The organism is Streptomyces sp. NPDC058051, assembly GCF_042885475.1.
GTDB lineage: Bacteria > Actinomycetota > Actinomycetes > Streptomycetales > Streptomycetaceae > Streptomyces.
Genome location: NZ_JBHVRW010000007.1, coordinates 57,470 through 112,976, shown reverse-complemented (window position 1 = coordinate 112,976; position 55,507 = coordinate 57,470). Strand labels below are relative to the sequence as shown.

The window sequence follows — 55,507 nt, the reverse complement described above, 5'->3', positions numbered from 1 at the left end:
ACAACGCTTTCCAAGCCTTGGACGCGGTCTATGACGCTCCCGAGCAGGAGGAGTTGCTCAATTCGACCGTCCCGGTGCGGGACAAGGCGGATGAGTTCGCGAAAAAGCTGGAGTCCGTCAGCGGTGCGTTGACCGAGTTCGCGTCGACCGCCCGTCCGCTGGTGAACAAGATGAAGCATCTCCGCGAGGATGCGGAGAGATTCGTCGCGGAGAACAAGGAAGACGACGACTGGCAGAAGGACCAGGACAAGATCGACGAGAACGCGCGTCTTGTCCGTGAGGTCGGCACGACATGGGTGGCGTTCCAGGGCGTCGAGCGTGATGCGGCCAACAAGATCACTTCATTGGTGGGCGGTACGCGCTTCGTTGTTGATGACGGGTCACACAAGGCCGGCATGTACGGCTTCAAGGAAAGCGACGTCAAGGACGCCAAGGAAACACCCTGGGGGACGGCCGACGAGCGTGAGTACACGGGCCTACGGGCTGCGTGGGAGTGGACGAAGGACCACGTCGGCGGTGGGCTGAAGGGGTTCTTCGTCGACGGCGTCTGGGGCACGATCAAGGGCCTGGGCAGCATGGTCAACGTGTTCGACTGGGACAATTTCAAGAAGACCTGGTCGGGCATCGGTAGTGTCTTCGGCGGTATCAGCGCCTACATCATCACGCCGTATGACTGGGCGATGGACAAGATGTTCGGCCCGGTCGACCACAGTGACCGTGAAAAGCAGAAGGCGGCTCTGCGCAACTTCGGCAAGTCGCTGGTCGCGTGGGACGAGTGGGACAAGGATCCCTCGCGGGCGTTCGGGGCCGTGCTTTTCAACGGTGCGACGCTCGGTTCGGGCTCATTGCTCAAGCTCGGCAAGGCCGGAAAGCTGGGTGTGGGCGCGGAGGCCGCGACCGTGCTGGGCAAGGCGGGCGCACTCGTCGATCCGATGAGTTACCTCGGCAAGGCGGCGGGTGTCACCAAGCTGAAGGTCGGCGACTTCATGGAGGGCCTGAAGGCCAGCCAGGCCGGTATCGACGACATGGCCCGCAACGCGCCCACCGGGGCTCCGCCTCACCCAGGTGGGGTGGACGCACCCCCCGGCCATGAATACGTCGACCACGCGGGCAACAAGCGCATCATCGGCGATGATGCGCACATCAGGGACGAACACGGCAACGTCGTTCCCGATACCCAACCCGTCCGGGAGCCGCACAAGGACGACCTGCCCAACACGCACGAGACCACCCCCGGCGAGGAGAGGGTGCTCGAGGGCGCGGGCGGACCCAGCCGCGCGGAGAACACGGCGGGCCACCCGACCGGCTCGGCGCACCCGGGCGGTGGTTCCCACCTGACGGATGGCGGTGGCACACACCACACGCCGTCCACGGGCGGCCACGCCGCGGACCACCCGACGACCGGTCGAGGCTCGGGCAGCGCCGCGGGTTCGTACACGCCTTCCCGCGGCGGTGGTCATGGCGAAACCCCGAGTACAGGCGCGAGCGGCCACTCGGAGCACACCCATGGCGGCGACGGAGCCCACAGCAGCGACGCGGGCGGCGACAACCCTGCGTCCGGTTCCGCCGATCACGGATCCGGTGACGGTGCCGATGGCCAGGTGGAGAAGCACACGCCCGGCGGGGAGACGCAGGAGCACGAGGGAACAGGAACATCGGACACTTCGGGTGAGACGGACACGACGCCCGGCGATCGTGTGAACGAGCCGATTCCGGAGTTGACGGCGGAGGAAAAGGCAGCGCACTGGGGCCATCTGGAAGACGTGGAGAAACGGGCTCCAGAGGAATTCGATCACCTGAAGCACGACCCGGATCACAAGAATCAGATCGATGACAAATCGATGGACGAGGCCCGGGTCGGTCTCGACCTCCGGGAGAGCGGACGTCTCCCAGAGGACATCCGCCGTCCGGAGCTAGCCGATAGGGGAGAGTTCTACTCCGAAACCACGGGTGAGTACTATGACATCAAGGGCGTCCACTCCGACTACCCTCCATTCAATAATGTGCGCGATAAGTCCCAGCCGTTCAAGGGTGCGTTCGACCCGGCCAATAATGAGGCATGGGTCAACAAACAGCTGACGAAGCAGATCGAAAAGCGTGGACGTATAGTAATTATTGACATCCGGAATGCAAATCAAGCAGCAATCGACAGCGTCAAGGCAGCTGTTGAAAGCCACGGTTGGGGAGATCGTGTCATCTGGTACCCGTAAGAACTGGAAGCCGATCGGGCTCCCCGCTGATCCGGAAGCCACGCGGCAACTGCAGGAATGGCTTGCCTCGGAGGAGTACAACCTCAACGGCATGGAGCGTGACTTCCGGGGCGCCGACCTCTCGGGCGGGGACTTCTCGAATGCATGGTTCACCGACGCAATCCTGGTGGGCGTACGGCTTGTCGGCACGTCCTTCTACCGGGCCGACCTTCAGTCGGCCGATCTGACCGGAGCGGATCTGACCGGAGCGGATCTCGTCAGGGCGAACCTGGACGAGGCCGTGCTCCGATCGGCGCGGCTCGACGGGACGGACATGGTCCGGGCTTCGCTGTGCGATGTCGACGCATCGGGAGCGAGTTTCCGCAAAACACGGTTTTTCGGTGCTTCGCTGATCGACACCGATATGAGGGGAGCGGACCTGACTGATGCTGTCCTTGACGAGAACTTCTTCGAGATCAAAGTCGACGACGCTACAGTGGTGCGCGGCCTGACCGGCACCGTTTTCGGGCCGATCACCGTCTTCAGCGGCGAATCGTCCCGAGAGCTGGCCGGCGCAGAACTCGAGGCGTGGATCGGTGCGCGAGGCGGACAGGTGCGAGTGATTCCTCCGCGCCGCCCATCACAATAGGGCCTGGCACGGCCCACTAAGGGCTGTCCCGTAAATGATCTCCGAGTCACCTCGTGCATGGCGGGCTGCTGTGCGGCCCGCTGCCCTATCCGGCGAGGGCGAGGTTGTGCATCCGGGCGATGCCGAGCATGGCGTGATGGACGCCCTCGCCTCTGAGGCGGCAGTCGCGGAGGATCTTCCAGGTCTTCATGCGGGCGAAGACATGCTCGACGCGGGCTCGGACCTGCTTGTGGGACTTGTTGTGTTCCTTTTTCCAGTCCGGGAGTTCGGTCTGGCCGCGCTCGCGGCGGTGAGGGATGACGAGTCCGGTGCCCGGGTAGCCGCCGTCGGCGATCGTGAGTGTCTTGCCGACGGCGGCCTTGGCGCCGGACTCCTCCCACGCCTTGCAGTCGTTGCGGTTCCCCGCAAGAGGCCGGCCGACCACGACGACCAGGCGGGTGTCGGCGTCGATGACGACCTGGTGGTTGGTGGAGTACCGGTAGTTCTTCGACCGCTCAGCGATGGTGTGGTCGCGGGTGGGCACCAGGGTGCCGTCCACGATCAGCACGGTGTCCTTGGCGAACCGCTTGCGGGGCTGGAGCGCGAGCATGGGCCCCAGATGGTCGATGATCCGGTCCGCTGCCGATTTCGAGACCCCGAACAGCGGAGCGAGCTGCCGCATCGTCAAGTTCGTGCGCCAGTACGTCGCGACCAGCAGTGCCCGGTCCTCCAGCAGAAGGCTCCACGGCCGTCCCTTGCGAACGGCATCTGCACCCTCGCGCCGCAGAACCGTCACCAGCTTCCCGAACTGCCGCGGGCTCAGCCCGGAGAACGGGGCTATCCAGGACGGCTCCGACGCCGTGATCACACCAGCCACACCAAGATCATCCCAGTTGCCGACGCTGCCCCATGTCCTCGATCCTGTGTGCTCAGCAAGCAGGGAGGGCGCATGGGGCTGGTTCTTTTCCCGGGCGACGGAGACAACAGCAGTCCGGATGTCTCCTGGCCCTACAGCGGCTTTGCCGCGTTCCGGCGGCGTCTGGCCGAGGCCGAGGGGTTCGTCCTCGCCGAGATGTGGGGCTTCGGAGGGGAGCGTCCCTGGAGCGAGGTGTCCACGGCCTTGGAGCCACTCCTCGACCATCCGGATGACGGCGGTGACGACCTCTCGCCGGCCGAGTGCGCGTCGATTCTGGTCCGGCTGGAGGCGATCACCGACCGATGGGCGCGGGAAGGTGGCGACCAGCTCCTCCAGCAGCACATCGAGGATGCCCGCCAGCTGGCGGGCATCCTGCGGCTCTGCGTCGAGAAGGACGTCCCGCTGGCCTTCCTCTGAAGCCCACCGATCGCGGAACCACTTACGGGACAGCTCTTAGGAATGCCCAGACCTGGGTGAATACGTTCACAGAGCAGATTGTCGAAAAGCATCGCGTAGTCATTGTCGACGTTCGGAACGCGGATCAAGCGGCGATCAACAGCATCAAGGGCATTATTGAAAGCCATGGTTGGGGAGATCATGTCATCTGGTACCCATAAGAACTGGGAGCCGAAGATGCTCCCAGCCGATCCTGAGGCGACGCGCCAGTTGCAGGAATGGCTTACGGAGGAGGGCTACAGTCTTTTCGGCGTCGGGCACGACTTCCGAGGTGCGGACCTGTCGGGCGGAGACTTCTCGAACTCGTGGTTCACCCAGGCGGTCCTGGCGGGTGTGCGGCTCGCGGGAGCGATTTTCTACCGCGCCGACCTTCAGTCAGCGGACCTCACCGGTGCGGATCTGACTGGCGCCGACCTCGTCAGGGCGAATCTTGACGGGGCCGTGCTCCGTTCGGCACGGCTCGACGGTGCCGACATGATCAAAGCTTCGCTGCAAGGGGTCGACGCGTCGGGAGCGAGCTTCAGAGGAACGCAGATCATGGGGGCCTCGCTCTTCGGCGTCGATATGAGGGGAGCGGACCTGACCAACGCGGTCTTGTTCCAGAACACCTTCAAGGTCACAGTCGATGACGCTACGGTGGTGCGTGGCCTGACGGGTACCGTTTTCGGGCCGATCACGGTCTTCAGTGGCGAATCCTCCCGGGAGCTGGCCGGTGCGGAGCTCGAGGCGTGGATCGGCGAGCGGGGTGGGCAGGTCGAGGTGACCGCTCCGGGTAGCCCCCAGCAGTAGAGCGGGCGCCCTTCTGGAATCCACGGCTTTCACGGTGTGTGACCGGTTTCGCTGAGCCGCTCGTTCTCGCTTCGAGGACGAGCGGCTCAGCGGGCAACCAACTCCGGGAGGTCAGAGGAGTCGGCCCGTGCACAGCTATCGTGAATTGCTCGGCACAAATTTCGACGGCCGGCCGACGGACGACACCGACGACGTGATCCACCACGCGTTCGTACTGTTCCCCGGCGTGTACCCGGGCACACCGCCGCCCGGGCACGGCACGCTCGTGGCGCCGGGGCAAGGCGACCCGGCTGATCCAGACGGCGCTCGACACTGCGGACGGCGGCCGACCACACATGACCTGGGGGACATCGCATGACCAAGGACGTGATCGCGCTCACCGAGCGTGTGCCGGACGCGCTGAGCGTTCTGGCGGGCCTGCTCGCGGGCGGCCCAGACCTGCTGGTCGAGACCGCCGGCGAGGGTGCCGTGGTCCAGCTGTGTGACGCCGAGGGGCGGCCGCTCGTCTCGATCGAGGTGCCGCTGCTGCTCCAGGTGCAGGGTGAGGCGGCCCGGTTGCTGGGGCCCGACGTCGAGCCGCCGGGCGACGGTCCGGCGTGGTGGGTCGAGGCCCGCGCCGCCGCGGGCGTCCCCCAGGCCGAACAGCTCGCAGGTGCCTTCGCAGCCCGGCTGACCATGCTCCTGGGCGGCAGGGTCTGGCCGCCGGATGCCCCCGGCACCGTCGGTGCGGCCCGCCCGGTCGATGTTTCGGGCGTCACTGCCGTACCAGCCCCTGCTGCTGCCCAGCCAGCCGTCGACATGCTTACCGACAAGGCTGCCGTTGTTCTCCAGGACCGACCGGTCGTCCCCATGACGAGCTGGCTTTCCGAGGCGCTGCGGGCCACCGTGGACAGCGACCGATGCCTGCAGATCGTCACCCCACCGCACTGCCGTCTCTCCCTGCCCACCCGCATGCTGCTGCAGTCCGCGCCCTCGCGCTGGGTGGTGCAGGACGAGCGGTGCGGCTATTACGACGGGCTGACCGGCGCGGTACTGCGCTGGCAGGACGACGCCTTCTCCCCGGTTCGGGACGAAAGCGGTGAGACTCCGGTGGCAGAGGCCTTCGCAGAGGTTCGGCCCAGCGGCGAGCGTCAGCTCGTCGTTTCCTTCCGGACCCTGCACCCTCCCAGGGCGGACCTCGTTCTCGGCGGCGCGCTGGAAGCCGCCTGGCAGGCGCTGACCGGTGGCCCGCCAGCCAGCTGGGGGACATCGGAGCCGGCCGGTCTGGCCTGGTCGAGGCGGCAGCTGACCGAGCTGGCGTACGAACGTGCCCCACGGCCCACCTGGACGGTGGTCGTCGGCGCCCCAAACCAGCCCGCCGTCGCCACCCTGCGCGTGATCCGCACCCCGGAGGGCGTAGAGGAGGACATCACCCTCACCATCGGCTACGGCCCCGGCGAGAAGCCGACCCTGGAGGCACTGCCGGAGCTGGCCGACGAACTCGTGACCCGGCACGGGCTCAAGACCATGCTGTGCCAACTGCGCGCGGCACGCCGGGACCTGAGCGCCCCGCCCCACTTCGAGCACCCGCCGCTGCCCTACGCCTTCGTGCTGGGCCCCGCGGAGGTCCGGGAAGCAGGACGCGACACCGCGAGCAGGACACCGCTCAAGGAACGCCCGGTGCGACTGGGCCCGAACGCCCGGCCCGGCTTCTACTACCCGCTCGGCGACGGAGAGACCGCCGAGAGCTGGCACGCACTCGAGCAGCTCATGCGCCATCTGCGAGGGGCACCGCCCACCTGAACGATCACGCATGGTGCGCTCGGTCGCGCGCTGCGTCCGACCGAAAGACGGACATGCTGGTGCCGACATGCCCCGCACAGGAGCGACACCCCGCTTCCCGGCTCTGCCGCCCACCAGCCCGGCGAGGCCCTCGGAACGGATACGTGGACGGCGGCACGCCAAGCTGACGCCCATACAACTGGGTCCAAGAACGCGGACGCCGCGTGAGCGAGCGCATCGAGACCGGTCGCCCTGCTGACATCCGACAGCGACGACATGACCGAGCTCTGCGGTAGCCAGGTCCGCATCGTCCCTCTCTGACCCACCAACCCACCCGGAGCACGCAACTTGGCAGGCTCCGCTGCAATGGCACCACCCGTACCCCATCCGTGCCCAGCAGAGCGGACAACAGCGGTCATGTACGGCTCCCAGGGACCATAGCCAACCATCCCGCCCAGGGGAAAAGCGCAGGTCCAAGCGACTTGGGCCTGCCAAGCACCGCTGATTCCCAAGCTCAGAGCGCGAGTTCGATGCTCGTCACCCGCTCCATCATGAAGGCCCCAGGCCAACGGCCGGGGGCTTCTTTGTTGTCTGGCACCGTTCAGGGGGCCCGCACCAGATCCGCACCAGAAGGCTTCTTCCGGCTCGCTACTGCAGTCACTGTCCGGACGCTAACGAAGAGTGGATTCAAGCAGCAGGTCGCTCAGGTCCGACGGCATGGTGATCATGCAGTCGTGTCCGGTCGGCAGTTCCCGTATCCGTGCCGGGGAGCCGTTGGGCTGTGTCGCGGGGACAGGCCGCCGCACGATGCCTTCCGGCTCTGCGCCGACACAGTGGATGTGCGTACGCGGAACCGAGTCCAAGGCGGGGTTGTCCAGCCGGACCGGTTGCCGCAGGCAGCGCACTGGCTGGTCGGAGAGCGTCGCACGCAGCCATGCGATGTCCGCCGGGTCGGTGACCCCGAACAGCCCGAGGGGCGGAGGCATCTCGGGCAGCGGCGGGATGCGCCAGCCGTTGTCGGACCTGGCAGCCAGGTCGATCAGGTTCTGGGTCATGGGCTGCACGTCGACGGCGGTCTCGCCGTGCTCCGGGACCATCGCGTCCAGGTACACCAGGTGCGCGATCCGTTCCGGCACCTCGTTGGCCACGGACGAGACGACCAGCCCCGCGTAGCTGTGCCCCACGAGCACCACCTCGCTCAGGTCCTCCTCGTGGATCAGCTTTACGACGTCCTCGACGTGCGTGTCGAGCCCCACCTCGGGGCCGAGCAGGTGCGCCTTGTCGCCGTATCCGGTCAGCGAGGGCGCGAACACGCGGTGTCCGGCCGACTCCAGCAGTGGGACCACCCGCTCCCAGCACCGGCCGCTGTGCCAGGCACCGTGGACCAACAGAAAAGTTGCCATGAGGGGATTTCTCTTCCTCTTCGGGGCGTGACGGCACGGGAACATCACGGTTCCTGTTTGTGCCTCGGTACTCTTTGGGAACCGTAATCATCGTGCTGCACCTGCCGCACCCCGATCAATAAGGCACATTTACGTGCCCTGGTTCTCTGGAGGTAACCATGAACGGCACAGCGGGCGGCGAGTCGCGGGCGGCACGAACGGAGGACCCGTGCCAGGCCCGTGAAGTGCTCGGCATCGTCGGCGACAAGTGGTCGCTGCTGATCGTGCGCAACCTCAGCCAGGGGCCACGCCGCTTCACCGAACTCAAGCGGGCCGTCGACGGGATCAGCCAGCGCATGCTCACCGTCACCCTGCGCGGCCTGGAACGCGATGGGATCCTCACACGGACCGTCCGCAATGTCATGCCACCGCACGTCAGTTACGAACTCACTCCGATGGGCAGGACCCTCCGCGAAGCCACCGCGCCCCTGTTGGAGTGGAGCATCACCCACCTGACGCACATCGACGCCGCCCGCGCCGCGTACGACGCCCGCCCCGACACCTCGCCCGCCTGACCCCGGCCCCGGCCCCGCCCCGGCCCCGGCTGCACACCACCCGGCGATCACCATCGGCCACGCAGCCCGGACCAGGCAGCCCCGTCCGAGCGGTTGCCCGCACGTGAGCCCCGCGCCATAACGTCCCATAACGCGCCAGTAGCGGCGGTAAACAGCGGTCAACGAGGTGCCAGAAGAGACCGACAGAACGGGATCACCAGAGACTGTTCCCGCAGATCAGCGGCTACATCTAGGCCCAGGCGCCGGGTGATTCCCAAGCTCAGAGCGCGCGTTCGATGCTCGTCATCCGCTCCACAGCTCGAAACTCCCCCAAGCCCAGCGGTCGGGGGCTTTTTTTGTTGCCCGGACCTCATGGGGTCCGGGCAACAATCACGTGCCATAGAAATGCACGACACGCCAGATCGCTTCTCCTGCGCCGGCGGTCAGGGGAGCCCGGCGGCCTCCAGGTCGCCGAAGAGTGCGTCGGGGGAGACAAGGAGCACGGTGCGGAGCGGTGCCTCCATCAGAGCTGGATCGACCGGTACGCCCATCACGTGCTCCATCAGAGCTGGATCGACCGGTACGCCCATCACGTGCTCCATCAGCGCCAAGGACTCGGCGCCCAAGGTATCCAGGTGAAAGGCGACGCCGGTCGCCCACGAGGGAATCTCGGGCACGGGGTCCATCCAAGCCGCGTCTTCCAGGTCGGCGGGATCGAACACGCCATCCACTCGTCCATCGAGCGCGTGGATGACCTGGGAGTGACCGTTGACCGCCTGCTGAACGCGGAAGAACTCACCCCCGTTCACCGAGGCGCGCCTGGCGATCTCCGGGATGCTTCCGCGGAAGCCCCACTCCTGCCCCGGGCGCGCGGCGACCACCGGCATGTCAGGTACTGATGGATGCCGAGATTCCCGGAAGGAAACGGCTGACCCCGGGCGCTCACCGATGGCCCAGCCGACGCCGGGGCAGCGAGAGGCTTGGCGTGCGGGGCCGACGGAACCGGGTACCGTCTTCGTCATGTTCTTCCAGACGCCGATTTACGAGTGAGGGCGTGATGGGCCCCTGCCGACGTCCCTCGACGTCGCCGCGCCCGTCCCCCACCGATGAATCCCTAGATCACTTCACATCATTCCGGGAGAACCCATGACCGTGAGCAAGAACATCAACAACCCCGTGGGCATGGGCGGCGGCCAGCGCAAGAGGCTGTCCCGCGCCGAACGGCAGAACAACGGTCCGCACCGCAACCTCGACCGCCAGGGTGCCGCCGATCTGAAGGCGGAGCTGGTGCGCAAGATGCGCGAGAAGGCAGGCGCAGCCGAGGGCGCCGGGCAGACGGGCGACGACACCGCCCAGAGCTGACGCACCGCCGCCGCAGGGCGGCACCGCACGGGGCAGGGGCCCGGACCGCGACGCTTGGGTTCTGGGGGTCCTCGCAACACCGCCTGGTTTTAGGTGGTGAGCAGATCACGCAGACGCTCGGCTGGGGTATCCCAGTCGAGCGTCTTTCGTGGGCGGCCGTTGAGTTCCTGGGCGACGTGTTCGGGGTCTGCGCACGTTCCCAGAGCGCCTGCTCTACTCCGACGAGCGCTGGGCCTTCGTCGTTTACAGGCCCGAACTCCTCGTCCTTGACGTGGGTGTGCTCGCTTCCGACGCTGAAAAGCGTGCGGCGCTCGACTACATCATGAACGCGCTCAGCAAGGGCCCGCACGGGCAGTTTCAGACCAATGGGAATCTGTTCCAGAACATGCTCCGCAGGCTCGCGCCGGCCCGCCCCGAGATCCACTGGGAGTTCAAGCGACCGACCACAGCCGCATAGGACTCAGGTACTCAGGCGTGGCGGCATCTGCGGCTCACACCTCTTCTCGCCCTCGGCCAACACCGACCGCCCCAGAAGCTTGCGGACCGGGTACGCCCAGCTCATCCGCCAGGCCGCCTCCACGCACGCCGACCAGATCCTCGCCGACCCCGCCGCCAATGCACTCACCCCGCGATGCCGACGCGGAGACCGCAGGCCACGATCCCGGACGCCTGTTGCAGCAGGCAGCAGACGAACGCGCCCTCGACGACGCCCGCTCCCCGGCACGCACACTGGCCTGGCGCGTACAACGGCTCTCACAAAGGCCCGCTCCAAGCCGACGAGCTCTCGTGGCAGGGGCACGCAGCACCGTTCCACGCCCTGTGGCTTCCCCGCAGCCTGCGGCATCGGCCACGCCCACCCCTACGTCTCGGCCTCGGCGCAGGTGATCACGGCTGGGCGGCCACCCTGGGCGTGAACAGGTCGAGCGCTTCCTCCCAGTGGAAGCGGTCCGCGCCACCGCCGGCCTTGGGGGGATGGGGTTCGTAAGAACCGATCAGGATGCCCATCGCGCGCAGCTTCCGCAGGCTCTCGGCGTACGCGGGGTGAGCGGCCTGGGCAGAGTTCACGTACGGCAGGGCGGCGGTGGGGGTACCAAGGCCGTACGACTCGCACAGGATGCCCAGGGCCAGGGTGTCCGAGATACCGGCCGCCCACTTATTGATCGTGTTGAACGTGGCCGGGACAACGGCGATCGCATCCGGAGCCGGAAGCGGACGAGGGTCGTCAGGAGAACGCCATGCCGAACGGATCGGGTACCCGGTCTGGGCTACGACGGCCTCCGCGTCGATGAAGCCCAGACCCTGCGGCGTGGCGACGACGGTCGCGGGCAGCCATGTCCGCGACCAGCTCCCGGATGGCCGGGCGCCGGATGTCCTGCGCCGCACAGCTCTCCGCGATACGGAGCGCCTGGTATCCGTCGGCGAGCCGGCCCTGCCGGCTGTAGGCGCGGGCCGTTTCGGCCCAGAGGGCCGCGCGCCGCTCGGGGCGGGAATGTGTCGTCGCATGAGGGATCGCGGTGCCTCCAGAGCAAGCCCGGCGTCGCCGAAGGCCACTGCCGCACTGCCCCCGTGCAGGGCGATACCCCACAAGATATTCGAGATATTCGAGCACCTGGTCGATATGCCGGCGGCAGCGAAGTGGGCGCCATTTCGACGCATACTCCAGTATGCTTTCCGTATGTCCTCGACGACTCGTATCACCGTCACGCTGCCGAGCGACCAGGTGGCAGAGCTCCGCAAGCTCACGGACAACGTCTCCGGTTACGTGGCGGAAGCAGTCGCCCGCCAGATCCGGCACCAGCTGCTGGGCGACGACCTGCGACGCCATGAAGATGAGCACGGGAAGTTCAGCGACGAGGAGCTCGCCGAGGCCCGCTCGAAGATCCTTGGCGCCGCCGGCTCCTCCAAGGACGCGGACGCCGCATGAGCGAGCGCATCGAGACCGTTGTCCTGGACTCGGAGGGGCTTTCGGCCTGGATCGCGCAGGACCGCAAGTTCCTCGCGCTGCTCCAGGTGTTCCACGAGATGGGTGCCGACCTCGTCATCGCCGCGAACACCATCGTCGAGGTCAGCCATTCGCGTATCAACCTTCCGCGTCTCAACTGGGCGCTGTCGCGGATCAAGGTGGAGCCAGTCACGGAACAGGCGGCAAAGGCAGCGGCAGAACTCCTCAAGGGAGCCGGACTGCATGGCCACAAGTACGCCATCGACGCGACGGTGGCTGAAGTGGCACTGCGCCAGCCACGGCCGGTCGCGCTGCTGACGTCCGACAGGGACGACATGACAAAGCTCTGTGGGAATCAGGTCCGCATCATCTCCCCCTGAACTGCCCGAGCCTCTGCGGACCCCCGTCGCCTCGTCGACGTGGTCATCGGCACGCGGCCGCAGTGACCGTTCACGACGCTCCCGATGCCGTGCCCCGCCGAGCGGTCAACAGCGGTAACCAGGGGCGTCGAGCCCTCTCACAGGCGGCGCGAACCATCGTGATGTTGAGGGTGGCCCCGGACCGGCCGGCCAGGGTGTGCCCGGTGTGACGAAGGTCGTAGAAGCGAAAGCCGTCCGGCAACGTGCCAGTAGGGGCGGTAAACAGCGATGCCGACGCCCTCACCGGCCAGGGCGAGGCGCTGCGCGTGGGACTGGCTCAGTCCCGGGGCGCTGCGCGGGGGGACTGGCTCAGTACCGAGGCGCTGCGCGGGGGGACTGGGTCAGTACCGAGGCGCTGCGCGGGGGACTGGCTCAGTCGCACGACTGAGCGCGGGTCTCGCGCAGGCCCGCGATCATGACGTCCATCAACAGCTCATAGCTGTCACCGAGGTTCTCCGGGAGGCCGAAGCCGCCCTGGGCCTCCAGGACCGCGAACCCGTGGACGGCCGCGCGCAGGCATCGGGCCGCGTGGATCGCGGCGGATTCTCGCATGCCGTAGGCGCGCAGAGTGGCGGTGATGACGGTGACCAACCGTTGGCCGGCGTCGGCGGATCGGGGGTCGGGGCTCTGGATCAGGGCGGCGTACCGGTGTGGATGTTGCTGTACGAATCGGCGCCACGTTCCCATGAACGCGCGGATCGCGTCGTCGGCGGAGCGGCCGAGGACAGCTTCCCCGGTCCGGTCCGCGAGCTCGCCCATGATCCGGGCCGAGACCAGTGCGCGCAGCTCGGCGAGATTGCTCACGTGCTTGTAGAGCGACGGCGTGGTGACGCCGGCCCGCGCCGACACCGCCGACAGCGTCAGGGCGTCGGCCCCGTCCTCGTCCACCACTCGCATGGCGATGTCGACCACCGCGTTTGTGGACAGGGCCGTCTTAGGCACGGGTCTCACTCCTGACGAAGTCCATGATGGCCGCGGCGACTTCGGCCGGGTACTGGACGTGTGCGTAGTGTCCCGCACCTTCGATCATCGACAGATGACCGACTCCCGCGGGCATGGCCGCGACGATACCTTCCCCTTCCTTGCGGGGGTCGGGCCAGTCGGGGTCCAGCGTGCCCATGAGGACGAGCGCCGGACGCCGTACGTCGCCGAGGGCGGCGCCGGCGTCTTTGGGGGCGGCCATGCCGAACTTGCTGAGGACGGCCATCCGGCCCGGGCGGCTCAGGTCTGCCTCGATACCGGCCGTGTAGGCGTCGAATCCTTCGGGACGCTGTCCGGGAAAGGCGTGGTCGATGTAGCGCTTCCACCGGGGGAGGCTGCGCAGCACGGTGGCGCCCATCAGGAGCATGGCGCCCTTGCGGTAGCGGGGCTGCCTGAACAGTGCGCCCGCGCTGATCTTCTGGGCGCGGGTGAACGGGCCGATCTCCACAATCGCCGAGACCAGGTCCGGCTCCTGCACCGCGGCGATGGTGGCGGCACCGCCACTGAAGGAGTGGCCCACGATCACGGCGGGGCCGCCCAGGTGGCGGATCAGCGCGAGGATGTCTCCGGCCACCTCGGTACGGGTGTAGGACGCCCAGTCCGCGCTGGACTCCCCGTGTCCGCGCAGATCCAGCCGCGCCACCCGGTACCCGCCGGCCGCCAGCCGCTCGGCCACTTCGCCGTATCCCGCCCGGTTCTCACCCATGCCGTGGGCGAGTACGACAAGCGGGCCTTCACCCCGGACGTCGTAGCTCAGGAACCCCCCGTTGGCATCGAGCTTCTCGCTGACCTGATCCCTCTCGTTAATCCTCATAGCCGTAAGGTTAAAGGCATTAACCATGGATCGCAAGGGGTGGTGACGACACCACCCGCAAGCTGCCCCGTGAGCCTCGGGCCGCCGCCCGCCGCCTCACCATCCGTGATGTATGTGATGTATGTGAAGTCTGGGAACGCTCCTTCGATGAACTTGCCCACAGCGCCCAGCGCCCAGGCCGCTGCGTGAACCTCACAGACCTGCACCGTCGCGCCGGTGATTCCCGAGCTCAGAGCCCGAGTTCGATGCTCGTCACCCGCTCCATGAAAGAAGCCCCGGCCGGCGGCCGGGGCTTCTTTGTCAACATGATCTCCCGTGTGCCCGCCCAGGACTTGGGGTCGCCGATCACCCGGCGGTCCGTCCCGCGGAAGAAGCAGGGCTTGAACGGGGCGGAATTCCGCAACGGGCCCGACACCGCTCGGTGTCGGGCCCGTTGGGCGGTCAGCGCGTGGGCCGGGGGCCTGGTCGGCGCCCCGCCTCATGCGTCAGGCCTGGGAGCCGGCCTTGCGACGGCGTACGGCGAACACCGCGCCCGCGCCGATCGCCAGGGCCGCGCCGCTCGCGAGGGCGAGCTGCGACGTCGCGGAGGACGAGCCCGTGGCGGCGAGGCTGCCGCTCACGGGGTCGGCCGACGCGCCGCTCTGCGGCTTGAGGTCCGAGGTGTTCGGCTTGGTCGTGCTGGGTTTGGCGTCGTCGACCTTGCCGGGCTTGCTGCCCGCGGCGGCGATCAGGAACTCGTAGCCCTCAAGGTCCGGGTTCCCGCCGCAGGTGCCGTTGTCGTTGAAGTAGTCACCGGCGACGAAGGTGATGCCGTTGCCCGCGGGGGCCGAGGCGTCGATCGTGAGGCGCATCTTGACATCGGCGTGGGCGCCGGCTTTCAGCGGGCTGATGGCGTCCATGTAGTGCTCGTTGTCGACGGTCTTCCACGTCGAGGACGCGGCGGACGACCACTGCAGGTGCACCAGGTCGTCGATGTCGTTGAGCCCGCTCCGGTCGGTGGCGTGGACGTAGGCGAACGGAAGCACCTCGTCCATCGTCTTCTTGGTGCCGTTGGTCACCCGGAGGTTGAAGGTGACCTTCGTGCCGGCGACGACTGTGGACGGCAGACCCGTGACGACCGTGGTGAGCTTGGCCTCGGGGACGCAGTCCTCGCCGTCCTCGCCCTCTTCCTTCGCCTTGGCCAGTGCCTCGTCGGCGGCGGTCTTGTCAGCGAGCGCCGCCTTGGTGGCCTGCTGCGCCTGGCCCAGCGTCCGGACTGCGGCGACCCGCTCGTCGTCACGCGCGTCCACGGCTTCCACGGCCTTGGCATCGGCAACGGCCTTGGCCTCAGCGGCGGTTGCCGCGTCGGCTTCCGCCTTGGTGAGAGCCGTCGCCGCCGCGGCCTTCTCGTCCTCGGTAGCCGTCTCCGGGAGGGCGTCGACCGCTGCCTTGGCGTCGACGACCGCCTGGTCGGCGTCGGTCTTCGCGGTGGCGGCGTCGGCCGCCGCTGCCGCGGCGGCCTTGGCTGCCACGGCCAGGGGACTGGTGTCGGACAGGAGCGCTTCCAGAGCCGTTTGGGCGGCGCTCTCGGCCGCCACGGCGTCGTCGTATGCCGCCTTCGCTGCGGCGGCGGCCTTTTCCAGCTCCGCGATGGACGGCTTCTTCTGCGTCTGCGCTGCCGGCTTGGCGTCGGCGAACGCGGGGGTGACCGACAGCAGGAGGGCAGGCGTGGTCACTGCGGCTGCAACAGCTGTGGCAAGAATCCGGCGAATCTTCACAAGAGCCCTTCGGAGTCCGAAAAGAAGAAGAAGGGGTCGCAGCGGAATGGAACACGCAGATGCGACTTGAGGTGATCGTATGTCCGGGGCAACGGTCGACCGTCACGACTTTTTCACCTGTTCCGACCCACACCACAACACCGGGACAGACAGAAAAGACGAAAGGGTGCAGTTGCTTTCACTGCCTGTGCTTTCGCTGTGAGGAATGCCACATGCCCCCGGACGCGTCGTTCTGCGTCGTTCCGGCGCCGCCCCACCCGGCGAGCCCGATTCCGATTCTCGTCACCCGCTCCGCAAGGAAGCCCCGGGCCAGTGGCCCGGGGCTTCCTTGCTGCCTTGTCGCTTCTCCGTCCGGGCGGCTTTCGTCAGTGGTCAGGCTCTGCTGTTCATGCCTGTCCGTCCGCTGGTGCTGCGGGGCCGGTGCCGGGGTCGGGGTCGGGGTCGGGGTGCGGGTCGGATCCGAGTCCAGGTGCCGGTGCCGAGTCAGGGTGCCGGTGCCGGTGCCGGTGCCGGTGCCGGTGCCGGTGCCGGGTGTCGGTGCGGGCGAGCCTCGTTCACCGTACGGGGAAGCCGAAGGAGTACCCCTGCTGCTTCAGCCAGGGCAGGATCTCGCGCAGAGCGGCCAAGGTCTGGGAGCGATCCCCTCCCGCGTCGTGGAAGAGAACGGTCGGCCCGTTGGCGATCTCGCTCTTGACGGTGGCGACCATGGTGTCCACGCCGGGACGCTCGAAGTCCTTGGTGTCGACGTTCCAGCCCAGCGGCCGCATTCCCCGGGACGCGGCGAGTTGTCGGCTGTACGGGGTGAAAGCACCGCCCGGGGCACGGTAGTACTGCGACCGGACGCCTCCGGACGCCTTGATGATCATGCGTTCGGCATCCAGGATCTGCTGGGACTGGTATGCCTCGGACTTGGTGTCCATGGCGGTGTCGTGCGAGACCGTGTGGTTGCACAGCCGGTGCCCGGCCGCCACGACCGCCTTGACCAGGTCCGGGTACATCTGGGCCTGCGTGCCCACCATGCAGAACGTGGCCTTCACGCCGTTGTCCTTCAGCAGTTGCAGCACCTGCGGCGTCCAGACCGGGTCCGGTCCGTCGTCGATGGTGATGTTGACACCCCGGGCGCCGCGGTCCGAGGCGTGCGCGATGTCCGCCGCCACCTTGTCCACGGTCCCGTCCTGCGGCCGGGCGGCCGGCGTCGAGACACTCGCCTGCGGCTGCCGCCCTCCGGCGGAGTCGGCCTGCGCGGTCCACACGGAGGTGGCAGCGGCCATCGCTGTCACCCCGAGCGCCGCCGCCAGGAGCCGGCCGTACGATCCCCTTCCCTTGTGCCTTGCCATGTCCGCCCGCCCCTTTGCCGTCTCCGCCGATGCCGTGCACCTATGAAGACACACGAACGCCCGTACAAGGTCCCCTGTTACCGATCACGGACGAACCCGCAGGGGGCCGGCGACAAACACAGGGATTCCGCGACAGACGACAGGGACGCGACGGCCCGGTCCACTGGTCGCAGGGGTCTCGCAGTGCAGTCCGTGCAGTCCGTGCAGTCCGTGCAGTCCGTGCAGTCCGTGCAGTCCGTGCAGTCCGTGCAGTCCGTGCAGTCCGACCAGTGTGTCCGCGCTCGATGGAGGGCGGAGGTGCCCATCGCCGACGACGCCGCGGGCCGAGCCCCAGGCTCAGTCAGTCGGTCCCTTGGCCCGCCAGTGTGTGCCGCTGGATCAGCCGTGAGATGTCCTTCGCGGTGACGATCCCCACCAGATGGTGCCCGTCCACGACGAGAATGCGTAGGCCAGTACCCGGGCGGAGCTTGTCGAGAGCCTCAGTCAGAAGATCGCTCGGGGCGGCAACCACGCACTGCGACAGCGGGATCGCCACCTCGCGCACACGCAGCTCCTCCCGGCGCACTCCCGGTACCCGGGCGAGCTTGCTCATCTGAACGATCCCGCTGGGACGGCCTTCGAAATCGAGCAGCGGCACGGCGGAATGGTGGGAATTCGCTGCCACCTCGTCGATGAAACGCCGGATGGTCAGCCAGTCGGCGCCGGTGGTCACCGGGCTGGACATGGCATCGGCGACCTTGACGCCCCGCAGTGATGTGTGGATCACCGCGCGCTGCCGTTCGGTGCCGGCGACGACCATGATGAAGAGACCGACGAGGACGAGCCACAGCCCGCCCGAAGCCCCGCGCAGGAAGGAGATCCAGCCGAAGGCCATCAGAAGCCCGCCCACGACCTGACCGCTTCGGGAGGCGGCCCGATCCGCACGTTCCCGGTCTCCGGTACGCCACCACAACAGCGCCTGCACCACCCTTCCGCCGTCGAGCGGCGCAGCGGGGAGAAGGTTGAACGCGCCCAGGAACAGGTTCGCCCAGCCGAGCCACAGGAGAACGGCGGCGGGCACCGCCCAGCCGGACATCGCGTAGAGCGCGACTCCCGCTCCGAGCGCGGCGCCGCCGATGACCAGGCTGGTGAGCGGCCCGCTGATCGCCACGGCGAAAGCCACCGCGGCTGTCGGCGGTCGCCCCATCCGGGTCATCCCGCCCAGCGCCCACAGCGTCACATCCTGTACCGCGATCTTCTTCCTGCGGGCCGTCGCGGCGTGTGCCGTCTCGTGGAGCAGAAGGCTGCCCATGAGCAGCAGGGCCCCCACGGCGCTGGCGAAGGTGTACACCGCGTTCGAGCGCCCGGGAGTCCACACGGGGAGGGTCTGGCGGCCGAGGCCGTACGCGAACAGGACCACCAGCAGCGGCACGCTCCAGTGCATCCGCAGTGGCACCCCGACAACGTGTCCGATACGAACCGAGCCGTTCATCGTCGTCTCCTGCCGGCTCGACACCCGGTCCACCAGACAGGACCTGGCGACCTGACTGCATGAACCGACCAGCACAGCACCCACCCACCATTGTCGCTCTCGGAATCTCCCGCGGTAGGCCAGGGCCCAGGACGCGTTCCCTCCTCGGGCGGCTGCCCGACCGGCCGCCGGTGATCCGCCGACGGCCGGTCGGGATTCTGCTGTCCGAGGCGGAGCCGGCAGGCGCCGCGGTGAAGCCGATGAGGGCTGCGGCTGAGCCGGCAGGCGCCGCGGCGGATCAGTCGCGCCCGAAGATCCGCTTGCTGGAGCCGAGGCGCAGGAAGACCGTCTCGCCGGTGGCGTCGGCCAGGCCGTCGTTGTCCGTCACGGCGTACACCTGGCCGTCGCCGCCCACGGCCAGCCCTTCGAGCTTCTCCTGGGTCCAGCCGTTCGTCGCCCGCAGGTCCGGCAGCACGTCGTGGGCGAGCTTCTTGGGCAGGACCTGCAGCGGGCCCGAGAGGGCGGCGGACTTCGGCAGGTCGACCGTGTACACCCGCTTGACCGCGGCGGACGGGCCGTTGAGCTTGTCCCGTTCGATCAGGGCGAGTTTGTCACCGACCACGGTGATCTCGGAGAGGCCGATCCAGTCGCCCGGGGTGTCGGTGGTGCCGATCCGGTAGCCGTACCAACTCCAGGTTCCCGCTCGGACGTCGTACCGGCCGAGCCGGACGACGCCGGCCGGGTCGCCCTTGACCTCACGTTGCAGCGTGGCCCAGACCACCTCGCGGCCGTTGCGGTCGGTGGTGGCGGTGACCCCTTCGAAGCCCTGCTTCGCCAGACCCGCGGCGACGTCCGCAGGGAGCGTGACGACCTGCCGGGTCACTCCGTCGCGGTCCAGCCTGACCAGCTTGTTGCCGTCGCCCGTCGCACCCTCCACGGCGAGCCAGAACCCGCCCTGGGGACGGGCGACGATGCCCTCGGCGTCGTAGCCGACCGGCCGGCCCTCGGCGTCCTTGACGGTGAGCGCCCGGGTGATGACCGCCGGCTGGTGCGAGGTGTCGACGGTCATGATTCTGGTGACGGAGTACGCCGCGTCGGTGACGGTGTACAGCTCGTGCGGCCTGCCGGGTACGGCGGACAGCGCGCCGAGCGCGCCCCAGCCGATCGGCGCGCCGGCGGAGTCCGGGGCCGACACGATGCTCGGGAACGCGGGGGTGTCCTCGCCCAGTTGGAACAGGCTCACCGAGGATCGCACGTTCACCGAGGCGTCGTCCTCCTCGCTGGAGACCACGAGGAGGTCGCGCGACGGGATCGGCAGCAGCCCCTCGGGGCCGTTGGTGGTGGGCAGCACCTGGCGGAAGACGGGGGTGGTGGGCCGGCTCAGGTCGTAGACGGCGACGAAGTTGCTGCGCTCCGAGCCGACGAAGGCGTAGCGCACACCGTGGAAGGTGGCGACCACCACGCCCTCCGGCTCGGTGCCCTTCTTGCCCGCGCGGTCCTCGTTGTGGAGGCCGTGACGGACGGCGAGCCGTTCGAAGCTGTTGCCCGCGTCCCAGGCGACCGTGCCGGTCCGGCTGTCGAAGACGGACCAGCCGCGCGTGCCGCCCTTCCAGTCGCCCTCGTTGGCCGTCGCCAGGTATCGGTCGTCGATCCAGCTGAGGGCGTCGGGCTCGCGCCGCACGTCGGTGATCGAGCCGGTCTGGTCGATCACACCGTCCTTGACTGTGTCGATGCCGTGCACCGTGTCCGTACCGGCACTGAAAGCCTTGGTGATCCTGCCCGTCGGCAGGTCCACCAGGACAATGCCGTTGTTCTCCTGCAGGGTCACGGCGAGTTGGTTGCGGCTGTTGACGGAGACGTACTCCGGCTCCGGGTCGGTGGGTTCGACGATCCCTGCGTCGGCCAGTACGGGGAGCGCCGTGCCGTCGGGCCGGGTCAGCGGTACGGCCCGGGTGCGCCAGTGCTGGGGCGAGTCGCCCTTGAGGTCGACGATCTGCACGAAGCCGGCCGGAGCCTGGGGGAGGTCGCCCTTCTCGCCTCCGGGCGGGGTGGCCTCCTCGTCGCGCTCGTTCTCGATCGCGACGGCGGCGTACCGCTTGTCCTTGGTGAGGGCGATGGAGTCCGGCTGGCCGCCCAGGTCGAAGCTGGTGACCCGCTTGCGGTCGCGCAGCGATATGACGTCGAGGCGTCCGGACGGGTCGGAGTGGTCGGCGCTGGTGTTCACCACGACCAGGACGTACTGGCCGACCACGGAGACGGAGGTCGGCTCGTCCTCGGCGTCTCCGAGTTCGGCCAGCGACAGAGTGCCGAGCCCGCGCGGCTTGCTCGGCTCACTGATGTCGAGGAAGCCGATCCGACGTGCCGGCGCGTCGGTGTAGACCAGGGTCCGGCCGTCCTCACTGGCCGCCGAGATCTCGGCGACGGTCGGGGACGCCGGGTCCTCACCGGCCGGCCGGTTCTGGAAGACCGGGTAGGTGGCGGTGCGGTCGAAGGCGAGCGGCCGCCGCGGCTCCTGGTGTGCGCTCGCCACGCCGGGGTCAGCCAGCATGCCGACGGCGACCGCTACGGCTCCGAGCGCGGCGTAGGTTCTCTTCGGGGGCATCGTTTCTCCGTTGCACGACAGTGACGGAGCGAGATCGTCCCTCCTGCGGGCGAGCGTGAAGCAGCGTCCGGATGAACAGCCGACAAAGCTCGACGACGAGCGCCGGGGGGCCGTCGGCCTTCCGGCCGCGGTGGGTTCCCGGGCCCAGGCGGCAGTGTCGGAAGTCGTCGCCGCCTCTTGCCCCGATTCGCCTGCTCAGAACGCGAGTTCGGTCCTGCCCCGGGCGGCCGCGAGGGCCCCTGCGGAAAGTTGCCTCGTGCCGGTCAGGGGCGTGATACGAAGAACGGCATGCCAGACATCACACCACCTGTCACGAACAAAGGGTCGGCCTGGGCGACGCAGGAGCCTCTGGACCTGGACGACGAGGGTGAACGCCACGCGTCGAACGAGGAGTTGGCGCGCGAGGTCGCTGCGATACTTCGCATCGACCGGGAGCGGGCAACGTTCATAGTGGCCGAGTCCGAGCGCCTCTACGTGAACCGGATGCGCGAGAGGTTCTCGAAGCTGAAGGTTTCCGAGCGGCTCAAGCGCACCAATCCGTTCCTGCTGCGGATCCGTGGTGCGGAAACCGTTCGCGACTGGGCGAAACTTCAGGTGGAGAGCGCCTTGTATGCCTCGGAGGAGGAGGCCGTCGGTCATCTCCTTGAGGCCATCATCAAGGTCTGCTTCCCAGGGGCGTCAGAGCCGGCGCTCCCGGATGATTTCGACTTCGAAAAAATAGAATCAGGCGAGCTGATTCATGGATACCAGGTCAAAATGAGCTGGGACTGCATGCCCATGAGCTCGCGGAAGAACCTTTCCCACACCATCGTCAAGGTGAGAGAGCAGTACGAGGCGCAAGGAAAGTCCTTCGTCGGCTACTTCGCTCCGTGCTACGGGCGAGCCACGACAACCAAGCCGCCCGGGCAGGAGTACATCACGCTGGCCAGTAAGGAGTTCTGGGAGCGTGTGGGGAACGGCGAGACCGACTATGACGTACGGGTCGGTGAAGTCTGCGCCCTGCTGTGTTCAGAGTTCAGAGCCGAAGTCATCGACACTCTGGTCCCGGACCTTTTGCGGCGGCTTACACATGCGGCGCAGCCCGAGATCGGGGATCGCGACGGGCGGATCGACTACGCAAAGCTGTTCCGCAGGGTGAACAGGTAGACCGGAGCCGCTGACGGTATCGCCTCCCGTCCCCACCGGAGAGGCGCTACCGCCCTTCGACTACCGCCCTTCGACTACGCGGCGGGCACGGGAGCGGTCGCGTCCAGGGTCGCTCTCACGTGCGCGCCGATGGCTTCGGCCAACAGAACAGGAACGGCGTTTCCCACCAGCTTGTACTGCTCCCGTCCCGGACCGTGAAACGTCCACTCGTCGGGAAACGTCTGGATTCTGGCGCACTCCCGCACGGTGAGCGGCCTGTCCTCCACCGGATGGCAAAGAGAAGTACTTGCGTTGTGCGGCTCGGTGAGAATGGTGGGGGACGGGGATTTGAACGACAGCCGGCGCCAGTATCCGGATCGGCCGCCCTTGGCATAGAAGGCGCGCCCCATGGATTCCTTCTGAATTTCCTCCGGCAGGCTCCTCCAGTTGCCCCCCTCTGGAATCATGCGCAGATACTTCAGCTTGCGTTCGCTGAACTTGGCGCAGTACGAATCGTCATCGACCAAGCCGTCGAGCGCTTCACCGATGGTGCGCCAGGGGTTCAGGAACAGGCTGGAATCCTTTGCGTGAGTGGGCTCAGGGAAGGACACCGGTGTGCCGTCCCGGTATCCGAGCAAGAAAACACGCTGCCGGGCCTGAGGCACGCCGTAGTCGGCCGAGTTGAACTCGCGATACTTGAGACTGTACCCAAGCTTTTCCAACTGGGCGCAGAGTTCACGGAGGAGCGATCCATGCAGATCGTCGATGATCTTTCCGTTGTTGTTGTACGGAAGCTGCCGCCACTTGATGGAGGCGGAGAGCAGACCCTTGACGTTTTCCATGAGGAACGCCTTGGGTTGCAACTCTTCGACCAGACGCACGAACTCGAAGACGAGCGGCCCTTTTTCGTGGTCGTCCAACCCGAGACGCTTACCGGCCGTGCTGAAGCTCTGGCAGGGCGGGCCACCGGCGAGCAGATCCACTTGCCCTGCGGACAAACCGCTTGATTTCCAGATCTGTTCTGCGGAGAGATTCCTGATATCCCCGTCATAATAGGGAAGTTCAGGGCGATTGGCGCGAACCGTGGTAACGGCGGCGGGCATGCTGTCCGCCGCGAATCGGATAGCGAATCCGGCCTGCTCCAGGCCGAGATCCAGGCCCATCCCGCCCGAGAAGACCGATACGCAATTCGGTGCACCCATTGCTTGAAAGCCACTCCTGACGTTTCTTCATTCTGCGCTTGTCGCGGCAACCCCGGACTTTCACCGATGCACCGGGCTGCATTCTACACCCCTTCGACCTGGTCACAGATATCGGTTTCGGCATAATCTCTGCCTGGACGGTCGAGTTATGCACAGGACAGGCAGTTCTTCATTCGAAGCCACTGCGGCGACGCACAGTCCTTACGTTTCCCCACCGGAACTGACGGGGCCGGATCACGCGGCCGGATCACGCGCCCCGGCGGCCACGTGCGCGCACGCTCGCCTCGCGGTCGGGGCGTTCACGGCAAAGGTGGTTCGGCGACCGGCCGTTGGTCCGCTCCCGGGGCGCAGTCGGCGCAGGGGCGATCACCGGGGCGGGCCGGGAGAAGTGCGCGCGCCTGAAGCGCCCTGCGCGACTGCCGCCGCAAAAGCGACGGCGTCCGCCACTCCATGAGGGGCACCGTCAGCCCCGCCCGGCCTCACCTTCGCAGGCCGAACAGGCACAACAGGCACAACGGATGAGAGGGGCCGAAATCCGTTCGGCCGTGCCCGCCTCGACCGGAGATCCGTTGCCCGACGTCTCTCGGACGAAGGGGCTACCGTGTGCCGCCGCGCGTTCCTATCCTGTTTTTTCGAGTGCGTGCGTCACACCATGCGTCAGGTGAAGATGGCGTGCGCAGAGGGGGAGAGTTGGCGAACAATCCGCATGCAGGCGATGTGGTCGGCGACCGCTATCGATTGACTCGGCAGTTGGGGGCAGGTGGATTCGGCCAGGTCTGGGCGGCACATGATCCTGTTCTGGGTGTCGATGTCGCCGTGAAAAGGGTTTCGATCGCGGTTCCGGTATCCGACGAGGAACGCGCGGGCATGCTGGCCCGGGCCACAAGAGAGTCACGCAACGCCGCACGTCTGCGGGATCATCCCGGCATTGTGACGGTGTACGACGTCATTTCCTGGGACGGCGCCCCGGGAATCGTCATGCAGCTCGTGAAGGGGCGTTCGCTCGCCGAGGAGTTGGCCGCCCGGGGCGCCATGCCTGTGCCCAGGGTTCGCGATATGGCCAAGGCGCTGCTGAAGGCCCTTGACGCAGCGCACCGCGAGGGCATTGTGCACCGTGATGTGAAGCCGGCCAATGTCATGGTCGCCGAGAACGGCGCGTTTCTGCTGACGGATTTCGGTATCGCGCTGGGTGGCACCGAACCCAAGCTCACCCGCACCAGTGCCGTCATCGGGTCGCCCGGCTATATGGCGCCCGAGCGCTGGCGCGGGCTGGAGTGCGATGGGCGAGCCGACCTGTTCTCACTGGGAGTGACGCTCTACGAAGCCGTGGAAGGCGTCTCCCCGTATCCCGCCGACAACCCGACAGCCACGCTGACCGAGGCGCCGCGCCCGATGCGGAAGTCCGGCCACCTGGCCTCTGTCATTTCGGGACTTCTGGAGAAGGACCCTGCGCGACGTATCACGATCGCCGTGGCGTTGCGACGCACGGAACCGGGTGCGGTATCCACAGCGACATCGACATCCGCCTCCCCATCCGCAGACGCAGACGCAGCCCCAGCCCCAGCCCCAGCCCCAGCCCCAGCTCCAACTCCAACTCCAACTACCGTGCGTATCGACCGCTCCTCTGTACCCGCTACGCGCATCGAAACCGCCTATGGCCCGGCCATCTCGAACAGCCCGGTACGTTTCACGACCAACAGGGCGCGGGCTGCTCTGAGGTCGATCGTTCAGTTCGGGATCGCCGGCGGAATCGGTCTCGGCGCCCTGCTCGCCATCGTCGCGTTCAAAGCCGCAGTCTCGCATGACGACCCGCTGGTTCCCGGTGCGTCCTGGGTGGTCAACGGCTTGGCCGGACTGGGCGCAGGAGTGCTGTTCGGAGCGCCTTTGGGCGGTCTGGTGGGACTGATCGTGGGCCTGCGCATCGAGTTGGATGTCGTGACCATCGACGAGGAGGCGCTCAGCATCAGACACAGGACCCTGCGGACAACCGCGGGGAAGAGGACGCTGAGTTCCGAGAGCTCGACTCTCAGGATCAGATGGGCCACGCTCCGGCGCGTGGCGATCGACCGGGCGTGGAACGGGGATCCGACGATCTCTGTCTGGTTCCGCACAGGGCATGAGCCGGTCGACAAGTGGCTCAAGAAGAATCACGTGAAGGCACACGGCAAGGGCGGCGGGTACTGCGTCTACGCCCACAACTGGGACACTCCGCAGGCCGTGCATCCTGAGCGGCTGCGCGGCGCGATACAACGCTTCGCCGGCGAGTTGTACGACGACCCCGACTTCGTACCGGAACCGTGAACCCGAATCGCCCCGCAGAGCGCGCACGTGTCGGACGGGAGCCACCGTTCTCCCGACACGCGTCTGATGACCTGGGGGAATTGCGCATGACACCGTCTCACCACGACGACGCCTCTGTGCACACGGGAGGCGCCACTGCGTAGGCAGGGGACCGGAGGAGGGACATGCTCTCGCGCCACCGTTTCGATCCTGAGCTGGCTGCCGCTCTCCCGATGATGCCGGAGGTGGACATCACCGACGTGGGCGCCGCACGGGCCGCGCAGGCAGAGCAGTTGGCCGCGGCGGTCGCGGCGGCGGACACCACGGGGGTGGACGTCGGAGAGATCTCCGTTCCCGGACCGGACGGCGCTCCGGAGGTGGTGCTGCGGATCTACCGCCCGCAGGGGATCAGGGGCCCGCTGCCCGCCGTCTACGGCATCCATGGCGGAGGTTTCGTCCTGGGCTCACCGGACGTCGACCACGAATGGAACCTGCTCCTCTGCCGGGAACTGGCGGCGGTCGTGGTCTGCGCCGACTACCGGCTGGCCCCCGAACATCCCTTTCCCGCACCGTTGGAGGACTGCTACGCCGGACTGCTCCGGCTCGCGCGGAACGCCGGCCGGCTGGGCGTCCGGGCCGATCGGATCGCCGTGTGGGGGGACAGCGCCGGCGCGGGTCTGGCCGCCGCGCTGACGCTGCTCGCCCGTGACCGGGGCGGGCCCGCGATCTGTTTCCAGCACCTGTGCAGCCCGGCGCTCGACGACCGGCTGGAGACCCCGAGCGCGCGGCTGTTCACGGACACTCCGGTGTGGAACCGGCGCAACGCCCTCCTCAGCTGGGACGCGTATCTGGGCCACGGGGTGCGTGGCACCGACGCCGTCTCCCCGTACGCCGCCCCCGCCCGCGCGGGAGTGGCCGCGCTGTCAGGGCTGCCTCCCGCGTATGTGTCGGTGATGGAGTTCGACCCCCTGCGGGACGAGGGGCTCGACTACGCCCGCGCGCTGAGAGCGGCCGGCGTCCCTACCCGGCTGCGTCTGATCCCCGGCACCTTTCACGGCGCCTGGGCCGTGGAACACGCCGCCGTCATACGGCACGCGACCGCCGAGGCGGTCGGGGTGCTGCGCGCGGCACTGGGGTCGTGAGCCGGTGAACGCTCATCCGCCGCCGTTCCCACCGCCGCCCCGCTCGACGTCGCCGTCGGCCCCCTCGGCCCCCTCGGCCCCCTCGGCGTCCTCGGCCCCCTCGGCGCCTTTCGCCAGGCGCAGTGCGTACAGCGTGAGATGGGCCCTGAACCGGTCCTGCGGGTCACGCAGTCGCCAGCCGAGGTCCCGCTCGACGTGTGCCAGGCGCGCGGCCACCGAGCTGTGGTGCAGGTGGAGTTCCGCCGCCGCCTGGCGCAGCGAGCCCGTGCGGCAGAACGCGGCCAGCGCCGTCAGGAGGTCGTCGCCCTGCCCGGCGCGCTCTGCCCGCTCACCGCACGCCAGCTTCCCCAGTTTCCGTACGTCCGCCTGGTCGCGCAGGCGCTCCACCGGGATGTCCGCCAGCAGCGCGACCGGGCCGAGCTCGTCATGGTCGGCCACCGCTTCCTGCGCGGGCCCGGCCACCGCGAACCGCAAGGCCGAACGTGCCTGTGCCCAGGAGGTCCTGGCGTCCAGCGGGTCGGTGCCGCCGCCGACGCCCACCCGTAATCCGTGGCCGGCGGACGCCCCGCGCTCACGGGCACGTTCGTACAGGGCGGTCCGCAGCTCCGCGGTCGTCGATGCCGTGGCGTCCGGGGAGCCGCCGCGCACGGGGTCGGGTCCGGGCCCGTCCGGGCGCTGCACCAGCGCCACACCCGACGGGCCGACCCGCGCCACCCGGACGGTGCCCCGCACAGCGCCGCGCCCCAGCAGTGCCACCGTCTCCATCCCCACGTCCGCCCCGGGCCGGGCGGCCACCGCGACGACCCGCAGCGGTACCCCGGGGGTCAGGCCCAGCAGCCGCAGCGCGTGCATCCGGTCCGGGGCGTCCTCCCGCCCGGACACCACGCGTTCGACGAGCGCCGGATCGGCGGCCCGGGGCACCCGGGGCTGCCAGGGCCGGCCCGCCAGCACCCGTGCGGTGATGGCCATCCACTCCAGGACGAGTTCGTCGAACGGCCCGGGTGCACCGGGCCGTTCCAGCCATACGTGTCCGGCCGGCTGGAGGTCCACCCGGCCGGACACCTGCGCGGGCGTGCCCGGCAGCGACGCACCGTCCGGCCCGAACCGCGCCGCACGGCCGTCGGGCAGCTCCAGCCCCGCCGCGCATCCGGCCAGCCCGGCGGTGGACCGCGCCAGGGTCGCCGGTTCGGGCCCGCCGCCGAGCAGCGCCTCGAAGTGGGCGATCACGCGCACGGCGGTGGCGGCGTCCGCGTCCAGCGCCGACAGCCGCAGCAGCAGTCCCTTCACGGCACCCAGTCTAGGGAGGACATGAACATGACCAACAGATCCCCGCACCCGCCGAGCGGTGCGAGACGGACGAGACGATCGACGCGCGCTCTGCTGACAGCGCTCCTGGGAGGTGTTCTTCCCCTGCTGTCGGCGCTGCTCCTCACCCTCGCGCCCCCGGCGTCCGCCGCCACCCTGACGGAGGTGACCGGCTTCGGCGACAACCCGAGCGGTCTGCGGATGCACCTGTACGTGCCGGACAGCGTGCGGGAGCGACCGCCCGTGCTCGTGGCGGTGCACTACTGCACGGGCTCGGGCCCGGCCTTCTACGCGGGCACGGAGTTCGCCTCGCTCGCCGACCGGTACGGGTTCATCGTCGTCTACCCCTCGGCGACCAGGAGCGGAAACTGCTTCGACGTCTCCTCGCCGCAGGCCCTCAGCCGCGACGGGGGAAGCGATCCGGTGGGCATCAGGTCCATGGTCGGCTACGTCCAGCAGCACTTCGACGCCGATCCCGGCCGGGTCTACGTCACCGGCGCCTCCTCGGGCGCCATGATGACCAACGTCCTGCTGGGCAACTACCCCGATGTGTTCCAGGCGGGCGCGGCCTTCATGGGCGTACCGCACTCCTGCTTCGCCACCACCGACGGATCGGGCTGGAACAGCGCCTGTGCGAACGGCACCGTCGACAGGACGCCGCAGGAGTGGGGCGCACTGGTCCGTGCCGCGTATCCCGGTTACAGCGGCACCCGGCCCAGGATGCAGCTCTGGCACGGCACCGAGGACAGCACCCTGCGCTATCCGAACCTCGCCGAGGAGATCGACCAGTGGACCGATGTCCACGGCGTGAGCCGGACGCCCGCGTCCACCGACAGCCCGCAGTCCGACTGGACACGCACCCGCTACGGCGGCAGCGGCAACCAGGCACCCGTGGAGGCCATCAGCGTCCAGGGCGCCGGCCACACCCTGCCGACCGCCGGCATGGCGGCACGCGCGATCACGTTCTTCGGCCTGGACGACACCACGGTTCCGCCGACGGACCCCGAGCCGGAACCGGGTACCTGCCGGGTCGGCTACACGACCAGCGCCTGGAACACCGGCCTGACCGCGACGATCACCGTCACCAACACCGGCAGCGCACCGATCGGTGACTGGTCGCTCGGCTTCACCCTGCCGAGCGGGCAGACCATCACCTCCGGCTGGGGCGCGAACTACAGCCCGAGCAGCGGCGCGGTGACCGCCGGGAGCCTGCCGTACAACTCCACGATCGCCCCGGGAGCCGCCGTCCAGATCGGCTTCCAGGCGAGCCACACCGGGAACACCGGCCAACCGGACTCGTTCACGCTGAACGGGACCGCCTGCTCCACCGCCTGAGGACGGCCCGGCGCCCCAACCCCTGGGGCGCCGCGGCCCCGGGTCAGGAATCAGGAGCCAGGAACAGAGGCCGGGGGCCGTGCCCAGCAGCGGCGACCAGCGGCAGCAACCAACGGCCGTGCCCAGCAGCAGCGACCAGCGGCAGCAACCAACGGCCGTGCCCAGCAGCAACCAGGACAGGCAAGGGCCCAGGGGGAGTCCGTGCGGCGCCCGCGAGGACACCTCCGCGGTTCCGGGAGGACATCTCACGGTTCCCCGAGGGGACCGGCCTGTTCTGAATATTCACCACATGTCCGCAGGTGGCGAGGGTGGCCGCCGCACCCTGGATGTGAATGTTCCGCACCGAAGCGCAACTGGCGTGTCGGTCTTGACATTTACCAGCCGAGCCGATGGTAAGATCATCTTACTTCCAGTGGGCTGATGGCATATGGGGGCATTCCAGGAGGAATGAATTCCTCGGCCCCACGTTCGGAGGGGCCTTCCCTGCGTGACGCGCCGCGACTCGACGAGTCGTGACTGTCCGGCACATGAGGAAGTGTCAAGCCGTTTCCATAGCCGTGGCACTTGAAGTGAGTCTCATGACATTTGCACAGGGCCCGCTGTTCTGGGCACTGGTTGTCGTAGCACTAGTCGCTGTCGGTGCCGTCCTGCGGGCTCGCAAGACCAACATCGGACTGCGCAGACAGAACGCTCAACTCCGTGGTGAACGTGATGCGCTGCAGCGGCAGCGGGATGAATTCCACGTCGCGCACACCAGTTTGCTGCACCGTCAGACCGCCGAGCTCACCGAGGTGCGCAAGGACGCCGAGGAGGAGACCAAGGCGGTCCTCAAGGCGGCGGTCCGCACCCTTCAGGGGCTCGCGGACGAGCAGCAGGTGGTCATCGAGAAGGCCCAGCAGAAGTACGGCGACGACCCCAACATGCTCGCCGACCTGATGGCCATCGACCACGCCAACAGCCAGTTCGGGCGCCGCGCGCAGGGCATCGCGGTGCTCTGCGGCGGCTGGCTCGGACGCAGGGAGACGGTCGCCTCCGTCTTCGACGTGGCCCGCAGCGCCCAGGGCCGTATCCGGCAGTTCGACCGGGTCCGGGTCAACGGACAGGTCAACTTCTCCGTCGTCAGCAAGGCCGTGGAGCCGGTGGCGGTGGTCCTCGCCGAGCTGCTGGCCAACGCCACCAACTACTCCGCCCCCGGCGCCCCGGTGGAGATCAACATCCAGGCCGTGCCCAAGGGTGTCTGTCTCATCGTCGACGACGCGGGGCTCGGCATGGGCCAGGAGGAGAAGGACCGCGCGGCGGCCCTCCTCGCGCCCCAGGCCGCGATCAGCGTCTCCAGCCTGGGCATTCCCCCCCAGTTCGGGTTCGCCGTCTCCGGTGTACTGGCCGCCCGCTACGGGTTCAAGGTCTCGGTGGACTCCGTATCCCCCTATGGAGGCGTACGAGCGGTGGTTCTCCTGCCCGACGAGCTTCTCACCGGCGAGGCACCCGCGCCGCAAGCAATGCCGGCGGCCTCCTCGATGGCCGGTGGCCACGAGGCGGACGTGTCGGCGCTCCCCCGCCGCCAGGCACCCGCGCCGCAGGCTCCGACTCCCCTGTTCCCCCCGGCCGCGTATCCGGCCGCTGCCCCCCAGCCGACGGGGGCATTCACCACCGCCGGTGGCCTGCCCAAGCGTCGTCGCAAGAGCCCGGTGTCGGTGGTGCCGTCGACCGAGCCCGGGCCGGTGCGCAGCAACGAGGAGACCGCCTCCCGCCTGGGCGCGTTCCAGCGCGGAACACGGTCCGGGCGTGACACGACGACGACGGAAGGACCCGAGATCCAGTGAACCCCGATCTGTCCTGGGTACTCAACGATGTGCTCCAGGTGCCCGGCGCGCGGCACGCGATCCTCGTCTCCGCCGACGGTCTGCTGCTGGCCAACTCCAGCGAGATCGGCCGGGACGACGCGGAGACCGTGGCGGCGGCCATGAGTTCCATGCAGTCGCTGAGCCGGGCGGTCGCGCCCTTCATCGGAACCCAGGTGCCCGGCCGGTGGCACCAGACGCTCCTTGAGTACGAGCACGGCTGGATCTTCCTGATCGCCGCCGGTACCGGCGCCTACCTGGCGGCGGCCGCGGCGGCCGAAGTCGACATGGAGGCCATGTCCTTCCGTATGCAGCAACAGGTCACCGCGCTGGGGAAGGCCATGACGACGCCTCCCCGCCAGAACGCAGGAAGCGACGCATGACGATGCCGGGGGATGAGCAGGCGGTCAGCAGCGGGTTCGTCCGGTCCTACGTCATCACCGGGGGGCGCGGTCTGCCCGATGCCGAGGCCCTGTCCCTCGTCACTCTGGTCTCCATCGCGCCCGACCGGCACCTGCCGCCGAACCCCAGCCCCGAGGTCCGGGCGATCTGGGAGCTGTGTTCCGGCGGCTATCTGTCGGTGGCCGAGGTCGCGGGCCATCTGGAGCTGCCCGTGGGAGTGGCACGGCTGCTGCTGAACGATTTAGCGGAACAGGGCCATCTGATACGCCGCAAGGCGCCGCCGCCGGCTCAGCTCGTTGACAGGAAGATCCTCGAAGAGGTGTTGCATGGACTCCATGTCCGGTTCGGCTGAGAACATCTATGTGCCGGACGCGGTGCAGCGTGCGGCGAAGATCCTCGTCGTCGGACACTTCGCCGTGGGCAAGACGACGCTCATCGGCACCCTCTCCGAGATCACCCCGCTGCGCACCGAGGAGAGGATGACGCAGGCCAGTGCGCACATCGACGATCTGCGGGGCGCGCCCGACAAGGTGACGACGACGGTCGCGCTGGACTTCGGCCGTCTGACCCTCAGCGACGAACTGGTGCTGTACCTGTTCGGAACGCCGGGCCAGCAGCGCTTCGTCGAACTGTGGGAGGACATGGCGCGCGGCTCGCTCGGCGCGCTGCTCCTCGTCGACCCGGCCCGTCTCGCCGACACCTTCCCGGTGATCGACCTCGTGGAGACCTACGGGCTGGAGTACGCGGTCGCGGTCAACAGCTTCGACCCGCACTCCCAGCATGCCGAGGACGAACTGCGCGAGGCACTCGACCTGCTGCCGGACACCCCGGTCGTGTACTGCGACGCCCGGGACGAGAAGTCGTCCGCGCAGGCCCTGATCCTCCTGGTACAGCACCTTCTCGCACGGGTGGCCTGACCCCTGCTCCGTACGCCGTCCGCAGGCGCGGGGGTCCGAGCCCCGTTCGCCGTCCACCGTCCGGGCCCCGCGGGGCCCGCGCTCACATCGAGGTATCACACATGGACTCTCAGCCGGGAGCCACCCCGTACAGCGCCCCCACCGGGTGCCCGATGCACGGGGAGCGCCAGACGTCGCTCTACGGGCCGGAGTTCGCGTCCGATCCACAGCGTGTGTACGACGAGTTCCGGGCGCACGGGCTCGCCGCTCCGATCGAGCTGGCCCCCGGTGTGGACGCCACCCTGATCGTGCAGCACGAGGCCGCGCTCCGGGTCCTGCAGAATCCCTCCTACTTCGCCCGTGACTCGCGGCGGTGGGCGGCGCTGCGGGAGGGCCGCGTACCGCTCGACAGCCCGGTGCTGCCCATGATGGCGTACCGGCCCAACTGCCTGTTCACGGACGGCACCGAGCATCTGCGCCTGCGCAAGGCGGTCACCGAGAGTCTCGGCCGCCTCAACACCACCCGGCTCAGCCGGGACGTCGAGCGCATCGCCGACTACCTCATCGACCAGTTCATCGAGCGCGGCAGCGCCGACCTGCTGGGCGACTACGCCAAGCTTCTGCCGCTGCTGCTGTTCAACCAGCTCTTCGGCTGCCCCGGTGACATCGGCGACCGGCTGACCCGCAGCATGTCCGCCATCTTCGACGGCCAGGACGTGCTACGGGCCAACGCCGAACTGACCGAGTGCCTGATGGAGCTCGTCGCGCTCAAGCGGCGCCAGCCCGGTGAGGACATCACCTCCTGGCTGATCCAGCACCCGGCGGGCCTGCGGGACGAGGAGCTCAAGGACCAGCTCGTCATGCTGATGGGCGCGGGCGTCGAACCGGAACGCAACCTCATCGCCAACGCGCTGCTCCTGCTGCTGTCCGACGAGACCGCGGGCTCGCAGCGGCGGGGTACGGGGATGCTGGTCGAGGACGCCCTCGACGACGTGCTGTGGAACAACCCGCCGATCGCCAACTACGCGACGCACTACCCGGTCCAGGACGTCGACCTGGGCGGCGTGACGCTGAAGGCGGACACCCCCGTACTGATCAGTTTCGCCGCCGCGAACAGCGACCCCGCGCTCACCGATGCCCGCCAGACCCTGAGCAAGGGCGCCCATCTGGCCTGGGGCGCCGGCCCGCACGTCTGCCCGGCGAAGTCCCCCGCCCAGCTCATCGCCCTCACCGCGATCGAGAAGATCCTCAACTCGGTGCCGGACCTCACCCTCGCCGTGCCGGCCTCGGCGGTCGCCTGGCGGCCCGGCCCGTTCCACCGGGCACTGGCCTCCCTGCCGGTCCGGTTCAGCCCGGCCGCGGCCCGCCATGCGGCGACGGCCGCGCAGTCGCCCGTCCCGTCCCGGGCCGCCGCTCCCGAGGAGGTTCCGGCCGCCCGCTACGAAGCCGCGGAGTCGCAGAAGAAGACGAAGGGCTGGTGGAGTTCCTTCCTGGACGTCTTCCGCATGTGACGGACGTCCGACGACATGAAATCGGGCCACTTGGTGACATAACGAATCGTCATGGGCGCCTGCTACAACAGAAGATGATCGCCTGACAAGCGGTCAGCCTGGCATGTGCCTGTGACACGGGCAACAAAGATCGAAGCTTGGCGGCCGTATGCGGAGGGGTAGGTTCTGGTCGTAACCATGAGCCCAGGGCAAGGAACTCTGCGTGAGCGCTATATGTGGCACCGACCGGCCCACCACCGTTGACCGCCGCGCCCTCATCGCCCTCCTGAGACGGCTCAAATCACCGGAGGGGCAGGCTGATCCCTACGGCCTGCTGGCCGAGCTGAGATCCTTGGGTGATGTCGTACGCGCTCCCTGGAACGCGTACTTCGTCACCGGCTACGACGCGTGCAGCGAGGTGCTGCGCGGCCGCAACTGGCTGGCACCCGACTTCGCCTGGCAGGAACGCCAGGCGGACACCGAGCGCTGGGACGCGATCGCCACGCGGGAGATGACCAAGACGCTCTCGCGCCTCAACGCGCCGGAGCACACCTGCCAGCGCCGCAGCCTCGGCAACCTCTTCGACCGCTCCACCATCCAGCGGCTGACCCCGCAGGTCGAGGAGGACGTCACCCGCCTGCTCGACGAGCTGGCCGGGAAGCTGCGCCAGGGCGAGGCCGACCTCGTCAGCACGGTCAGCGAGCAGCTCCCGATCACCACGGTCGGCTCCTGGCTGGGGATACCGCCCGAGGACTACCCGCACATCCTGGAGATCACCCACAACCAGGTGCATGCCCAGGAGTTGCTGCCCACCAAGAGCCAGCTCGCCGTGTCCGCCGAGGCGACCGTGCGTCTACGCGCGTATTTCACCGATCTGGTGAAGCAGCGCCGGGCGAACCCTGGCAACGATGTCCTGACCGGGTGGATACACACCTGGGACGCGATGGAGCCCGACCGCGAGACGGCGGACGAGATCCTCTACCGTCTCACCATGTTCGTCACCATCGCCTCGCTGGAGACCACCGCGACGCTGCTGTCGACCATGGTGGGGCTGCTGCTGAGGGAGCCCGGCCGGTGGGCGTGGCTCGCGGAGCACCCGGGACACATCGACGCCGCCGTCGACGAGGTCCTCCGCTACGACCCGCCGATCCACATCAACACCAGGATCGCCGCCGACGACACGGTGCTGGCGGGTGTGCCGATCGCGAAGGACAGCATGGTCCACGTCATGTACGGGGCCGCCAACCACGACCCCCGGCGCAACCAGGACCCGGACACCTTCGACATCGAGCGCTCCGGCACCCACCTCACCTTCGGGGGCGGGGTGCACTACTGCCTGGGCGCGGCCCTCGCCCGCCTCGAAGCGCGAACGCTCCTCACCCAGCTCCTGAAACGTTTCCCCACCCTGCGCGCCGTCACACCGCCCGTCTACGCGTCCCGGCTGGTCTTCCGGCGTGTGACCTCGATGAGTGTGGCGATATGAAGCTCTCGCTCCCCGACTACCTCTCCCCGAACCGGCGGTCCGGCACGGTACGCACCGTGCGCGAGGGCCCCGTGCTGCGCGTGGAGCTGAACCGCCCCGACAGCGGCAACGCGGTCACCGAGGCGATGCTGGACGATCTGCTGAAGGTCCTGGCCGTACCGGACCCCGACGTCCGGGTGCTGGTGCTCAGCGGCGCCGGGGACGACTTCTCCCTGGGCGGGGACCGGAACGAGTTCGCCGACTGGCTCGACGAGGACCCCACCGGGCGGGGCATCCGGATCGCGGGCGACAAGGCCCGCCGCGTCTGTGAGGCGCTCTCCACCAGCCAGGCCGTCACGATCGCCAGGGTCCAGGGCAAGGCGATCGGCGCGGGCCTGGCCCTGGCCCTCGCCTGCGATCTGCGCGTCGGCGCCGACACCTCCGGTTTCCGGCTGCCGGAACTGGCGCTCGGGCTGCCCACGGCCTGGGGCGGCGTGCTCCCGCGCCTGATCCATGAGGTCGGCGCCGCGCGGGCACGCGAACTCGTCCTGACCGGGCGCGCCTTCGACGCGGCGGAGGCGTACGAACTGTCCATCCTCCAGCGGGTGGTGCCCGAGGACGAGCTCGACGCCGCCGTCACCGCGTGGACCAAGCCCATCGTGCGCCGGCCCGAGGCCGCCCTGCGGGTCACGAAGGCGCTGTTCAACGCGTACGCCGCCCCGACGCGGCTGGCCGATCCGTCGGTCCTGGACGCGGAGTTGATGGCCACGGTCGCGGCCGCGACCCGCCGGCCCCGCGACGCCCGGGGGACGGGAGCGGGGGCCGTACCGGCGCGCTGAGCCCGCTCACACGCGCCGGCCCCGGGCCCGCGCCGGTCTGCGCACCCGTCGGTCCACTCACACGCCGTTCGACCGGTGGGGCGGGCCGCCCGGTTCGACACCGGCGTCATCGGCCCCGCTTCCGGCGAGCGGTCGGGTGGTCGGCTGACTAGCGTGAGGAGCGGGACCACCCGCCGAGCGCGAAGGAGCCGGAGCCATGGCCGTACAACCGGAGGGCACACCGTGCTGGGCCGACGCGATGTTCCCGGACCTCGACAGAGCGAAGAGCTTCTACGGTGACGTGCTGGGCTGGACGTTCGGCGAGTCCGCGTCCGAGTTCGGCGACTACACACAGGCGTACGCCGACGGCAGGGCGGTCGCCGCCGTCGTTCCCCCGATGCCCGGACAGGAGGGACCGTCGGCCTGGTGCCTGTACCTCGCCTCACCGGACGCCGCCGCCACCGCGGTGAAGATCCGCGAGAACGGCGGCGAGACGCTGATGGATCCCATGCGGGTCGGCGATTTCGGCACGATGCTGCTGGCCCGCGACCCCAGCGGTGTCGTCTTCGGCGTCTGGCAGGCGGGCAGCCACGAGGGTTTCGAGGCACAGGGCGTGCCCGGTGCGTTCTGCTGGGCCGAGGTCTTCACCCGCGAGCCGGAGAAGTCGGATGCGTTCTTCCCTGCAGTCTTCCCGTACAGCATGGTGAAGATGGACGACGACGCCATCGACTTCAGGATGTTCAACCTCGGTGACAGGACGGTCATGGGGCGGATGAGGATGGGTGACGAGTTCCCGCCCGAAGTACCGCCGCACATGAATGTGTACTTCACCGTCGCCGACTGCGACGCGGCCGTGGCGAAGGCCACCGAGCGCGGCGCGATCCTGCGGTTCGGCCCGATGACGATCCCGTTCGGCCGCTTCGCCGCGCTGACGGACCCGCAGGGTGCGGCGTTCTCCGTGATCGACGTCAGCACGACGGGCGGCGAGCTGCCCGCGACGTCCGCGGTGTCCTGAGCCGGTCGGCGCCCCTCACACCCCCCACCGTTCCAGCAGGACGGGGAGGTCGGCGAAGGAGTCGATCACATGGTCCGGGGTGCCGTCGGCCGCCCGGTGCGTCTCGGGGAGGTACTTGCCGGTCCTGACGAGGACGCCGGTGAGCCCGGCGCGCTGGGCCGCCAGCACGTCCGACTCGATGTCGTCCCCCACCATCAGGGCCTCGGACGCGCTGCTGCCGAGGTGCGCCAGGGCCGCGGCGAAGAACGACCCGGCGGGCTTGCCGGTGATCTCCGCCTCGACGCGGGCGGCGCGCTCCAGGCCCAGGAGGAAGGCTCCGGTGTCGAGATCGAGCCCGGCGGCCGTGCGCCAGTACATGTTCCGGTGCATGGCGACGAGCCGGGCGCCGCGCCGCACATGGTGGAAGGCGCGGTTGAGCGCCGCGTAGGTGAAAGCGTCCCCGGCACCGCCGAGGACCACGACATCCGGCGCCCCGGCACGGTCCGCCGCACCGGCTTCCTCCCCGCCGTCGCCCTCGCCCCGGTCCCGGTCCCGGGGCCCGCCCTCGTCCCCGCGGACGCCCGCGGCGTCGCTGCCACCCTCGGCCTCGTACTCGACCTCGTACTCGACCTCGTCGACGAGGGTCACGCCCGTCAGATCGTCCCGGACGTCACCGGTGTTGATCAGCAGGCAGCGGGCTCCGGGGTGGTGTTCCCGCAGGTGGGCGGCGGTGACGGCGGGGGCGGTGAGAATGTCGTCGGCCGTGACGGGAAACCCCTCGCCGACCAGCTTCCCGGCGATCGAGGCGCGGGTGCGGGAGGTGGTATTGGTGACCAGGACCAGCGGGAGACCCGCCGCGCGCAGTCGCCGCACAGCCGCCACCGTGCCGGGCAGCGCCTTCCAGGACACCGTGAGCACACCGTCGATGTCGATCAGGACCGCTCCGATTCGTTCCATGCGACCGACCCTGCCCGAGTTGCGCCGCCGCCGCACTTGGGGTTGTTTCGAAGGGGGAGGCGGGTGGGCGCGCGCCCGTGTGATCCCCGCTCTCTCCCCGGTCTGGGGGTGAACCACCGTGCTGTTCGCCGACCGCGTGGACGCGGGACAGCAGCTGGCCGAGGCGCTCCGTCACCTGGAGCGGGAGAACCCCGTCGTGCTGGGCCTGCCCCGCGGCGGAGTCCCGGTGGCCTTCCAGGTGGCGCAGATGATCGGCGCCCAGCTCGATGTGATCGTGGTCCGCAAGCTCGGCGTGCCGCACCATGAGGAAGTCGCGTTCGGTGCCCTCGGCGAGGGCGGCGTGCGCGTCATCAACGAGCACGTCGTGAACTACCTCATGGTCGGGCAGCAGGACCTCGCCGCGGTCGAGCGGGTGGAGGCGGCGGAACTCGTACGCCGGGCGCGCACGTACCGTGCGGGCCGGCCACGGACACCGCTCGAAGGCCGGACCGTGATCGTCGTGGACGACGGCGTCGCGACCGGCGCCACGGCCGAGGCCGCCTGCCAGGTGGTACGGGCCCAGCGGCCGGCCCGGCTGCTGGCGGCCGTGCCGGTGGCGCCACCGGACGCGGTCGAACGGCTGCGGCAGTGCGCGGACGAGGTGGTGTGCCTGTCCACGCCGCGTCTGTTCTACGCCGTCGGCGAGTGGTACCGGGACTTCTCCCAGACCTCCGACGAGGAGGTCGTCTCCCTGCTGACACAGGCCCGGTACAGCGGACACGTGCCACCCGGAACGGACTGAGCGGCCCGGCTCTCCCCCGGTGCCACCCCGTCTCGGCGACGCATGCGGCGGATCTGCGGTAAGTCGTCATGCTCACCGCCTCGTTGGGGCGTCCGGTTCCGTCTCGTGGAGTTCGCCCGACCCGCCTCCCGGCCCGGCACGCCTGTTCAAGGCCGCGGCGATAATCTGGAGTGTGGAGCAGGCAGGAGTCAGGTGCGCGTGGTGACCCGGAATCCCCAGGGGGCCGTCGTCGCGGTGGTGGCGCTCGGCGGTGCGATCGGAGCGTCCGCCCGCTACGGGGCCGCGCTGATCTGGCCCACCGCCCCGGGGGACTTCCCGTGGATGACGCTGATCGTGAACGTCGTCGGCTGCGCGGTGATCGGTGTGTTCATGGTCGTCATCAGCGAGGTGTGGACGGCACACCGGCTGGTACGGCCGTTCTTCGGTACGGGCGTGCTGGGCGGGTTCACCACCTTCTCCACCTACACGGTGGACATCGAGCGCCTGGTCGACGCCGACCGGGCCGGCACCGGCCTGGCCTATCTGGGACTGACCCTGTGCGCGGCCCTGGCAGCGGTGTGGAGCACGGCGTGGGCGACCCGCCGCGTACTGGCACGGAGGCAGGCATGACGGCACCGGACACGGAACGGGCCCTGCGGCTGACGGTCCTCGTCGGCGAGTCCGACGTGTGGCACCACCGGCCCGTGTACACGGAGATCGTGCACCGGGCGCACCGAGCGGGTCTCTCCGGTGCGAGCGTCTTCCGCGGTACCGAGGGCTTCGGCGCCTCCTCGATGATTCACACCCAACGGCTGCTGTCCCTGAGCGAGGACCTGCCCGTGGCCGTGGTCCTCATCGACACCGAGGACAGGATCCGCGCGTTTCTCCCGCACATCGAGGAGCTGGTCCGGGACGGTGCTCTCGCCGTCCTGGACCATTGCGAGATCGTGCGCTTCGGCAGGAACCGGGAGGGGGACCGGTGAACTGGCTGCTCGTGATCATCGGTGCGGCGGTCGGAGCCCCGCTGCGCTACCTCACCGACCGCGCGGTGCAGTCCCGTCACGACACCGTCTTCCCCTGGGGCACCTTCGCCGTCAACGTGGCCGGATCGCTCGTCCTCGGCCTGCTGACCGGCGCGGTGGCTTCCGGCGCCGCCTCCTCCCACCTGCAACTCCTCATCGGAACCGGACTGTGCGGGGCGCTCACCACGTACTCCACCTTCAGCTACGAGACGCTGCGCCTGGCCGAGGACGGCGCGATGTTCTACGCCGCGGCCAACGTCGTCGCGAGCGTGATCGCCGGGCTCGGCGCCGCCTTCGCCGGTGTCGTCGCGGCCAAGGCCCTGTGGGCGTAGGAGCGGAGGCACATCGCCGAGGCCGGTGGGCGCGGAGGCGGAGCACGTCGCCGTCGCCGAGGCCCGGTGGGCGCGGGGGCGGAGGCGAGCGGTCCGGGCGGTCGGCGTCCCCTGCCACCGCAATGCGAGGCGATGGCAGGGGAACGCCGTTGAGGAGGAGCCGTCACCGACGCCGGGCGATTCAACCCGTTGCGCGTCGGCAGCGGTCCGTCAGCCGCGACGCTAGTCACCCGTACGCTCCCCCGCCGCGCACCACGACGGCCGTCCGCCGGGCACCACCCCAATGGCGTGCGGCCGGGCGCACACGGTCCCGGCCCGGAGTCCGCCCCGGAAACCGCGTCGGGTCCGTCATCGCGTGGCCGCTGTCAATCGAGGCGTCCTACGGGACCGGAGCGGGGCTCCGGGTCGCCGGTGGGCGGCAGATCGTCCGCATTCCGCTCCCCACTGATCGGTCGGTCAGTTGATGACGGACTGACCAGCGGTCATAATGGACGCGTAGCCCTTCGCGCATCCCCCGTCGTGAAGGGCTACACCCCTATGCGAATGATGTCCCTTTCATTCGCGCGGACTTCACGGGCAGGGGACTCCCCTCGTGGTCCCCTGTCCGTGTTTTTTCGAGTTAACAGTGACGTAGAGTGTTTACGCAAGCCCGCTCTCATGTAGACCCCATCAATTACCTCCCGCGCCGAGGGCGCCACGTCAGGTTCGTTACAGTACGAGCCCGTTGACCGAAATCGAAGACCGTGGAACACCGGTCGGACGGGGGCGGATACGTGGGGGGCCGGATGGAAATCGGCGAGGAACGCACGCCGGAGCTGCGGACGTTGCAGCAGAAGGTCGAGTACATGGTCGAGAAGACGTTCCCCGGCCAGAAGATCTCGGGGCGGGTCTTCGCCGATCTGGTCAAGGAGCGCGGCGGATCCCTCTCGCACAGCTACTTCTCCAACATCCTTGCCGGGAAGGTCACCCAGCCGTCCGAGGACATCCTCAAGGCGCTCGGACTGGGCTTCGGTGTCGACTGGCGGTTCTTCAAGGAGGAGTCCGAGGTCGTCGACGACGTCGTCGCCGGTCTGCAGTTCCTCGCCAAGCGGCGCACGGGGGAGATCAGCGGCCTGGCCGGGCGCGGCGTCGACGAGGAGGGACTCCCCCCGGAGCTGCTGCAGTTCGCGCTCTCCCTGCTGGAGGACGCCAGGGACCGGCAGAGCACGGCCGGTGCCGACCACGCCCATGGCGAGCCGGAGAAGTAGGGCTCCATGTCCATGCGCGAACTGCGAAAGGAGTGCGAGGCCGGGCTGGCCGACCTGCCCATCCCCGCCCCCTTCTCCATCACCGCGCTGGTGGCCAACATGGAGAAGGCGCGAGGCCGCACCATCGTGCTGCACGAGATGCCCGACCGGCTGGCGCGCGTCAACGCCGCCTGCGGTCTGCGGCTGAAGACCGGCGGGACCAGCTTCGTGCTCTACCGCCGCCGCCCGACCACGTACCAGACCCAGCACGTCATCCTGCACGAGCTGTGCCACGAGTGGTTCGACCACGGCACCTCCCTCGATCCGGAGCAGCTCCGGCGGCTGCTGCCGGTCTTCGACACGTCGCTCATCACCCGGGTCCTCGCCACCGAGACCCCCTCGAAACCGCCCGCAGCCGTCCCCCCACCGGCGGCCGAGACGATCGTGGACGCGCTGCGCTCGGGGGACGGCACCGTGCAGGCGCGGGCGCAGTACGACACACATGACGAGCGCATGGCAGAGTTCGGCGCGTCGCTCATTCCGCGCATGGCGCGGGATGTGACGAGCGACGACATGGTGGGACGCCTGGCCAACTCGCTGTCCCGCCCCGTCGCCTCTCGCCGCCGCGGCCTGTTCCGCCGTACCTGACACCGGACCGCCCCGCCTTCCCCCCCACCCCGAGGATTCCGCCGTGACCCCGCTCGACCTCGCCGGTTATCTCATAGCCGCCCTGATGACGGCCGTCGCCCTGTGGCGCATGCCGGCCGCTCTGTGGGGCGACGAGGAAGACAAGCGCCGCCGGGCCCTGTGGGGGTGCTACGCGGGATTCGCCGCCGCCCTGTGGACCAAGACGCAGGCCGTGCGCATCGCCCTCAACGACAGTGCCGTCACCGATCTCGCCGTCCTGATCAAGCACTACACGGCGACGATCGCGATCCTGGCGATCCTCAGCTACATCGTCGCGATCTACGGCCAGTACCCCGACGCCGGCACCGTGCCGCGCCATGTGCGATTCGCCCGCGCCATCCAGCAGGTGGCGGCCAAGGCGTCCGTCGCCACGCTGATCCTGCTGACGGTGCTGTTCTTCACCGTCGTCGACCGTTCCGCACCCTCGGACCGCTTCGTCGCGGACCACGCGGGCCAGTGGGGCGCCACGCTGTACATGAGCGTGTTCTACCTCTACCTGGGTGCCGCCTCCGCCGTCTGCGCGTACCAGTGGGCGCTGGCCACCGCGGGGGCCGGGCTCCGTCATCTGCGCGTGGGCCTCGGCATGATGACGTTCGCCATGTTCATCGGGGTCGGATACACCGTCAGCCGGACCCTGTTCCTGTGGGTCAGCGTCATCGACCGGCCGAGCGAGGACTTCGCCCTCATGTTCGACGAGGTGACCGAGGCCGCCCAGGTGGTGCTGTTCGCCTTCTTCGCGGTGGGTGCCTCCATCCCGGCGCTCAGCAAGGGGCAGCGCCGCGCGAAGCTGTGGCGGGCCCAGGTCAAACTGCACGGGCTCTGGTACGAGTTGATGACGGCCTTCCCCGAGCAGCCCTTCGAACCGCCGACCTCGCTGACCCGCGAACTGACCCGCTTCGACACCCCCGCCGACCTGCGCGTCGACCGCTGGGCGGCCGATATCGCGGACGCCGTCGAGAAGCTGCGCCACTACGTCCCCGACGCCCTGCTCCCGGCCGCCAAGGCCGCCGCCGCGGACGCCGCACCGGACCGCGAGACCGCGCCGCTCGCCGACGCGTACTGGATCAAGGCGGCGCTGCGCGCCAGGAACGCGGGCACGCCGCCCTCGGCCGCGGCCGCGTTCGACACCCAGCACGCCATCGACCAGGACGGCGAAGTGGCCAGGCTGACCAAGGTGGCCGCCGCCTACCGAACGGTCACGGACGACCGGGCCCAGCAGGTCCTGGACCACGCCACATCCGGTACCGGGGCGCCGTCAGCCGACGCCACCGCCCCGGCGCCCACCGCGTCCCTGGAGGAGACGGCATGACCCCCACCGGCAGCACCGGTACCACCAGCACCACCGGCACCGACGCCTCCACGCCACCGGGCATCCGTGTCGCACGTACCGTCACCGATGTCTTCCAGCCGCGCAACCTCCTGCTGGTCGGCATGCTCGGCATCGGACTGGCCGCCGCGGGCCACTGGACCGGACTCCTGTGGGGCTTCCTCGGCGCGCTGTGCGCCGGGCTCGTTCCCGCCGGGTACATCGAGTGGGAGCGTGGGCGCGGCACCTGGGGCGACCGCCATGTCGTCGACCGCACCAAGCGGGCCCCGATCTTCCTCGTCATCCTCGGTTCCATCGGCACCGGTTCGGTGGTGATGGTCCTCGGTCACGCCCCCACGGGCATCCTCGTGGCCATGCTCGCGCTCTGGGCGATGACCGTGGTCCTGCTGGGCGTCAACACGGTCTGGAAGATCTCGGTGGACGCCGCGGTCGCCTCGGCCGTCGTCGCCCTGTCAGCCGTGGTCCACTCGCCGTGGTGGCTGCTCGCGTACGCGATGACGGTGGCCGTGTGCTGGTCGCGTGTGGCGCTCGGGTACCACTCCGTGGCGCAGACGGTCGCCGGGGCCTCACTGGGGGCCGCGACAGCGGGCGCGTTCCTGCTCGTCTGATCCGCGCGGGTCCGCCGGGCCGGGCGATGTCGGAAAAAGCACCATTGAACCGATCTGCCGCGGGGTACAGGTGCCCCGTGCCGAACTTCGAGATCACCACCGCAAGCGCCGACGACCTCACGACGCAGGCCGAATGGGCCCACGCGGAAGGCTGGAATCCGGGCCTGGCCGACCGGCACGCCTTCTCCGCCGCCGACCCGCGCGGCTTCCTGATCGGCCGGCTCGACGGCGAACCGGTCTCCTGCGTCTCCGTGATCCGCTACGGCTCCGGCTTCGGATTCCTCGGCTTCTATCTCACCCGGCCGGGGATGCGCGGCCGGGGCTACGGCATCCAGCTCTGGCGGGCCGGCCTGGCACGGCTGGAGGGACGCAACGTCGGCCTGGACGGCGTGGTGGCCCAGCAGTCCAACTACCGCAGGTCCGGCTTCCGTTCCGTCTGGACGAACATGCGGTACGAAGGACGGCCGGCCGCCGCGCCGCCCGCACCGCCCGGCGTCACGCTCGTCGACGCCCGTACGCTCCCCTTCGACCGGCTGGCCTCCTACGACCGCCGCTTCTTCCCCGCCGACCGTGACAGCTTCCTCGCGCCGTGGATCGCCGGGCCCACGCACACCTCGCTCGCGGCGGTCCACGACGGCGAGCTGCAGGGGCTCGCGGTGCTGCGGCCCTGCCGTACGTCGTCCCGCATCGGCCCCGTGTACGCCCGGTCGCCCGAGGTGGCCGGCGCCCTGGTCGGCGCGCTCGCGGCCACCGACCCCGGCACCCCGGTGGCGATCGACGTACCCGACGTCAACCCGGCCGCTGTGCGTCTCGCGGAAGAGCTGGGCCTCACCCCGTCGTTCGAGACCGCCCGGATGTACACCGGTCCGGCTCCGGACATCGACCACGCCGGGCTGTTCGGCATCACCAGCCTGGAACTGGGCTGACGGGATCCCTCACCCGCAGTGCGCCGCGTCCGGGGCGGCGGGCGTGCGGGTGCGCGAGGCCAGTACCGCTATGTCGTCCTCCGCACCCGGTCCGAACCGTTCGAGGACGTCGTCCAGCAGGTCGTCGAGGCTTCCGCTCTCGGGCAGGGTCAGTTCCCTGAGGCGGCCGACCGAGATGTCGATGTCCTCGCCCCGCCGCTCCACGAGGCCGTCGGTGTACAGGAACAGCACCGTGCCCGGTCCCAGTTCCAGCACCGTCGTCCGGTAGCCCCCGAATCCGGTGCCGAGCGGCGGGCCCACGGGCACCCCGTCGCACACCCTGGCTCCGGACCCTCCGGGTTCGATGAGCACCGGCGGCAGATGCCCGGCGCTCGCCACCTCGCACACCCCGCCGGACCGGTCGACGACGGCCAGCAGACAGGTCGCGGCCCGGTCCAGTCCGGACCGTTCGACCATCCGGTCCAGCTGTTCCAGGATGCGGTGCGGCGGCAGCTCGTCGTCGGCGAACATCCGCAGCAGCGAGCGGTAGTGGCTCATCGCCACCGCCGCCTCCACCCCGTGGCCCATCACGTCACCCATCGCCTTCAGATGCCGTCCGTCCCGCAGCGGAAGGACATCGAACCAGTCACCGCCGACCATCACGCTCCGGTCGGCCGGCAGATAGCGGGTGGCGACCTCGATGTGCGGGTGCGGCGGGTGCGGCTCGGACAGCAGGGAGCGTTGCAGCTCCAGGGCGATGGTGTGCTCGTGCGCGTACCGGCGGGCGTGGTCCAGATCGACGGCGGCCCGGCCGGCGAGTTCCCGGGCGACCACCACGTCCTCGTCCGTGAAGACCGGCGAGTCCCCCGCCCGCACCAGGCCGAGGACGCCGAGCGGACCACTGCGTACGGTGACCGGCACGATGACCGCCGAGTGCATCCCGAGGGCACGATAGGCGGCGACCCGTTCGGATGTGGGGGCGGAGCGGCCGAGCTGTTCGTCGGAGATGCGGTTCTCCACGACCGGCTGGTTGGTCGCCAGACAGCGCTGTACGGCCGCGCCCTCCTGGTAGTCGACGTACTCACCGGTCAGTCCGAACCCCGGCAGGTCTTCGTGCAGACCGCCGACCGCGGTCAGCGCCGCCCGGCGCAGCCGCAGCACGCCGGGGGGCGCGGGGCGCACCGGGGCGGCGACGTCGGGCGGGAACACCTCGACCGTGGCGAGGTCCGCCAGCCCCGGCACGACGAGGTCGACGAGTTCCGCGCAGGTGGTGTCCATGTCGAGCGTGGTCCCGATCCGGGCGGCCGCGGTGTCGAGCATCGTCAGATGGCGCCGGGCCTGCTGGAGCTCGCGCTGCTCCTTGTCGCTCGCCTGGACCTCCAGCACGATCCCGGCCAGCCCCACGACCCGCCCGCCGGCCTCCAGACGGTGATACGCCCCGTGCCAGTACCGCCGGGCCGGTCCCGCCGCGGAGGCGGTGAATCCGCCGGAGGTGATCTCGCGGGGTTTCCCGTCGGCGAGCACGGCCCGCATGATGTCCTCGCCCGCGTCGACGCCCGGGAGGACCTGGGCGACGGTGCGTCCCAGATGCTCCGCGGCCGGAATGCCGTTGAGCCGTTCGAGGGCGGGGTTCACGTACAGGTAGCGCAGCCCGGTGTCGAGCACGCCCACCCCGGCCGTGGTCCCCTCGACCAGGGCCGCCAGGATCCCGAAGTCGAACGGCATCGTGCTGTCGGCACTGCCGGCGGCGTACGCATCGGCCTGCACGTCAACCTCCTGGGGCGGGCACGGACGTCCCGCTGCCCGGCCTTCCATCGTCGACCGCCCGCCCTCACCGCGCATCCGCTGCATCCGCCGCCTGTACTACGCACACCCCGACGCCTCCCGCGCACACCCCAGCGCCTCCGGGCCCGGCCAGGCTTCACCGGCGGGACCGGCGGCTCGCGGGCGGAGGGCTCAGGCGAGCGGGTGCGAGGTCCGGCCGGACGCCTCGTCGATCTCGTCGTGCGCCTTCGTCAGCATCTTCATCGCCAGCTCGTTCAGCGCTCTGGCTCCCGCGATCTCCTCGCCGACCCTCGGCTGCTCCTTGTCGGAGGGGTGACGGCTCGCGTATCCGTGGGAGCGCACCTCGTTCCCGTCCGGAAGCCGCACCAGGGCAGCCGCACGGGTGCGCTGGGTGTCTTCCTCGAACTCCAGGTCCACATGCCACCCGACGGTTGTCTTCATGACGATCACCTCCCTACCAGGGTGCGCCCGTTCCTCCGCTCCTGCACCACGGCACCTCCCCCGCGAAAGGACGTGACAGACCCGCCCCGATCTGTCACGTTGTTCCGCACACCCGGCCCGCCGTCCGACCATGCGGCCGGCGTCCGTCGCCCGGGGGCGGCGGTCCGCCGACACGACAGATTCGACCGATTCAACCGATGTGAACCGACGTGCCAGGAACACGGGCCCGGCATCAAAATCGCGTAAAAGTCTGCCGGAACCCGGCAGTACCCGTTGCCCGGTGTGTATGGGACCATCCACTCAGTTCGACGGAAATGTTCGGGGGATCTCGGAGACCGGGGAGGGCGTACACATGACCTTGTTTCTCGGTCTCGGTATCGCGGGAATCGTCCTGCTCGTCCTGTCCCTGGTCTTCGACGGCATCCTCGAAGGTCTCTTCGGAGGCGTACTGGACGGCCTCTTCGACGGCCTCCTGTCCCTCCCCGTCATCGCCGGATTCGTCTCGATGCTCGGCTTCGGCGGCGCGATCGTGCTCGGCGCCACCGGCGCGGGTACCGTCGTCGCCACCGCCGCCGGAGTGCTGGCCGGGATCGTCGCGGCCTGGCTGACCTGGAAGTTCAGCCAGACCCTGATGCGCGACCAGACCAGCACCACCCCGCGCGGCGACGATCTCGTCGGCACGTCCGGGTCGGTCGTCACGGCCATCCCGGCCGACGGCTACGGCGAGGTCCTGCTGCACCTCGCGGGACAGCCCGTGAAGCTGGCGGCGAAGAGTCCGGAGCCGGTGGAACGCGGCACCGAGATCTGGGTGGAGGCCACGCTGTCGACCACCTCGGTCGCGGTCCGCCCCGTCGAACGCTGACCACCACCCGAACCGGAACACCGCCCGAAAACAAGCTGCCGTCCCCGCAGGGAGGCAGGGGGGACACCCTTATGAGCCCAGTCGTGACCGCAGTCGTCGGAGTCGTCGTACTCCTCGTCCTGCTCGCCCTCGTCGTCATCACCCGCTACAAGGTCGCCGGGCCCAGCGAGGCGTTCATCATCACCGGACGCCGCGGCAAGAAGTCGACCGACCCGGTGACCGGCCGCACCAGCATCGACAACAGCGGCCAGAAGGTCGTCGTCGGCGGCGGCGTCTTCGTCGTCCCGTTCGTCCAGCAGAAGTTCACCCTGGACCTGTCCAGCCGGCACATCCCGGTGGCCGTGCGCGGAGCCGTCACCCTGCGCGGTGTGAAGTCCAACCTCGAAGGCGTCGCGATCGTCAAGGTCGGCGGCAGCGAGGAAGCGATCCGGGCCGCGGCCCAGCGCTTCCTCCAGCAGCAGAACGGCATCGTCGGCTTCACCCAGGAAGTGCTCTCCGGTGCCCTGCGCGCCATCGTCGGCCGGATGTCGGTCGAGGACATCATCCGCGACCGCGCCGCGTTCGCCGGCCAGGTCGCGGAGGAGGCCGAGGCCAGTCTCTCCGGGCAGGGCCTGATCCTGGACGCCTTCCAGATCCAGGACATCACCACCGAGGGCTCCTACCTCGAAGACCTCGGCCGTCCCGAGGCCGCCCGCGCCAAGCAGGAGGCGGACATCGCCGAGGCGATCGCCAAGCGCGCCTCCGAGCAGGCCCGGCTCAAGGCCGCCGAGGAGATCGCGATCGCCGAGCGGACCTTCTACCTCAAGCAGGCCGAGATCAAGGCCGAGACGGAGGCCGCCGCGGCCAAGGCCAACGCGGCGGGCCCGCTCGCCGAGGCGGCCCGGCAGCAGGAAGTCCTCACGGAGCAGGAGAAGGTCGCCGAGCGCCAGGCCGCGCTGACCGACCGCGAACTCGACACCAAGGTCCGCAAGCCCGCCGACGCCGCCCGCTACCAGGCCGAGCAGGAGGCCGAGGCCCGGCGGATCGCCCAGGTCAAGGAGGCCGAGGCGGACGCCGAGCGTTCCCGGCTGACCGGTCAGGGCGAGAAGCTGCACCGCTCGGCCCTCGCCGACGCCGTACGCATCGAGGGCGAGGCGGAAGCCGCTGCCATCGCGGCGAAGGGCGCCGCCGAGGCCGAGGCCATGCACAAGAAGGCGGACGCCTTCGCCCGGTACGGCGACGCGGCCGTGCTCCAGATGCTGGTCGAGGTGCTGCCGCAGGTCGTCGCCAAGGCGTCCGAACCGCTGAGCGCCGTCGACAAGATGACCGTGATCTCGACGGACGGCGCGAGCCGGCTGTCGCGTACGGTCACGGACAACGTCGCCCAGGGCATGGAACTGCTCAGCTCCACCACCGGGGTCGACCTGGCGGCTCTGCTGAAGAACCTCAAGGGCGGTACGGCCGCGGCCGTACCGGCCGGACCGTCGGAAGCGGCCGACTCCGCCCCGTCCCCGAACGGGAAGATCGAGATCAGCGACTGATCCGTCCCGAAACCCCGTCCGTGCCCGGCCGGCACCGCACCGGCCGGGCACGGGAACGTCCCGGCACAGCGAGGTGTCGGGCACGGGCGGGGTGCGGGCAACCCACGGACGTCCGGGCACGGGGACGTCCGGGCACAGCGAGGTGTCGGGCACGGGCGGGGTGCGGGCAACCCACGGACGTCCGGGCACGGGGACGTCCGGGCGCCGGAATCCGGGGCTCAGTCCGCCAGGTCCACCCGCACCGTCAGCAGGTCCGTCCCCAGGGCCCGCACCACGGCGCTGTTGTAACGCGGAAGCCTCCTCAGCCGGGCGCGGGCGTCGTCCTCGGGAAGGGGGTGGGCGGTGCCGGTGTGCCACCGGCCTCCGATGCGGACCCGGACGCGTGGGTCGGCCCGGATGTTGCGGAGGTACTGCGACCTCTCGCCGAACTCCGAAACCAGCCAGAACTCCCGGCCCACCCGGCTGCCGCCGACCGGCGTGCGGCGCGGGAGCCCGGAGGCACGGCCCGTCGTCTCCAGGAGGGTCTGCGCCCGCGACCGCCTGGCGAGCGGATTGACGACATGCCGCTGGAACGACGTGACCACCCGGAACCTGAACTCTCGACTGCGCGACATCCACGGCCCTTCCGTCGGTTGCTGCGGTCGTCCGGAAGCCGGCCCCGACCGGCCTTCCGACCCGGTACCAGCCTCGTCGCTCACCCGCGCGCCGGAGGCGGCGGCGGCCTCCGGATAGGGTAATGCGCAGATAAAAAGATCACCAAGTATGCCGGCGCACCGCCGTACTCCTCGGGAGGAAGCCATGGGAACCCACCGCACCACACTGCCCGGAGTCGGTGTGCAGTACGACTACACGACCGAGTCGGGACAGCACATCTCTGTCGTCGTCCACCACGACGGACGGCGGTTCATCGGCTTCTACGACCAGGACGACCCAGATTCGTGCCGGCTCTCCGTACCCCTGACGCCGCAGGAGGCCACCGGGCTCGCACACCTCATCGACGCCGCACCCATCGACGCCGTGCGGACCGAGGGCATCGACCTGGTCACCGAGCACATACCGCTCGGCACGCGGTCCCCGTACGGCGGGCGACTGCTCGGGGAAACGAAGGCCAGGACCCGGACGGGGGCCTCGATCGTGGCCGTGCTGCGCACGCACAGTGCGCATCCGTCGCCCGGACCGGACTTCCGGCTGGCCATCGGCGACACGCTCGTGGTCGTGGGTACCCGCGAGGGCGTCGACGCGCTCGCCGAGATCATTGCGGAGGGCTGACCGTGCACGACACGACCGCACTGCTGGTGGAGCTCGGCTCCGTCATCCTGGGACTCGGGATCATCGGCCGGTTCGCCGGCCGGATAGGACTCTCCCCGATCCCGCTGTATCTGCTCGCGGGCCTCGCCTTCGGGGACGGCGGACTGCTGCCGCTGGGGGCCAGTGAGGAATTCACCGCCGTCGGCGCCGAGATCGGGGTCATTCTGCTGCTGCTCCTGCTCGGACTGGAGTACAGCGCCTCCGAGCTGGTGACCAGCCTCAAGACGCAATATCCGTCCGGTGCCGTGGACTTCGTGCTCAACGCGACACCGGGGGCGGTCGCGGCACTGCTGCTCGGCTGGGGACCGGTGGGGGCCGCGGCCCTGGCCGGGGTCACCTGGATCTCGTCGTCCGGGGTGATCGCGAAGGTGCTCGCCGATCTGGGCCGGCTGGGAAACCGGGAAACGCCCGTCATCCTCGGTGTGCTGGTCATCGAGGACCTGTCGATGGCCGTGTACCTGCCGCTGCTCACCGCGATGCTCGCGGGCGTGGGCTTCGCCGGGGGAAGCGTCGCGCTGCTCATCGCGCTCGGCACCGTCGGCCTCGTGCTCTATCTGGCACTGCGGCACGGGCGGCTGATCAGCCGCGCCGTGTCCTCCGACAATCCGGAGATGCTGCTCCTGGTCGTGCTCGGGCTGACCGTCCTGGTGGCCGGTGTGGCACAGCAGTTGCAGGTGTCCGCGGCCGTCGGGGCGTTCCTGGTCGGGATCGCGCTCTCGGGTGAGGTCGCCGAGGGGGCGCGCAAGCTCCTGACGCCCCTGCGGGATCTGTTCGCCGCCGTCTTCTTCGTGTTCTTCGGGCTCTCCACCGATCCGGCCGCGATCCCGCCGGTGCTGCTTCCGGCGGCGCTGCTGGCCGTCGTCACCGTCTTCACCAAGATCGGCACCGGATGGTACGCGGCCCGGCGCGCCGGAATCGGTTCACGCGGCCGGTGGCGGGCCGGGGGAACGCTCGTCGCCCGCGGCGAGTTCTCCATCGTCATCGCCGGACTGGCCGTGGCGACCGAGCCCCGTATCGGGCCCATCGCCACCGCGTACGTCCTCATCCTCGTCATCGTCGGCCCGCTCACCGCCCGCTGGACACAGCCGATCGTGGCCAAGATCCAGGCGTTGCGGGGCCGGGACGACAAGGGCGGGGCCGGCGGCGGCGACATTCCCGCGGCCCGTCCGGCGCCCGCCGCGCAGGAGGAGTTCGCCGCCTCCTCCGACTGAGCCGGACATCGCACCGGGCCGGACATCACGCCGAGCCGGACCGGGGGCGAGTCAGGCATGGTGGCGAGTCAGGCATCGTGGTGGGTGGGGAGGTCGGACGGCCAGCCCAGCGGGTACCCGTCCGGGCCCGGCCCCGGCTCGGGCGGGTACCCGCCCGCCACGGTGAACGCGGTCAGCGCGTCGATCAGGGCGGTGCGCTGCTCCGGATCGAGGAGTTCGACGACGGCGGCGATCTCCTTGCGGCGGACCGCCGTGACGTCCTCGACCAGCCGGCGGCCCTCGGACGTCACCCGCAGCACCGTCTCGCGCCGGTTGACGGGGTTCACCTCCCGTTCCGCGAAACCGGCGGCGATCAGCCGGTCCAGCATGCGCATCGCGGTCGACGGGTTCACCCGGAGCCGTTCGGCGAGCGTCACCAGCTTGGCGTCGCTGTTCGTGGCCAGCACGGCGAGAAGCCGGAACTGCGGCAGCGTCACCCGGTCGCCCACCGCCGCCAGCGACCGTGCGGAGAGGTCGAAGAACAGCCTGGAAGCCGCCAGGACGACGCGCGTCACCTCGTCGATGTCGGCGTCGATGCCGGCATGGGCGTGGGCGTCGGCGTCGTCCCGGTCCCGGTCCTGCTCCCGGTCCCGGTCCCGGTCCCGGTCGGACGGTCGGTCCTCACGTCCCTGTTCGTACGCGGCCATGTCTCTTTGTACCGCCTGGACCGTGTCGGCCGGTGGCACCCGCTCCGGGTGTCACGCGGAGGGCGGCGGGGCGTGCGAAGGGCGGACGGCGGCCGGTGCGCGGGCGACCCGGCCGTACCGCTCACAGCGGCGTCGCGGCGTGCAGGATCCGTACCAGGGACACCGTCGCGTTGAGCGACGAGAGCGCCGAGACGGCCGTGCCCGTCGCCGCGACGAGCGCCGCCAGGAAGACATGGGCGGACGACGGCGGCCACAGCCGGGCCTGCGGAACCGGGGAGAGCAGCGCCGCCACCCGGCGCGGTATCGGCCCCGCCTCGGAGCCGGAGCTCGCGAAGGCCGCGAAGCCGACCGAGGCGTCCGGTGCCCCGTGCGAGAACAGCGCCGCCTTGCCGACCGCGATCGCCACCACCCTCCGGTCACCGACCGCGCGGGCGGCCTCCTCGTCCGCCCACCGCTCGGTGCTGAACGCCACCGCGGTACGCAACGGCAGCAGAAACGGGTTGGCGCGCGCCGCGAGGTGGGCGGCCAGCAGATAGCGATGGTGCCGGGCCGCCAGATGGGCCCGTTCGTGGGCGACCAGGGCCAGGCGCTCGCGGGCGTCCAGACACCCGGTCATCGCGGTCGAGACGACGACCCGGCCCGGATTGCCGGGCAGCGCGTAGGCGTACGGCACCGGGTCCGGAACCACCGCGACATCGCCCGAAGCGGCGAAGGACGCGGCGGACAGGGCGCGGCCGGCCCGGACCCGCAGCCGCACATGGCGGTAGACCGTCCACCCGCACGCCCCGAGCACCGCCGCCAGCGCCCCGATCGCGACGATGCCCGCCTTCTCCTCGTACGGCACCGCCTCCCGCACCTCCGCGTCCGACCAGCGGTCCGGCAGCGGATTGCCCGGGAGCTGGGCCGTACCGACCACCATCAGCAGCCCCAGGCACAGGGTGCTGCACAGGGCGAGCAGCGCCCCGACGACGGCGAGCAGCCGCGTCGCGCTGCGGGGGTGCAGATGCTGTTCGGCGAGGCGCGCGATCGGCAGCGCGGTCAGCGGCAGCACGAGCGGCAGGCAGACGAAGACACCCATCGGACCGCTATCGGCCTTCCGCATCAAGAGGGTTGGCCGGATCCTCCGGCGCTGCCACGCGGGCCAGGAGCGCGCGCAGCCGCTCCTCGTCACCCGGGGAGAGGGCCGAGATGAAGTGGGCGAGCACGGCACCCCGGTCCCGTTCGCCGTCCAGCACGCGGCGCATCCGCAGGGCCGCGAGACCGGCCTCGTCGGAAGCGGACGTCCAGGTGTAGGAGCGGCCCTCGCGGGATCTGGTCACCGCGTTCTTGGCGTAGAGCCGGGAGAGGATCGTGATGACGGTGGTGTACGCGAGGTCGCCGTCGAGGTGTTCCTGCACCCAGCCGGCCGTCGCGGGGCCGCCGGCCGACTGCAGTACGGCGAGGACCTGGGCCTCCAGTTCGCCCTGCCCACGCCTGCGCAGCCGCTGAGGTCCGGGGGACGCGGCGGTGCCGGAGCGCAAGCCTTCGGAGGGCGCGGCGGTGCCGGAGCGCAAGACTTTGGAGCACAGGGATTCGGAACGCGGGGATTCGGAACGCGGGGATTCGGAACGCGGGGATTCGGAACGCGAGGGTTCGGGACGCGCGGCGTCGGGCACTTCCTCGTGGGGCGGCTCGTTGTCCGGGTGGTGGTGGTCGGGGCCGGCCGAGTCCATCTGGGTCCGCCCTTCTGCGAAACCGCGCCAACAGCGGCGTCGCAGCATCCTACTTACTGAAGCATCCGGGACACAGCGGGCGCCCGCCCTGCTAACTTCTACACGTCTGTAGAGTTGGAATCCATTCCGGCAACACAACGCAACGTATGGAGACGTCATGGCACTGTGGGATCGGATCAAGGAATCCGCTTCGTCGATGCAGTCGCAGCTGGAAGCGAAGAAGAACGACCTGAAGAGCGGCGCGTTCCGTGACGCGAGCATGGCCATGTGTGCCCTGGTCGCCGCCGCCGACGGTTCCATCGATCCGTCCGAGCGCCAGCGTGTCGCCTCGCTGATCGCGACCAACGACGTTCTGCAGAACTTCCCCGCGGACGACCTGCAGCGCCGTTTCAACGACTACGTCAACAAGCTGACCGCCGACTTCGCCTTCGGCAAGGTCAGCGTGCTCCAGGAGATCGGCAAGGCGAAGAAGAAGCCTGCCGAGGCGCGTGCCGTCATCCAGATCGGCATCGTCATCGGTGGTGCCG

At 69.5% G+C, this 55,507-nt stretch carries 55 protein-coding genes and 1 pseudogene (2 of these 56 cut by a window edge); 37 read left to right on the top strand and 19 right to left on the bottom strand.

What is annotated here, in order from left to right; translation table 11 throughout:
• Both ACFVUT_RS14050 and ACFVUT_RS14045 read left to right on the top strand, forming a co-directional pair.
• Window positions 1–2,210, top strand: partial view of a hypothetical protein gene (locus ACFVUT_RS14050; RefSeq protein ID WP_389648003.1) — the 3' portion only. Its footprint begins 115 nt before the window's first position; the window shows 2,210 of its 2,325 coding nt (coding positions 116–2,325); the start codon falls outside the window, past its left edge; the stop codon is at window positions 2,208–2,210.
• Window positions 2,191–2,838, top strand: coding sequence for a pentapeptide repeat-containing protein (locus ACFVUT_RS14045; RefSeq protein ID WP_389648000.1), 648 nt, complete (start codon window positions 2,191–2,193; stop codon window positions 2,836–2,838). Before ACFVUT_RS14050 ends, ACFVUT_RS14045 begins: the two co-directional genes overlap by 20 nt.
• 85 nt (window positions 2,839–2,923) lie before the next feature.
• Here ACFVUT_RS14045 and ACFVUT_RS14040 read toward each other — a convergent pair whose 3' ends face one another.
• Window positions 2,924–3,694 (bottom strand): transposase, encoded by a 771-nt coding sequence (locus ACFVUT_RS14040; protein ID WP_389647997.1) that lies wholly within the window; start codon window positions 3,692–3,694, stop codon window positions 2,924–2,926.
• A gap of 72 nt (window positions 3,695–3,766) precedes the next feature.
• Here ACFVUT_RS14040 and ACFVUT_RS14035 point away from each other — a divergent pair, with 72 nt between their 5' ends.
• The 4 genes from ACFVUT_RS14035 (at window position 3,767) to ACFVUT_RS14020 (ending at window position 6,760) form a co-directional block, all read left to right on the top strand.
• On the top strand, window positions 3,767–4,150 hold the full coding sequence (locus ACFVUT_RS14035; protein ID WP_389647994.1) for a hypothetical protein: 384 nt from the start codon (window positions 3,767–3,769) through the stop codon (window positions 4,148–4,150).
• A gap of 165 nt (window positions 4,151–4,315) precedes the next feature.
• Window positions 4,316–4,978 carry a pentapeptide repeat-containing protein gene (locus ACFVUT_RS14030; protein WP_389647991.1) on the top strand — a complete coding sequence of 221 codons (663 nt, stop codon included), beginning with the start codon at window positions 4,316–4,318 and terminating at the stop codon, window positions 4,976–4,978.
• 127 nt (window positions 4,979–5,105) lie between these two features.
• Entirely contained in the window at window positions 5,106–5,336 is a 231-nt protein-coding gene (locus ACFVUT_RS14025; RefSeq protein ID WP_389647988.1) for a hypothetical protein, read from the top strand.
• On the top strand, window positions 5,333–6,760 hold the full coding sequence (locus ACFVUT_RS14020; RefSeq protein WP_389647985.1) for a DUF6177 family protein: 1,428 nt from the start codon (window positions 5,333–5,335) through the stop codon (window positions 6,758–6,760). Before ACFVUT_RS14025 ends, ACFVUT_RS14020 begins: the two co-directional genes overlap by 4 nt.
• 650 nt (window positions 6,761–7,410) lie before the next feature.
• Here ACFVUT_RS14020 and ACFVUT_RS14015 read toward each other — a convergent pair.
• Entirely contained in the window at window positions 7,411–8,142 is a 732-nt protein-coding gene (locus ACFVUT_RS14015) for an alpha/beta fold hydrolase (RefSeq protein ID WP_389647982.1), read from the bottom strand.
• Window positions 8,143–8,300: 158 nt separating this feature from the next.
• Between ACFVUT_RS14015 and ACFVUT_RS14010 the strand changes: the two genes are divergently transcribed.
• Window positions 8,301–8,696, top strand: coding sequence for a winged helix-turn-helix transcriptional regulator (locus ACFVUT_RS14010; protein WP_389647979.1), 396 nt, complete (start codon window positions 8,301–8,303; stop codon window positions 8,694–8,696).
• A 422-nt stretch (window positions 8,697–9,118) separates the two neighbouring features.
• Here the strand turns inward: ACFVUT_RS14010 and ACFVUT_RS14005 are convergent, their stop codons facing one another.
• Window positions 9,119–9,562 (bottom strand): hypothetical protein, encoded by a 444-nt coding sequence (locus ACFVUT_RS14005; protein WP_389647976.1) that lies wholly within the window; start codon window positions 9,560–9,562, stop codon window positions 9,119–9,121.
• Between the two features lie 259 nt (window positions 9,563–9,821).
• On the opposite strand from ACFVUT_RS14005, the gene ACFVUT_RS14000 reads away from it, so the two are divergent.
• Both ACFVUT_RS14000 and ACFVUT_RS13995 read left to right on the top strand, forming a co-directional pair.
• A complete protein-coding gene (locus ACFVUT_RS14000) occupies window positions 9,822–10,037 on the top strand; it encodes a DUF6243 family protein (protein WP_389647973.1) in 216 nt (71 codons plus the stop codon).
• A gap of 271 nt (window positions 10,038–10,308) precedes the next feature.
• Window positions 10,309–10,494, top strand: coding sequence for a hypothetical protein (locus tag ACFVUT_RS13995; RefSeq protein ID WP_389647969.1), 186 nt, complete (start codon window positions 10,309–10,311; stop codon window positions 10,492–10,494).
• 428 nt (window positions 10,495–10,922) lie between these two features.
• Here the strand turns inward: ACFVUT_RS13995 and ACFVUT_RS13990 are convergent, their stop codons facing one another.
• Window positions 10,923–11,540 carry a flavoprotein gene (locus ACFVUT_RS13990; protein ID WP_389647966.1) on the bottom strand — a complete coding sequence of 206 codons (618 nt, stop codon included), beginning with the start codon at window positions 11,538–11,540 and terminating at the stop codon, window positions 10,923–10,925.
• Window positions 11,541–11,712: 172 nt separating this feature from the next.
• Here ACFVUT_RS13990 and ACFVUT_RS13985 point away from each other — a divergent pair, with 172 nt between their 5' ends.
• Window positions 11,713–11,961, top strand: a complete 249-nt coding sequence (locus ACFVUT_RS13985; RefSeq protein ID WP_389647963.1) for a hypothetical protein — start codon at window positions 11,713–11,715, stop codon at window positions 11,959–11,961.
• Window positions 11,958–12,359: a PIN domain-containing protein gene (locus tag ACFVUT_RS13980; protein WP_389647960.1), complete on the top strand. Its 402-nt coding sequence runs from the start codon at window positions 11,958–11,960 to the stop codon at window positions 12,357–12,359. The genes ACFVUT_RS13985 and ACFVUT_RS13980 overlap by 4 nt, the downstream gene beginning before the upstream one ends.
• Window positions 12,360–12,770: 411 nt before the next feature.
• On the opposite strand, the gene ACFVUT_RS13975 is transcribed toward ACFVUT_RS13980, so the two are convergent.
• The 6 genes from ACFVUT_RS13975 to ACFVUT_RS13950 form a co-directional block, all read right to left on the bottom strand.
• A complete protein-coding gene (locus ACFVUT_RS13975; protein WP_389647957.1) occupies window positions 12,771–13,340 on the bottom strand; it encodes a TetR/AcrR family transcriptional regulator in 570 nt (189 codons plus the stop codon).
• Window positions 13,333–14,193, bottom strand: coding sequence for an alpha/beta fold hydrolase (locus ACFVUT_RS13970; protein ID WP_389647953.1), 861 nt, complete (start codon window positions 14,191–14,193; stop codon window positions 13,333–13,335). Before ACFVUT_RS13970 ends, ACFVUT_RS13975 begins: the two co-directional genes overlap by 8 nt.
• Before the next feature lie 485 nt (window positions 14,194–14,678).
• Window positions 14,679–15,950, bottom strand: coding sequence for an LAETG motif-containing sortase-dependent surface protein (locus ACFVUT_RS13965; RefSeq protein WP_389647950.1), 1,272 nt, complete (start codon window positions 15,948–15,950; stop codon window positions 14,679–14,681).
• Between the two features lie 554 nt (window positions 15,951–16,504).
• A complete protein-coding gene (locus ACFVUT_RS13960) occupies window positions 16,505–17,287 on the bottom strand; it encodes a polysaccharide deacetylase family protein (protein ID WP_389647947.1) in 783 nt (260 codons plus the stop codon).
• A 340-nt stretch (window positions 17,288–17,627) separates the two neighbouring features.
• Entirely contained in the window at window positions 17,628–18,758 is a 1,131-nt protein-coding gene (locus ACFVUT_RS13955) for a site-2 protease family protein (RefSeq protein WP_389647944.1), read from the bottom strand.
• 277 nt (window positions 18,759–19,035) lie between these two features.
• On the bottom strand, window positions 19,036–21,339 hold the full coding sequence (locus ACFVUT_RS13950) for an esterase-like activity of phytase family protein (protein ID WP_389647941.1): 2,304 nt from the start codon (window positions 21,337–21,339) through the stop codon (window positions 19,036–19,038).
• A 288-nt stretch (window positions 21,340–21,627) separates the two neighbouring features.
• On the opposite strand from ACFVUT_RS13950, the gene ACFVUT_RS13945 reads away from it, so the two are divergent.
• Window positions 21,628–22,485 carry a PmeII family type II restriction endonuclease gene (locus ACFVUT_RS13945; protein WP_389647938.1) on the top strand — a complete coding sequence of 286 codons (858 nt, stop codon included), beginning with the start codon at window positions 21,628–21,630 and terminating at the stop codon, window positions 22,483–22,485.
• A 74-nt stretch (window positions 22,486–22,559) separates the two neighbouring features.
• On the opposite strand, the gene ACFVUT_RS13940 is transcribed toward ACFVUT_RS13945, so the two are convergent.
• Window positions 22,560–23,666, bottom strand: a complete 1,107-nt coding sequence (locus tag ACFVUT_RS13940) for a DNA cytosine methyltransferase (RefSeq protein WP_389647935.1) — start codon at window positions 23,664–23,666, stop codon at window positions 22,560–22,562.
• A 690-nt stretch (window positions 23,667–24,356) separates the two neighbouring features.
• On the opposite strand from ACFVUT_RS13940, the gene ACFVUT_RS13935 reads away from it, so the two are divergent.
• The gene (locus ACFVUT_RS13935; RefSeq protein ID WP_389647932.1) at window positions 24,357–25,967 is read left to right on the top strand and encodes a serine/threonine-protein kinase; all 1,611 of its coding nucleotides are present in this window, start codon (window positions 24,357–24,359) and stop codon (window positions 25,965–25,967) included.
• Between the two features lie 164 nt (window positions 25,968–26,131).
• Window positions 26,132–27,088 carry an alpha/beta hydrolase gene (locus ACFVUT_RS13930; protein WP_389647929.1) on the top strand — a complete coding sequence of 319 codons (957 nt, stop codon included), beginning with the start codon at window positions 26,132–26,134 and terminating at the stop codon, window positions 27,086–27,088.
• Window positions 27,089–27,100: 12 nt separating this feature from the next.
• Here the strand turns inward: ACFVUT_RS13930 and ACFVUT_RS13925 are convergent, their stop codons facing one another.
• Entirely contained in the window at window positions 27,101–28,375 is a 1,275-nt protein-coding gene (locus ACFVUT_RS13925; RefSeq protein ID WP_389647926.1) for a PucR family transcriptional regulator, read from the bottom strand.
• Between the two features lie 27 nt (window positions 28,376–28,402).
• Here ACFVUT_RS13925 and ACFVUT_RS13920 point away from each other — a divergent pair, with 27 nt between their 5' ends.
• The 9 genes from ACFVUT_RS13920 to ACFVUT_RS13880 all read left to right on the top strand — a co-directional run bounded on the left by ACFVUT_RS13920 (window position 28,403) and on the right by ACFVUT_RS13880 (window position 37,652).
• Window positions 28,403–29,728, top strand: a complete 1,326-nt coding sequence (locus ACFVUT_RS13920; protein WP_389647924.1) for a PHB depolymerase family esterase — start codon at window positions 28,403–28,405, stop codon at window positions 29,726–29,728.
• 578 nt (window positions 29,729–30,306) lie between these two features.
• Window positions 30,307–31,551 carry an ATP-binding protein gene (locus tag ACFVUT_RS13915; protein WP_389647921.1) on the top strand — a complete coding sequence of 415 codons (1,245 nt, stop codon included), beginning with the start codon at window positions 30,307–30,309 and terminating at the stop codon, window positions 31,549–31,551.
• Window positions 31,548–31,952 (top strand): roadblock/LC7 domain-containing protein, encoded by a 405-nt coding sequence (locus ACFVUT_RS13910; RefSeq protein ID WP_389647918.1) that lies wholly within the window; start codon window positions 31,548–31,550, stop codon window positions 31,950–31,952. Before ACFVUT_RS13915 ends, ACFVUT_RS13910 begins: the two co-directional genes overlap by 4 nt.
• Window positions 31,949–32,323 (top strand): DUF742 domain-containing protein, encoded by a 375-nt coding sequence (locus ACFVUT_RS13905; protein ID WP_389647915.1) that lies wholly within the window; start codon window positions 31,949–31,951, stop codon window positions 32,321–32,323. Before ACFVUT_RS13910 ends, ACFVUT_RS13905 begins: the two co-directional genes overlap by 4 nt.
• Window positions 32,298–32,888: an ATP/GTP-binding protein gene (locus tag ACFVUT_RS13900; RefSeq protein ID WP_389647912.1), complete on the top strand. Its 591-nt coding sequence runs from the start codon at window positions 32,298–32,300 to the stop codon at window positions 32,886–32,888. The genes ACFVUT_RS13905 and ACFVUT_RS13900 overlap by 26 nt, the downstream gene beginning before the upstream one ends.
• Before the next feature lie 101 nt (window positions 32,889–32,989).
• Complete coding sequence (locus ACFVUT_RS13895; protein ID WP_389647909.1) at window positions 32,990–34,378, top strand: cytochrome P450; 1,389 nt, start codon at window positions 32,990–32,992, stop codon at window positions 34,376–34,378.
• A gap of 331 nt (window positions 34,379–34,709) precedes the next feature.
• A complete protein-coding gene (locus tag ACFVUT_RS13890) occupies window positions 34,710–35,840 on the top strand; it encodes a cytochrome P450 (protein ID WP_389648576.1) in 1,131 nt (376 codons plus the stop codon).
• Window positions 35,837–36,658 carry an enoyl-CoA hydratase/isomerase family protein gene (locus ACFVUT_RS13885; protein WP_389647907.1) on the top strand — a complete coding sequence of 274 codons (822 nt, stop codon included), beginning with the start codon at window positions 35,837–35,839 and terminating at the stop codon, window positions 36,656–36,658. Before ACFVUT_RS13890 ends, ACFVUT_RS13885 begins: the two co-directional genes overlap by 4 nt.
• 196 nt (window positions 36,659–36,854) lie before the next feature.
• Window positions 36,855–37,652 (top strand): VOC family protein, encoded by a 798-nt coding sequence (locus tag ACFVUT_RS13880; RefSeq protein ID WP_389647904.1) that lies wholly within the window; start codon window positions 36,855–36,857, stop codon window positions 37,650–37,652.
• A gap of 15 nt (window positions 37,653–37,667) precedes the next feature.
• On the opposite strand, the gene ACFVUT_RS13875 is transcribed toward ACFVUT_RS13880, so the two are convergent.
• Window positions 37,668–38,588 carry an HAD-IIA family hydrolase gene (locus ACFVUT_RS13875; protein ID WP_389647901.1) on the bottom strand — a complete coding sequence of 307 codons (921 nt, stop codon included), beginning with the start codon at window positions 38,586–38,588 and terminating at the stop codon, window positions 37,668–37,670.
• 118 nt (window positions 38,589–38,706) lie between these two features.
• Between ACFVUT_RS13875 and ACFVUT_RS13870 the strand changes: the two are divergent.
• The 9 genes and pseudogenes from ACFVUT_RS13870 to ACFVUT_RS13830 form a co-directional block, all read left to right on the top strand.
• Window positions 38,707–39,333: pseudogene (locus tag ACFVUT_RS13870) on the top strand (phosphoribosyltransferase); the annotation flags it as partial.
• Window positions 39,334–39,570: 237 nt separating this feature from the next.
• Window positions 39,571–39,978, top strand: a complete 408-nt coding sequence (gene crcB, locus ACFVUT_RS13865) for a fluoride efflux transporter CrcB (RefSeq protein WP_389647898.1) — start codon at window positions 39,571–39,573, stop codon at window positions 39,976–39,978.
• Window positions 39,975–40,331, top strand: coding sequence for a DUF190 domain-containing protein (locus ACFVUT_RS13860; protein WP_389647895.1), 357 nt, complete (start codon window positions 39,975–39,977; stop codon window positions 40,329–40,331). The genes crcB (ACFVUT_RS13865) and ACFVUT_RS13860 overlap by 4 nt, the downstream gene beginning before the upstream one ends.
• Window positions 40,328–40,702, top strand: a complete 375-nt coding sequence (gene crcB, locus ACFVUT_RS13855) for a fluoride efflux transporter CrcB (protein WP_389647892.1) — start codon at window positions 40,328–40,330, stop codon at window positions 40,700–40,702. Before ACFVUT_RS13860 ends, crcB (ACFVUT_RS13855) begins: the two co-directional genes overlap by 4 nt.
• A gap of 785 nt (window positions 40,703–41,487) precedes the next feature.
• On the top strand, window positions 41,488–41,949 hold the full coding sequence (locus ACFVUT_RS13850) for a hypothetical protein (RefSeq protein WP_389647890.1): 462 nt from the start codon (window positions 41,488–41,490) through the stop codon (window positions 41,947–41,949).
• A 6-nt stretch (window positions 41,950–41,955) separates the two neighbouring features.
• The gene (locus ACFVUT_RS13845) at window positions 41,956–42,576 is read left to right on the top strand and encodes a toxin (protein WP_389647887.1); all 621 of its coding nucleotides are present in this window, start codon (window positions 41,956–41,958) and stop codon (window positions 42,574–42,576) included.
• Window positions 42,577–42,619: 43 nt separating this feature from the next.
• Window positions 42,620–43,924 (top strand): MAB_1171c family putative transporter, encoded by a 1,305-nt coding sequence (locus ACFVUT_RS13840; protein ID WP_389647884.1) that lies wholly within the window; start codon window positions 42,620–42,622, stop codon window positions 43,922–43,924.
• A complete protein-coding gene (locus ACFVUT_RS13835; RefSeq protein ID WP_389647880.1) occupies window positions 43,921–44,550 on the top strand; it encodes a hypothetical protein in 630 nt (209 codons plus the stop codon). Before ACFVUT_RS13840 ends, ACFVUT_RS13835 begins: the two co-directional genes overlap by 4 nt.
• A gap of 77 nt (window positions 44,551–44,627) precedes the next feature.
• Window positions 44,628–45,476: a GNAT family N-acetyltransferase gene (locus ACFVUT_RS13830; RefSeq protein WP_389647877.1), complete on the top strand. Its 849-nt coding sequence runs from the start codon at window positions 44,628–44,630 to the stop codon at window positions 45,474–45,476.
• Between the two features lie 9 nt (window positions 45,477–45,485).
• Here ACFVUT_RS13830 and ACFVUT_RS13825 read toward each other — a convergent pair whose 3' ends face one another.
• The gene (locus ACFVUT_RS13825; RefSeq protein ID WP_389648573.1) at window positions 45,486–47,180 is read right to left on the bottom strand and encodes a SpoIIE family protein phosphatase; all 1,695 of its coding nucleotides are present in this window, start codon (window positions 47,178–47,180) and stop codon (window positions 45,486–45,488) included.
• A 231-nt stretch (window positions 47,181–47,411) separates the two neighbouring features.
• A complete protein-coding gene (locus ACFVUT_RS13820) occupies window positions 47,412–47,681 on the bottom strand; it encodes a DUF1876 domain-containing protein (RefSeq protein WP_389647874.1) in 270 nt (89 codons plus the stop codon).
• Between the two features lie 352 nt (window positions 47,682–48,033).
• On the opposite strand from ACFVUT_RS13820, the gene ACFVUT_RS13815 reads away from it, so the two are divergent.
• Together ACFVUT_RS13815 and ACFVUT_RS13810 are read left to right on the top strand one after the other, a co-directional pair.
• Complete coding sequence (locus ACFVUT_RS13815) at window positions 48,034–48,543, top strand: hypothetical protein (RefSeq protein ID WP_389647870.1); 510 nt, start codon at window positions 48,034–48,036, stop codon at window positions 48,541–48,543.
• A 71-nt stretch (window positions 48,544–48,614) separates the two neighbouring features.
• Window positions 48,615–50,063 carry a flotillin family protein gene (locus ACFVUT_RS13810; protein ID WP_389647868.1) on the top strand — a complete coding sequence of 483 codons (1,449 nt, stop codon included), beginning with the start codon at window positions 48,615–48,617 and terminating at the stop codon, window positions 50,061–50,063.
• Between the two features lie 218 nt (window positions 50,064–50,281).
• On the opposite strand, the gene ACFVUT_RS13805 is transcribed toward ACFVUT_RS13810, so the two are convergent.
• The gene (locus ACFVUT_RS13805) at window positions 50,282–50,677 is read right to left on the bottom strand and encodes a nitroreductase/quinone reductase family protein (protein ID WP_389647866.1); all 396 of its coding nucleotides are present in this window, start codon (window positions 50,675–50,677) and stop codon (window positions 50,282–50,284) included.
• A gap of 184 nt (window positions 50,678–50,861) precedes the next feature.
• On the opposite strand from ACFVUT_RS13805, the gene ACFVUT_RS13800 reads away from it, so the two are divergent.
• Complete coding sequence (locus tag ACFVUT_RS13800) at window positions 50,862–51,332, top strand: cation:proton antiporter regulatory subunit (RefSeq protein ID WP_389647863.1); 471 nt, start codon at window positions 50,862–50,864, stop codon at window positions 51,330–51,332.
• A gap of 2 nt (window positions 51,333–51,334) precedes the next feature.
• Window positions 51,335–52,582: a cation:proton antiporter gene (locus ACFVUT_RS13795; RefSeq protein ID WP_389647860.1), complete on the top strand. Its 1,248-nt coding sequence runs from the start codon at window positions 51,335–51,337 to the stop codon at window positions 52,580–52,582.
• A 68-nt stretch (window positions 52,583–52,650) separates the two neighbouring features.
• Here the strand turns inward: ACFVUT_RS13795 and ACFVUT_RS13790 are convergent, their stop codons facing one another.
• The 3 genes from ACFVUT_RS13790 to ACFVUT_RS13780 all read right to left on the bottom strand — a co-directional run bounded on the left by ACFVUT_RS13790 (window position 52,651) and on the right by ACFVUT_RS13780 (window position 54,788).
• Window positions 52,651–53,268 (bottom strand): MarR family winged helix-turn-helix transcriptional regulator, encoded by a 618-nt coding sequence (locus ACFVUT_RS13790; protein WP_389647857.1) that lies wholly within the window; start codon window positions 53,266–53,268, stop codon window positions 52,651–52,653.
• 121 nt (window positions 53,269–53,389) lie between these two features.
• Complete coding sequence (locus tag ACFVUT_RS13785) at window positions 53,390–54,346, bottom strand: M56 family metallopeptidase (RefSeq protein WP_389647854.1); 957 nt, start codon at window positions 54,344–54,346, stop codon at window positions 53,390–53,392.
• A 7-nt stretch (window positions 54,347–54,353) separates the two neighbouring features.
• Complete coding sequence (locus ACFVUT_RS13780; protein ID WP_389648570.1) at window positions 54,354–54,788, bottom strand: BlaI/MecI/CopY family transcriptional regulator; 435 nt, start codon at window positions 54,786–54,788, stop codon at window positions 54,354–54,356.
• Window positions 54,789–55,137: 349 nt separating this feature from the next.
• Between ACFVUT_RS13780 and ACFVUT_RS13775 the strand changes: the two genes are divergently transcribed.
• Window positions 55,138–55,507: the 5' portion of a tellurite resistance TerB family protein gene (locus ACFVUT_RS13775; protein ID WP_389647851.1), read on the top strand. The gene runs 86 nt beyond the window's last position; 370 of the gene's 456 nt are visible here — the first part of the coding sequence; its start codon is at window positions 55,138–55,140; its stop codon lies beyond the right edge, outside the window.

Bases quoted from the DNA above. Each gene is read 5' to 3' on its own strand.
- ACFVUT_RS14035 (WP_389647994.1), top strand. From the start codon at position 3,767: ATGGGGCTGGTTCTTTTCCCGGGCGACGGAGACAACAGCAGTCCGGAT.
- ACFVUT_RS14030 (WP_389647991.1), top strand. From the start codon at position 4,316: ATGGTTGGGGAGATCATGTCATCTGGTACCCATAAGAACTGGGAGCCG.
- ACFVUT_RS14020 (WP_389647985.1), top strand. From the start codon at position 5,333: ATGACCAAGGACGTGATCGCGCTCACCGAGCGTGTGCCGGACGCGCTG.
- ACFVUT_RS14015 (WP_389647982.1), bottom strand. From the start codon at position 8,142: ATGGCAACTTTTCTGTTGGTCCACGGTGCCTGGCACAGCGGCCGGTGC.
- ACFVUT_RS14010 (WP_389647979.1), top strand. From the start codon at position 8,301: ATGAACGGCACAGCGGGCGGCGAGTCGCGGGCGGCACGAACGGAGGAC.
- ACFVUT_RS14005 (WP_389647976.1), bottom strand. From the start codon at position 9,562: ATGCCGGTGGTCGCCGCGCGCCCGGGGCAGGAGTGGGGCTTCCGCGGA.
- ACFVUT_RS14000 (WP_389647973.1), top strand. From the start codon at position 9,822: ATGACCGTGAGCAAGAACATCAACAACCCCGTGGGCATGGGCGGCGGC.
- ACFVUT_RS13990 (WP_389647966.1), bottom strand. From the start codon at position 11,540: ATGCGACGACACATTCCCGCCCCGAGCGGCGCGCGGCCCTCTGGGCCG.
- ACFVUT_RS13985 (WP_389647963.1), top strand. From the start codon at position 11,713: ATGTCCTCGACGACTCGTATCACCGTCACGCTGCCGAGCGACCAGGTG.
- ACFVUT_RS13980 (WP_389647960.1), top strand. From the start codon at position 11,958: ATGAGCGAGCGCATCGAGACCGTTGTCCTGGACTCGGAGGGGCTTTCG.
- ACFVUT_RS13970 (WP_389647953.1), bottom strand. From the start codon at position 14,193: ATGAGGATTAACGAGAGGGATCAGGTCAGCGAGAAGCTCGATGCCAAC.
- ACFVUT_RS13960 (WP_389647947.1), bottom strand. From the start codon at position 17,287: ATGGCAAGGCACAAGGGAAGGGGATCGTACGGCCGGCTCCTGGCGGCG.
- ACFVUT_RS13955 (WP_389647944.1), bottom strand. From the start codon at position 18,758: ATGAACGGCTCGGTTCGTATCGGACACGTTGTCGGGGTGCCACTGCGG.
- ACFVUT_RS13950 (WP_389647941.1), bottom strand. From the start codon at position 21,339: ATGCCCCCGAAGAGAACCTACGCCGCGCTCGGAGCCGTAGCGGTCGCC.
- ACFVUT_RS13945 (WP_389647938.1), top strand. From the start codon at position 21,628: ATGCCAGACATCACACCACCTGTCACGAACAAAGGGTCGGCCTGGGCG.
- ACFVUT_RS13940 (WP_389647935.1), bottom strand. From the start codon at position 23,666: ATGGGTGCACCGAATTGCGTATCGGTCTTCTCGGGCGGGATGGGCCTG.
- ACFVUT_RS13930 (WP_389647929.1), top strand. From the start codon at position 26,132: ATGCTCTCGCGCCACCGTTTCGATCCTGAGCTGGCTGCCGCTCTCCCG.
- ACFVUT_RS13920 (WP_389647924.1), top strand. From the start codon at position 28,403: ATGACCAACAGATCCCCGCACCCGCCGAGCGGTGCGAGACGGACGAGA.
- ACFVUT_RS13915 (WP_389647921.1), top strand. From the start codon at position 30,307: ATGACATTTGCACAGGGCCCGCTGTTCTGGGCACTGGTTGTCGTAGCA.
- ACFVUT_RS13905 (WP_389647915.1), top strand. From the start codon at position 31,949: ATGACGATGCCGGGGGATGAGCAGGCGGTCAGCAGCGGGTTCGTCCGG.
- ACFVUT_RS13900 (WP_389647912.1), top strand. From the start codon at position 32,298: ATGGACTCCATGTCCGGTTCGGCTGAGAACATCTATGTGCCGGACGCG.
- ACFVUT_RS13895 (WP_389647909.1), top strand. From the start codon at position 32,990: ATGGACTCTCAGCCGGGAGCCACCCCGTACAGCGCCCCCACCGGGTGC.
- ACFVUT_RS13885 (WP_389647907.1), top strand. From the start codon at position 35,837: ATGAAGCTCTCGCTCCCCGACTACCTCTCCCCGAACCGGCGGTCCGGC.
- ACFVUT_RS13880 (WP_389647904.1), top strand. From the start codon at position 36,855: ATGGCCGTACAACCGGAGGGCACACCGTGCTGGGCCGACGCGATGTTC.
- ACFVUT_RS13875 (WP_389647901.1), bottom strand. From the start codon at position 38,588: ATGGAACGAATCGGAGCGGTCCTGATCGACATCGACGGTGTGCTCACG.
- ACFVUT_RS13860 (WP_389647895.1), top strand. From the start codon at position 39,975: ATGACGGCACCGGACACGGAACGGGCCCTGCGGCTGACGGTCCTCGTC.
- ACFVUT_RS13850 (WP_389647890.1), top strand. From the start codon at position 41,488: ATGGAAATCGGCGAGGAACGCACGCCGGAGCTGCGGACGTTGCAGCAG.
- ACFVUT_RS13845 (WP_389647887.1), top strand. From the start codon at position 41,956: ATGTCCATGCGCGAACTGCGAAAGGAGTGCGAGGCCGGGCTGGCCGAC.
- ACFVUT_RS13835 (WP_389647880.1), top strand. From the start codon at position 43,921: ATGACCCCCACCGGCAGCACCGGTACCACCAGCACCACCGGCACCGAC.
- ACFVUT_RS13825 (WP_389648573.1), bottom strand. From the start codon at position 47,180: ATGCCGTTCGACTTCGGGATCCTGGCGGCCCTGGTCGAGGGGACCACG.
- ACFVUT_RS13820 (WP_389647874.1), bottom strand. From the start codon at position 47,681: ATGAAGACAACCGTCGGGTGGCATGTGGACCTGGAGTTCGAGGAAGAC.
- ACFVUT_RS13815 (WP_389647870.1), top strand. From the start codon at position 48,034: ATGACCTTGTTTCTCGGTCTCGGTATCGCGGGAATCGTCCTGCTCGTC.
- ACFVUT_RS13810 (WP_389647868.1), top strand. From the start codon at position 48,615: ATGAGCCCAGTCGTGACCGCAGTCGTCGGAGTCGTCGTACTCCTCGTC.
- ACFVUT_RS13805 (WP_389647866.1), bottom strand. From the start codon at position 50,677: ATGTCGCGCAGTCGAGAGTTCAGGTTCCGGGTGGTCACGTCGTTCCAG.
- ACFVUT_RS13800 (WP_389647863.1), top strand. From the start codon at position 50,862: ATGGGAACCCACCGCACCACACTGCCCGGAGTCGGTGTGCAGTACGAC.
- ACFVUT_RS13790 (WP_389647857.1), bottom strand. From the start codon at position 53,268: ATGGCCGCGTACGAACAGGGACGTGAGGACCGACCGTCCGACCGGGAC.
- ACFVUT_RS13785 (WP_389647854.1), bottom strand. From the start codon at position 54,346: ATGGGTGTCTTCGTCTGCCTGCCGCTCGTGCTGCCGCTGACCGCGCTG.